At 67.2% G+C, this 54843-nt stretch carries 55 protein-coding genes (1 of these 55 only partly in view); 14 read left to right on the forward strand and 41 right to left on the reverse strand.

Annotated elements, in window-relative coordinates; translation table 11 throughout:
• The 14 genes from EGY25_RS01050 to EGY25_RS01110 form a co-directional block, all read right to left on the reverse strand.
• Positions 1-1043, reverse strand: partial view of a transcriptional regulator gene (locus EGY25_RS01050; RefSeq protein ID WP_135193208.1) — the 5' portion only. Its footprint begins 1645 nt before the window's first position; 1043 of the gene's 2688 nt are visible here — the first part of the coding sequence; it begins with the start codon at positions 1041-1043; its stop codon lies off the left edge, out of view.
• 60 nt (positions 1044-1103) lie between these two features.
• Complete coding sequence (locus EGY25_RS01055; RefSeq protein ID WP_135193209.1) at positions 1104-1952, reverse strand: flagellin; 849 nt, start codon at positions 1950-1952, stop codon at positions 1104-1106.
• A 136-nt stretch (positions 1953-2088) separates the two neighbouring features.
• The gene (locus tag EGY25_RS01060; protein ID WP_135193210.1) at positions 2089-2361 is read right to left on the reverse strand and encodes a flagellar protein FlaG; all 273 of its coding nucleotides are present in this window, start codon (positions 2359-2361) and stop codon (positions 2089-2091) included.
• Positions 2362-2445: 84 nt separating this feature from the next.
• Positions 2446-3276 (reverse strand): flagellin, encoded by an 831-nt coding sequence (locus EGY25_RS01065; protein ID WP_135193211.1) that lies wholly within the window; start codon positions 3274-3276, stop codon positions 2446-2448.
• Between the two features lie 114 nt (positions 3277-3390).
• On the reverse strand, positions 3391-4197 hold the full coding sequence (locus EGY25_RS01070; RefSeq protein ID WP_135193212.1) for a flagellin: 807 nt from the start codon (positions 4195-4197) through the stop codon (positions 3391-3393).
• A gap of 144 nt (positions 4198-4341) precedes the next feature.
• Positions 4342-5148 carry a flagellin gene (locus EGY25_RS01075; protein ID WP_135193213.1) on the reverse strand — a complete coding sequence of 269 codons (807 nt, stop codon included), beginning with the start codon at positions 5146-5148 and terminating at the stop codon, positions 4342-4344.
• 275 nt (positions 5149-5423) lie between these two features.
• The gene (locus EGY25_RS01080; protein ID WP_135193214.1) at positions 5424-6242 is read right to left on the reverse strand and encodes a flagellin; all 819 of its coding nucleotides are present in this window, start codon (positions 6240-6242) and stop codon (positions 5424-5426) included.
• Between the two features lie 219 nt (positions 6243-6461).
• Positions 6462-6662 (reverse strand): hypothetical protein, encoded by a 201-nt coding sequence (locus EGY25_RS01085; protein WP_135193215.1) that lies wholly within the window; start codon positions 6660-6662, stop codon positions 6462-6464.
• The gene (locus EGY25_RS01090; RefSeq protein WP_135193216.1) at positions 6613-7092 is read right to left on the reverse strand and encodes a hypothetical protein; all 480 of its coding nucleotides are present in this window, start codon (positions 7090-7092) and stop codon (positions 6613-6615) included. Before EGY25_RS01090 ends, EGY25_RS01085 begins: the two co-directional genes overlap by 50 nt.
• Positions 7089-7472 (reverse strand): M15 family metallopeptidase, encoded by a 384-nt coding sequence (locus EGY25_RS01095; RefSeq protein WP_135193217.1) that lies wholly within the window; start codon positions 7470-7472, stop codon positions 7089-7091. The genes EGY25_RS01090 and EGY25_RS01095 overlap by 4 nt, the downstream gene beginning before the upstream one ends.
• Entirely contained in the window at positions 7469-7732 is a 264-nt protein-coding gene (locus EGY25_RS01100; protein ID WP_135193218.1) for a hypothetical protein, read from the reverse strand. Before EGY25_RS01100 ends, EGY25_RS01095 begins: the two co-directional genes overlap by 4 nt.
• Positions 7729-7884, reverse strand: a complete 156-nt coding sequence (locus EGY25_RS16390) for a hypothetical protein (protein WP_167762445.1) — start codon at positions 7882-7884, stop codon at positions 7729-7731. Before EGY25_RS16390 ends, EGY25_RS01100 begins: the two co-directional genes overlap by 4 nt.
• A complete protein-coding gene (locus tag EGY25_RS16825) occupies positions 7881-9332 on the reverse strand; it encodes a DUF2793 domain-containing protein (RefSeq protein ID WP_135193219.1) in 1452 nt (483 codons plus the stop codon). The genes EGY25_RS16390 and EGY25_RS16825 overlap by 4 nt, the downstream gene beginning before the upstream one ends.
• A 144-nt stretch (positions 9333-9476) precedes the next feature.
• The gene (locus EGY25_RS01110) at positions 9477-9938 is read right to left on the reverse strand and encodes a DUF4112 domain-containing protein (RefSeq protein WP_135193220.1); all 462 of its coding nucleotides are present in this window, start codon (positions 9936-9938) and stop codon (positions 9477-9479) included.
• Between the two features lie 68 nt (positions 9939-10006).
• Here EGY25_RS01110 and EGY25_RS01115 point away from each other — a divergent pair, with 68 nt between their 5' ends.
• Positions 10007-10963 carry an endonuclease/exonuclease/phosphatase family protein gene (locus EGY25_RS01115; protein WP_135193221.1) on the forward strand — a complete coding sequence of 319 codons (957 nt, stop codon included), beginning with the start codon at positions 10007-10009 and terminating at the stop codon, positions 10961-10963.
• Here the strand turns inward: EGY25_RS01115 and EGY25_RS01120 are convergent.
• The 6 genes from EGY25_RS01120 to EGY25_RS01145 all read right to left on the reverse strand — a co-directional run bounded on the left by EGY25_RS01120 (position 10938) and on the right by EGY25_RS01145 (position 15743).
• Positions 10938-12146, reverse strand: a complete 1209-nt coding sequence (locus tag EGY25_RS01120; RefSeq protein WP_135193222.1) for a CCA tRNA nucleotidyltransferase — start codon at positions 12144-12146, stop codon at positions 10938-10940. The genes EGY25_RS01115 and EGY25_RS01120 overlap by 26 nt on opposite strands.
• Positions 12143-12805, reverse strand: coding sequence for a CoA pyrophosphatase (locus EGY25_RS01125; RefSeq protein ID WP_135193223.1), 663 nt, complete (start codon positions 12803-12805; stop codon positions 12143-12145). The genes EGY25_RS01120 and EGY25_RS01125 overlap by 4 nt, the downstream gene beginning before the upstream one ends.
• Entirely contained in the window at positions 12802-13347 is a 546-nt protein-coding gene (locus EGY25_RS01130; RefSeq protein WP_135193224.1) for a DUF1285 domain-containing protein, read from the reverse strand. Before EGY25_RS01130 ends, EGY25_RS01125 begins: the two co-directional genes overlap by 4 nt.
• Before the next feature lie 37 nt (positions 13348-13384).
• Positions 13385-13879: a GNAT family N-acetyltransferase gene (locus EGY25_RS01135; RefSeq protein WP_135193225.1), complete on the reverse strand. Its 495-nt coding sequence runs from the start codon at positions 13877-13879 to the stop codon at positions 13385-13387.
• A gap of 68 nt (positions 13880-13947) precedes the next feature.
• Complete coding sequence (locus EGY25_RS01140; RefSeq protein WP_135193226.1) at positions 13948-14721, reverse strand: enoyl-CoA hydratase; 774 nt, start codon at positions 14719-14721, stop codon at positions 13948-13950.
• On the reverse strand, positions 14718-15743 hold the full coding sequence (locus tag EGY25_RS01145; protein ID WP_135193227.1) for an MBL fold metallo-hydrolase: 1026 nt from the start codon (positions 15741-15743) through the stop codon (positions 14718-14720). Before EGY25_RS01145 ends, EGY25_RS01140 begins: the two co-directional genes overlap by 4 nt.
• 185 nt (positions 15744-15928) lie before the next feature.
• Between EGY25_RS01145 and EGY25_RS01150 the strand changes: the two genes are divergently transcribed.
• From EGY25_RS01150 to EGY25_RS01165, 4 genes are all read left to right on the forward strand, one after another.
• Positions 15929-16867, forward strand: coding sequence for a hypothetical protein (locus EGY25_RS01150; protein ID WP_135193228.1), 939 nt, complete (start codon positions 15929-15931; stop codon positions 16865-16867).
• Between the two features lie 103 nt (positions 16868-16970).
• Positions 16971-17768 (forward strand): exodeoxyribonuclease III, encoded by a 798-nt coding sequence (xth, locus tag EGY25_RS01155; RefSeq protein WP_135193347.1) that lies wholly within the window; start codon positions 16971-16973, stop codon positions 17766-17768.
• 5 nt (positions 17769-17773) lie between these two features.
• Positions 17774-18289, forward strand: coding sequence for a hypothetical protein (locus tag EGY25_RS01160; RefSeq protein ID WP_135193229.1), 516 nt, complete (start codon positions 17774-17776; stop codon positions 18287-18289).
• A gap of 86 nt (positions 18290-18375) precedes the next feature.
• On the forward strand, positions 18376-19281 hold the full coding sequence (locus EGY25_RS01165) for a cobalamin biosynthesis protein CbiG (RefSeq protein WP_135193230.1): 906 nt from the start codon (positions 18376-18378) through the stop codon (positions 19279-19281).
• Between the two features lie 21 nt (positions 19282-19302).
• On the opposite strand, the gene EGY25_RS01170 is transcribed toward EGY25_RS01165, so the two are convergent.
• From EGY25_RS01170 to EGY25_RS01180, 3 genes are all read right to left on the reverse strand, one after another.
• Positions 19303-21702, reverse strand: coding sequence for a PAS domain-containing protein (locus tag EGY25_RS01170; RefSeq protein WP_135193231.1), 2400 nt, complete (start codon positions 21700-21702; stop codon positions 19303-19305).
• A 90-nt stretch (positions 21703-21792) separates the two neighbouring features.
• Positions 21793-23490 carry a DNA repair protein RecN gene (recN, locus tag EGY25_RS01175; protein WP_135193232.1) on the reverse strand — a complete coding sequence of 566 codons (1698 nt, stop codon included), beginning with the start codon at positions 23488-23490 and terminating at the stop codon, positions 21793-21795.
• A 73-nt stretch (positions 23491-23563) separates the two neighbouring features.
• Positions 23564-24418: an outer membrane protein assembly factor BamD gene (locus EGY25_RS01180; RefSeq protein ID WP_135193233.1), complete on the reverse strand. Its 855-nt coding sequence runs from the start codon at positions 24416-24418 to the stop codon at positions 23564-23566.
• A gap of 192 nt (positions 24419-24610) precedes the next feature.
• On the opposite strand from EGY25_RS01180, the gene EGY25_RS01185 reads away from it, so the two are divergent.
• On the forward strand, positions 24611-25546 hold the full coding sequence (locus tag EGY25_RS01185) for a ribose-phosphate pyrophosphokinase (RefSeq protein ID WP_135193234.1): 936 nt from the start codon (positions 24611-24613) through the stop codon (positions 25544-25546).
• 83 nt (positions 25547-25629) lie between these two features.
• The gene (locus EGY25_RS01190) at positions 25630-26766 is read left to right on the forward strand and encodes a hypothetical protein (protein ID WP_135193235.1); all 1137 of its coding nucleotides are present in this window, start codon (positions 25630-25632) and stop codon (positions 26764-26766) included.
• Positions 26767-26835: 69 nt separating this feature from the next.
• Here EGY25_RS01190 and EGY25_RS01195 read toward each other — a convergent pair whose 3' ends face one another.
• Both EGY25_RS01195 and aceA read right to left on the reverse strand, forming a co-directional pair.
• Positions 26836-27045 (reverse strand): hypothetical protein, encoded by a 210-nt coding sequence (locus EGY25_RS01195; protein WP_066550777.1) that lies wholly within the window; start codon positions 27043-27045, stop codon positions 26836-26838.
• Positions 27046-27065: 20 nt separating this feature from the next.
• Positions 27066-28346, reverse strand: coding sequence for an isocitrate lyase (gene aceA, locus EGY25_RS01200; RefSeq protein ID WP_135193236.1), 1281 nt, complete (start codon positions 28344-28346; stop codon positions 27066-27068).
• A 156-nt stretch (positions 28347-28502) separates the two neighbouring features.
• Between aceA and EGY25_RS01205 the strand changes: the two genes are divergently transcribed.
• On the forward strand, positions 28503-29933 hold the full coding sequence (locus EGY25_RS01205; protein ID WP_135193237.1) for a helix-turn-helix domain-containing protein: 1431 nt from the start codon (positions 28503-28505) through the stop codon (positions 29931-29933).
• Between the two features lie 3 nt (positions 29934-29936).
• On the opposite strand, the gene EGY25_RS01210 is transcribed toward EGY25_RS01205, so the two are convergent.
• From EGY25_RS01210 to petA, 5 genes are all read right to left on the reverse strand, one after another.
• Positions 29937-31580 (reverse strand): M28 family peptidase, encoded by a 1644-nt coding sequence (locus EGY25_RS01210; RefSeq protein WP_135193238.1) that lies wholly within the window; start codon positions 31578-31580, stop codon positions 29937-29939.
• A 71-nt stretch (positions 31581-31651) separates the two neighbouring features.
• Positions 31652-33319 (reverse strand): M28 family metallopeptidase, encoded by a 1668-nt coding sequence (locus EGY25_RS01215; protein ID WP_135193239.1) that lies wholly within the window; start codon positions 33317-33319, stop codon positions 31652-31654.
• Positions 33320-33469: 150 nt separating this feature from the next.
• Complete coding sequence (locus EGY25_RS01220) at positions 33470-34345, reverse strand: cytochrome c1 (protein ID WP_245159286.1); 876 nt, start codon at positions 34343-34345, stop codon at positions 33470-33472.
• Positions 34346-34350: 5 nt separating this feature from the next.
• The gene (locus tag EGY25_RS01225) at positions 34351-35655 is read right to left on the reverse strand and encodes a cytochrome b (protein WP_135193240.1); all 1305 of its coding nucleotides are present in this window, start codon (positions 35653-35655) and stop codon (positions 34351-34353) included.
• A 10-nt stretch (positions 35656-35665) separates the two neighbouring features.
• Positions 35666-36223: a ubiquinol-cytochrome c reductase iron-sulfur subunit gene (gene petA / locus EGY25_RS01230; protein WP_135193241.1), complete on the reverse strand. Its 558-nt coding sequence runs from the start codon at positions 36221-36223 to the stop codon at positions 35666-35668.
• Between the two features lie 194 nt (positions 36224-36417).
• On the opposite strand from petA, the gene EGY25_RS01235 reads away from it, so the two are divergent.
• Together EGY25_RS01235 and EGY25_RS01240 are read left to right on the forward strand one after the other, a co-directional pair.
• On the forward strand, positions 36418-36867 hold the full coding sequence (locus EGY25_RS01235; protein WP_135193242.1) for a tRNA (cytidine(34)-2'-O)-methyltransferase: 450 nt from the start codon (positions 36418-36420) through the stop codon (positions 36865-36867).
• A 74-nt stretch (positions 36868-36941) separates the two neighbouring features.
• Positions 36942-37535, forward strand: coding sequence for a DUF2726 domain-containing protein (locus EGY25_RS01240; RefSeq protein WP_135193243.1), 594 nt, complete (start codon positions 36942-36944; stop codon positions 37533-37535).
• Here EGY25_RS01240 and EGY25_RS01245 read toward each other — a convergent pair.
• Entirely contained in the window at positions 37532-38776 is a 1245-nt protein-coding gene (locus EGY25_RS01245; RefSeq protein ID WP_135193244.1) for a dipeptidase, read from the reverse strand. The genes EGY25_RS01240 and EGY25_RS01245 overlap by 4 nt on opposite strands.
• A 103-nt stretch (positions 38777-38879) precedes the next feature.
• Here EGY25_RS01245 and hemF point away from each other — a divergent pair, with 103 nt between their 5' ends.
• The gene (hemF, locus tag EGY25_RS01250; protein WP_135193349.1) at positions 38880-39761 is read left to right on the forward strand and encodes an oxygen-dependent coproporphyrinogen oxidase; all 882 of its coding nucleotides are present in this window, start codon (positions 38880-38882) and stop codon (positions 39759-39761) included.
• A gap of 156 nt (positions 39762-39917) precedes the next feature.
• Here hemF and EGY25_RS01255 read toward each other — a convergent pair whose 3' ends face one another.
• A complete protein-coding gene (locus EGY25_RS01255; protein WP_135193245.1) occupies positions 39918-40793 on the reverse strand; it encodes a LysR family transcriptional regulator in 876 nt (291 codons plus the stop codon).
• A 77-nt stretch (positions 40794-40870) separates the two neighbouring features.
• On the opposite strand from EGY25_RS01255, the gene EGY25_RS01260 reads away from it, so the two are divergent.
• Positions 40871-41929, forward strand: a complete 1059-nt coding sequence (locus EGY25_RS01260; RefSeq protein WP_209307926.1) for a YeiH family protein — start codon at positions 40871-40873, stop codon at positions 41927-41929.
• Here the strand turns inward: EGY25_RS01260 and EGY25_RS01265 are convergent.
• Together EGY25_RS01265 and rlmJ are read right to left on the reverse strand one after the other, a co-directional pair.
• Complete coding sequence (locus EGY25_RS01265) at positions 41926-42657, reverse strand: glutamine amidotransferase-related protein (protein ID WP_135193246.1); 732 nt, start codon at positions 42655-42657, stop codon at positions 41926-41928. The two genes, EGY25_RS01260 and EGY25_RS01265, sit on opposite strands and share 4 nt — an antisense overlap.
• Before the next feature lie 232 nt (positions 42658-42889).
• On the reverse strand, positions 42890-43705 hold the full coding sequence (rlmJ, locus tag EGY25_RS01270) for a 23S rRNA (adenine(2030)-N(6))-methyltransferase RlmJ (RefSeq protein WP_135193247.1): 816 nt from the start codon (positions 43703-43705) through the stop codon (positions 42890-42892).
• Positions 43706-43822: 117 nt separating this feature from the next.
• On the opposite strand from rlmJ, the gene EGY25_RS01275 reads away from it, so the two are divergent.
• Complete coding sequence (locus EGY25_RS01275; protein ID WP_135193248.1) at positions 43823-44845, forward strand: DNA topoisomerase IB; 1023 nt, start codon at positions 43823-43825, stop codon at positions 44843-44845.
• A 15-nt stretch (positions 44846-44860) separates the two neighbouring features.
• On the opposite strand, the gene tdh is transcribed toward EGY25_RS01275, so the two are convergent.
• The 7 genes from tdh to EGY25_RS01310 form a co-directional block, all read right to left on the reverse strand.
• Positions 44861-45913 (reverse strand): L-threonine 3-dehydrogenase, encoded by a 1053-nt coding sequence (tdh, locus tag EGY25_RS01280; protein ID WP_135193249.1) that lies wholly within the window; start codon positions 45911-45913, stop codon positions 44861-44863.
• Between the two features lie 143 nt (positions 45914-46056).
• Positions 46057-47247, reverse strand: a complete 1191-nt coding sequence (locus EGY25_RS01285; RefSeq protein WP_135193250.1) for a glycine C-acetyltransferase — start codon at positions 47245-47247, stop codon at positions 46057-46059.
• A 42-nt stretch (positions 47248-47289) separates the two neighbouring features.
• On the reverse strand, positions 47290-48207 hold the full coding sequence (locus tag EGY25_RS01290; protein ID WP_135193251.1) for a DUF4232 domain-containing protein: 918 nt from the start codon (positions 48205-48207) through the stop codon (positions 47290-47292).
• 64 nt (positions 48208-48271) lie between these two features.
• Positions 48272-48694 (reverse strand): methylmalonyl-CoA epimerase, encoded by a 423-nt coding sequence (mce, locus tag EGY25_RS01295; protein ID WP_135193252.1) that lies wholly within the window; start codon positions 48692-48694, stop codon positions 48272-48274.
• Positions 48691-50850 (reverse strand): methylmalonyl-CoA mutase, encoded by a 2160-nt coding sequence (gene scpA, locus EGY25_RS01300; RefSeq protein ID WP_135193253.1) that lies wholly within the window; start codon positions 50848-50850, stop codon positions 48691-48693. Before scpA ends, mce begins: the two co-directional genes overlap by 4 nt.
• Positions 50847-52226 carry a methylmalonyl-CoA mutase family protein gene (locus tag EGY25_RS01305; RefSeq protein WP_135193254.1) on the reverse strand — a complete coding sequence of 460 codons (1380 nt, stop codon included), beginning with the start codon at positions 52224-52226 and terminating at the stop codon, positions 50847-50849. The genes scpA and EGY25_RS01305 overlap by 4 nt, the downstream gene beginning before the upstream one ends.
• Positions 52227-52419: 193 nt before the next feature.
• The gene (locus EGY25_RS01310) at positions 52420-54399 is read right to left on the reverse strand and encodes an acetyl-CoA carboxylase biotin carboxylase subunit (protein ID WP_135193255.1); all 1980 of its coding nucleotides are present in this window, start codon (positions 54397-54399) and stop codon (positions 52420-52422) included.
• A 35-nt stretch (positions 54400-54434) separates the two neighbouring features.
• Between EGY25_RS01310 and EGY25_RS01315 the strand changes: the two genes are divergently transcribed.
• Positions 54435-54794, forward strand: a complete 360-nt coding sequence (locus EGY25_RS01315) for a GIY-YIG nuclease family protein (protein WP_135193256.1) — start codon at positions 54435-54437, stop codon at positions 54792-54794.
• Positions 54795-54843 lie beyond the last annotated feature (49 nt).

The following is a 54843-nucleotide window of genomic DNA, read 5'->3' on the forward strand; positions in this document are numbered from 1 at the left end:
AGGTCGGCGACGACCCAGATCGAGCCGTCGGGCGCGACGGCGCTGGAGCGCACGGCGGCGACGCCTGCGGGCAGGTTGGTCTGGCCCGCCCTGCCCTCGACCCAGAAAGGATCGTTCACGCCCTGCTGGGCTGCAGGGGCCGCGCCGCCGTCAGCCTGGAACTTCAGCAATTGAGCCGCGCCTGTGGTCCCGCCGCCTTGGGTTACATAGACGGCGTCGGAGGTGTCCACCGCCTGGAAGCCGACCGTCTCGCCCACGGCGCCGCGCACCTTCAGCGCCCACTGATCCGGCCCGGCCGGCAGGGTGATGGTCTTGGAGCCACTCTTGACCACCTTGGGCTGGGCCGCGATCATTTCACGCTCGATGCGCGTGGCGACGCCGGCCGTTTCCAGCTTGCCGTTGATGTGGGCCAGGACGTTGTCCATCGTCCGGGGCGTCGCCCCCATCTCGGACAGATCGACATCGACGGCCTGGCTTCCGCCCGCCGTCTTGATGGTGACGGCGAACTTCACATCGCCCTCGAACGCCTTGACCGGCGCGCTCAGGGCGCCGTCGTGGATCGGGGCGGTGACGAAGGTGGATTGCGCCTTTTCCAGCGCATAGCCGGTCTTCACCGTGGATTGGGACACGCCCTGCACCATCCGCACGTCTTCGAATCCGGCGGATTTCAGATAGTCCGACATTTCCGCCAGACCGGCCTCGAACCGCTTGCCGACCTGTGCGGCTTCGGCGCTGCTCAGCCCCTTGGTGTTGGCGCGGTCGGCCAGCGCGCTGAGGGTGTTGAGCCCCTGATACAGGGCGAAGAGCTTGCGGTAGTCGGCCGAGGCGCCGGCGAGATCCAGATCGACGGCGGATTCGTTGATCAGTCGCCGCCCGCCCAGCGCGGCGCGCACCATGTCGCTGGCCTTGGGCGGCGTGGCGGTCGAGGCCCAAGGGGCCGTCGGCTGGGTCTTCCTGGCCTTGGCGGACGTGGTTGCGCCGAATAGCGACGACGTATCCGTCGTCACCCCGTACAGACCCAGCAGATAGCTGTTGTTGATCATTCAGACGGCTCCGACCCTATCGTGCGCCTGCGCCCGATAACGAACCGTTAAGCTGTCGGATCAGCCCTTGAAGAGCGACAGGATGATCTGCGGCGCCTGGTTGGCGATCGACAGGGCCTGAACGCCAAGCTGCTGCTGGACTTGCAGGGCCTGAAGGCGGGCGCTTTCCTTGGCCAGATCCGCGTCCACCAGATTGCCGATGCCGGCCTCCAGCGCGTCCGACAGCTTGCCGACATAGGTGGTGTGGCGTTCGATCTGTTTGGACTGGGCGCCCAGTTCGGCCAGGCGGGCCGTGCTGGTGGAGATGGCGGTGTTGATCCGTGTCAGGGCGTCATCGGCGTTCGCCTTGGTCAACAGGTCCGGAGCCGCCGCCACCGGCGTCGTGGAGGCCGCAAGACCCAGGCCCGTCAGCGTCATGTCCTGGCGGTCCAGGGTGATGGTCTCGGTGCCGTCGGCGCTGGCCAGGAAGTTGATGCCGGCGGTCGCCGTGCCGTCCAGGATGTTCGAACCGTCGAAGATCGCATTGTCCGCGAACGACTGGATCGACTTCAGCAGCGACTGGAACTCGTCATTGTAGGAGGTCCGCATCGCCAGGGTGGCGCTTTCGTCCGACGCGGCGGTGGCCTTGCCCTTCAGCTCGATCAGCAGGTCCGAGATCTGCTCGCCCGCCGCCAGCGACACGTCGGCGATCGAGGTCGCCCGGTTCAGGCTGGTAGCCACGGCTTCGAGCGATCCACGATCCGCCCGTTGTCCCTGGGCGACGGCCCAGACGGCGGCGTTGTCTCGCGCGCCCTGGACCTTCAGGCCCGTATTCACCCGGCTCTGCGTCAAAGCCAACTGGTCGTTGGTTCTGTTCAGATTCTGCAGGGCGATCATCGCCGAGGTGTTGGTGTGGATGCTGGTGGTCATGGCTTCAAGCCCCGGACGTTCTGTTCCCATCAGTATTAACCATGAGTCGTGAGCGGAGGGTTAACGCGCCAGAAACCATGAATTCGCCGTCCGGCGAGCCGGCGGCGTTAACGATATCAGGATCGACAGACGGTCGTCAGACCGAGGTGTCGACCACCTTTCCTCCGCGATAGGTCGGATCGCCGGCCAGTTTCTCCACGTCTTCACGCGGCAGCTGACGGATCACCTCCCCCGTCACCCGGTCCAGGACCTTGTAGACGTAGCGGTTGTCGCCGAGCGCCTCGATCGTCAGGCGATACCGGCTGGCGTCGCTGTTGTCGTTGCGGGGTTCGGGCTGGACGACCGATGCGGACGAAGGCACGGCGGCAGGCTGGGGTACGCTTGTTACTCTCGCGACATGGTTTGTCATGGCTCCCCGCGCGGATAAATCCGCGCTCCTCTAAAGGATGAGAGACGCTCGGCCGGGGCGACGACGTCGCCCCGGCCGGTCGCCTTAGCGGAACAGGCCCAGCAGGATCGAGCTGGACGAGTTGGCGATCGACAGCGCTTGCACGCCAAGTTGTTGCTTGGTTTGCAGGGCGGTCAACTTGGCGCTTTCCTTGGCCAGGTCAGCGTCCACCAGGTTGCCGATGCCGGATTCCAGGGCGTCCTGGAGCTTGCCGACGAAGGCGCTGGTGCGGCCCACTGACTTGGATTGAGTGCCCAGCGTCGCCAAGTCGGTGGTCATGGCCTTGATGGCCGCGTCCACCTTGGTGGCGAATGCAGCTGCCGCAGTCGCGTCAGCCGGAGCCGTCTGGGTCGCCGTCACGTCGGTGATCGCCGTAGCGGCCGCCTTGTCCGTCGTACCGAAGCCGATCTGGTAAGTATTGCCAGTGGCCGCCGTGGACGTGGTGACATTGGTCGCCGTGGTGGTGTTCCACAGGTTCACGCCGTCGAACGTTGCGCCTTTCAGCGAAGAGTCCACTTCCTTGCCCAGAGCGTTGAAGTCAGCCAGGTAGGCTGCCTGAGCGTCACCGGTGGACGATGCGATGTTGACCGCAAGGGCCTTCATCTCTTGGAGAGCGCTGGTGGCGGTGTCGCCCGCAGCCAAGGCGACGTCGATGATCGACTGACCGCGTTGCAGCGAGTTCTTGACCGCATCCTGAGCACCCATCGTGGCGCGTTGGGTCGTGGCGATGGCGAAGATCGCGCCATTATCCTTGGCCGACGAGACCTTCTGACCGGTGTTGATGCGGTTTTGGGTCGTTTCCAGCTGGGCGTTGGTCTTGTTCAGGTTCTGCAGCGCGATCGATGCGCCGTAGTTCGTGTTGATGCTGTTAGCCATTTTGGCTGTCCTTCTTCACTTCGTGATGGCCGCCGCCATTTTGGCGACGGGAGCGTTTTGCTCGATAGTTCAGGCCGTTGGCCGGGACGCCGAAGCCTCCCGGCCCTCCGGGCCTTAGCGGAACAGGCCCAGCAGGATCGAGCTGGACGAGTTGGCGATCGACAGCGCCTGCACGCCAAGCTGTTGCTTGGTTTGCAGGGCGGTCAGGCGGGCGCTTTCCTTGGCCAGGTCGGCGTCCACCAGGTTGCCGATGCCGGCTTCGGTCGCGTCTTGCAGCTTGCTGACGAAGCTGACCTGACGGCTGACCGACTTGGACTGGGTGCCCAAGGTGGCCAGAGCCGTCGTGACGGTCTTCAGCGCTGCATCCACAGCCGTCGTGGTGGCTGCGCCAGCGGCGATGGCGCCCGTGTTGACGGCGGTCAGGGTCGCATCGCCCGATTGCGAGGCGGCGAAACCGACGCCGTAGGTGCCGCCCGACGTATTGGTCGTCAGGTTGGTCACGCCGGCGGTGGACCACAGGTTGACGCCGTCGAAGCTGGCGCCCGAGAGCGCCGAGGCGACTTCCTTGCCCATGGCGTTGTAGTCGGCCAGGTAGGCCGTCTGCGCGTCGCCGGTCGAGGAGGCGATGTTGACCGCGAGGGCCTTCATCTCTTCCAGAGCCGACGTCGCCGTTTCACCCGCAGCCAAGGCGACGTCGATGATCGACTGACCGCGTTGCAACGAGCCCTTGACGGCGTCCATGGCGCCCATGTTGGCGCGCTGGGTCGTGGCGATGGCGAAGATCGCGCCATTGTCCTTGGCCGACGAGACCTTCTGACCGGTGTTGATGCGGTTTTGGGTCGTTTCCAGCTGGGCGTTGGTCTTGTTCAGGTTCTGCAGCGCGATCGAAGCGCCGTAGTTCGTGTTGATGCTGTTAGCCATTTTGGCTGTCCTTCTTCACTTCGTGATGGCCGCCGCCATTTTGGCGACGGGAGCGTTTTGCTCAGGGTGTGGCGGCCGGACGATGCCGGCCCCCGATGACGAAGCCTTGGCGCGATCCGCCGAAACGGATCACGCCTCCGGGCCTCAGCGGAATAGGCTCATCAGGATCGAGCTGGACGAGTTGGCGATCGACAGCGCCTGCACGCCAAGCTGTTGCTTGGTCTGCAGCGCGGTCAGCTTGGCGCTTTCCTTGGCCAGATCCGCGTCCACCAGATTGCCGATGCCGGCTTCGGTCGCGTCCTGCAGCTTGTTGACGAAGGTCATCTGGCGACCGACCGACTTGGACTGGGTGCCCAGGGTGGCCAGGCTGGTCGTCACGGTCTTGATGGCGGCGTCCACGTTGGCGACGGTCGCATTGGCGGCCGTGATCGCGCCGGTGTTGACGGCGGTCAGGGTGGCGTCGGCCGAAGGCGCGGCGGCGAAGCCGATGGCGTAGGTGCCCCCCGAGGTGTTGGTGGTCAGGTTGGTGACGGCGGCGGTCGTCCACAGGTTCGCGCCGTCGAAGCTGGCGCCGGACAGAGCCGAGGCGACTTCCTTGCCCAGGGCGTTGTAGTCGGCGAGATAGGCCGTCTGCGCGTCACCGGTCGAGGATGCGATGTTGACCGCCAGGGCCTTCATTTCTTCCAGGGCCGAAGTCGCGGTGTCGCCGGCGGCCAGGGCCACGTCGACGATCGACTGACCGCGTTGCAGCGAGTTCTTGACCGCATCCATGGCACCCATGTTGGCGCGCTGGGTCGTGGCGATGGCGAAGATCGCGCCATTGTCCTTGGCGGAGGAAACCTTCTGACCGGTGTTGATGCGGTTCTGGGTGGTTTCCAGCTGGGCGTTGGTCTTGTTCAGGTTCTGCAGCGCGATCGATGCGCCGTAGTTCGTGTTGATGCTGTTAGCCATTTTGGCTGGTCCTTTTCACTTCGGTGACATCCGGCGTCTTTTGTCGCCAGGAGCTTTTTGCTCGGTGGGTAAGAAGCAATTGCCGGGCCACAAACGCAGACCGACAAATCTTCTAAGCTACTGTTTTCGTATATTAATCTTTGATTTACCGTCCTTCCTGCTCGGCAGAACTTGCCGAGCGAGGATGATCGCTCGGCAAGATTTGCCGAGAGACGGGCGAAAGCTGGGGCGCGGACCTGGGTCCGTCCGCGCCGAATGCGTGGGGACGCGCCGCCTTAGTTGCGGAACAGGCTCATCAGGATCTGGCTGGACGAGTTGGCGATCGACAGCGCCTGGACGCCCAGTTGCTGCTTCGTCTGCAGGGCGGTCAGCCTGGCGCTTTCCTTGGCCAGGTCGGCGTCCACCAGGTTGCCGATGCCGGCTTCGGTGGCGTCCTGGAGCTTGCCGACGAAGGTAAGCTGGCGGCCGACCGACTTGGACTGGGTGCCCAGGGTGGCCAGGTTGGCGGTGACTTCCTTGATGGCGGCGTCGACGATGGTCGTCGTGGCCCCGGCGCGGGCAGCCGTGCCGGCCGAGACGGCGACGATGGGAGCCGCTGCGGCCTTGTCGACCGTGCCGAAGCCGATCTGGTAGCTGCCGCCGCTGACATTGGTGGTCAGCGAGGTGGCGGTGGTGGTGTTCCACAGGTTGACGCCGTCGAACGACGCGCCCTTCAGCGAGGAGTCGATTTCCTTACCCAAGGCGTTGAAATCGGCCAGATAAGCGATTTCGGCATCGGAGCCGGCGACCGACGACTGGATGTTGACCGCCAGCTGCTTCATTTCTTCGAGCGCTGCGGTGACGGTGTCGCCGGCGGCGAGCGCCACGTCGACGACAGCCTGTCCGCGCTGCAGCGAATTCTTGACCGCATCCATGGCGCCCATGTTGGCGCGCTGGGTCGTCGCGATGGCGTAGATCGCGCCGTTATCCTTGGCGGTGGCGACTTTCAGGCCCGTGTTGACACGGTTCTGCGCGCGCTCCAACTGAGCGTTGGTCGCATTGAGGTTCTGCAGCGCAATGGCGGCGCCGTAATTCGTATTGATGCTGTTAGCCATTTTGGCTGTCCTTTTTCACTTCGTGTGATGTCAGGCGCCATTTTAGCGCCAGGAGCATTTTGCTCGGGCTTCCTAAGAGCAAGCGCGAGGCCAGCTCAAAACGGAGCGGCGGCCAGACGCCTCCCTTGTTTTTGTTGGATTTATTTCCGTGTTCAGCAGGGCGACCCGGCAAGCCTGCCCCTGGGGCGGCAGAAGTTGCCGAGCCGTTTGTGCAGGGTGTCAGTCCGGCGGCCGCTTGAGGCCATGTTGCGCATCCTGCATCGCCCGTTCGGCCAGCAGGGTCTCGACCGCCAGACGCCTGGCGCCGTCGCAGGCGACGATCTGGGCGCCACGCTGGGCATAGGCCGCGTCCAGATCTCCTGCCGTGGGATCAGGCGGCAGGGTCGCCAGGGCGCACGGCCGCTTCGCCGCCTCCGGCAACGTCAGCCGCGCCGGCGCAACCGTCGAGATCGGGGGCGAGCCGGCACAGCTCGCGGTCATGGCGGCACAGACGATCAGCGCGGCGGTGTTCCAAGGGATGGTCGGCGTCATCGGCGCTCCTGGCCTGTGTGACGGCGGTCGCGGTCGCCCGTTCCACCGCCGTCGTCCTGTGTTGATAGTGATCGACGCGAACGGCCTGGGCCGCCGCACCAGCGGTCTCGATGCGCCTGGCGTCGGCTTGCGCGGTCGCGACGGCGACGGCGTCTCGCGCTTGGGACCGGGCGGTCTCCAGGCGCTTCTGCTGAAGGTCCAGCGGGTCCCAGCGAAAGCCCAACCCGCCCAGCAGGGCGAAAGACAGGGCCAGCGTCGCTACGCCCGCCGCCCACCAACCCAGCGGGGTCAGCGCGCGCAGCATCGATCCCGCGCTCATGGGAAGGCCTTTCGATCCAGTTCGAAATGCGGGCCGTCGCGCAGCGTCTTCCAGTCCCCGCCCCAGATCAGCGGCGTCTTCAGATCGGCGGCCGCCGCCTTGAACGCCTGGGCGATCCGGCCATACAGCGGCCAGTCCCAGCGCACCTGACCCTCGACCAGGGCGGCGACATCGACCGCGTGACCCGTCAAATGGCGCGAGCGCAGCGTGCGGCTGGCCCCGGCCTTGACCAGCGCCGCCTGACGCGTCGCCGTGCGCAGGCCCTCCGTGATCATGAAGTCGACAGAAGATCGCAGGATCGCCGCCTCAACCACCGCCGTCAGCGCCGGATGGACGCCGACAAGCCGCGCCCGCGACCGGGTGGAAAGCCGAAAACTCATGGCCGGCCTCCCATCATCTTCAGCCGGGCGTTTGCCAGAAGGGCGACCAGTTGCTGGGCTGTGGGCGCCACCAGATAGAGGACCAGGATCAGGGCCAGCAGTCCCATCAGCCCATCCGTCATCCTGGGCAACATCTCGGGCGGCATCCGCCCCACAGTCCGCATCAGCAGCACCCACAGCCCCGCGCTGACGGCGAAGGCGTAGAGCCGGCGAAACAGCCAGCGCCCTTCCGCCAGCGGCTCTATCGTCGGTCGGGTCATTGTTCGTCCTCCTTGTCATAGGTTTCCACGACGCAGCGTCCGTCCCAGCCGGACTGGGCGCGCCATTCCCCGTCGCTGAGGCTGTCGGGCGCTTCCCACGCCTCGGGCTCCAGCACTTCGACCGGCTCGGCCGGATGCCGCCGCCGGCTCATCCGACGGCCGTGATGCGAACGGCGCCCGCCGCGCCGGGACCGCCAAGGCCTGCGGCGGTCAGACCCGCGCCGCCGCCCCCTCCGCCTGCGCCGAAGGTCGCGCCTGCGCCGCCGGGACTTCCGGCGCCGCTCGCCGATGCGGTCCCGCCGCCGCCGCCTCCACCGGACAACGACAGATGGGGCATGACGACGATCGAACCCGCCGCACCCGCCGCCCCACCTGCGGCCAGACATCCGCACCAGCCGCCGCACCCGCCAGGTCCTCCAGCACGCGCACCATCGGACGCGCTCAGCCCGCCGCCAGCGCCGCCGCCGCGGGGTCCATCGGGACAGACCGTCTCGCCGCCGGTCGCTGCTGTGGTCGTGATCGATGAGCCGCCGCCGGGGTTGGCGACGCGCAAACCCAGGCCGCCGGCGCCGCCCAGGCCCGCGCTGGCGCTACCTGTCGCACCGCCGAGGCCGCCCGAGGCGCGCAGCAAAACGTCGCCGCCCGCCGCGATGCGGCTCTCGCCTCCCGCAGCACCCCCAACGCCGCCCGCGCCGACGGTGATGGTCAATGCATCTTCGAGATCGTCAGTGGACCAGCAGCCTTGCGTCAGGCCGCCCGCGCCGCCGCCCCCGCCCCCGAAACGCGCGGTTCCAGCCGGCCCAGCCAGCCCAGCGCCGCCCCCTCCTCCGCCGCCGACGCAAGCCACTTCGAGCCAGCGCGCCCAGGACGGCGCGACATAGTCGCCGTCTGCGGTGAACAGGGTCGTCTCACGCCTGACGGCTCCCAGGTCGAAGGCGACGCGGCCGGTGGCGCGGTCCACGCGAAACACGCTCCGCCATGTCCCCGAGTCGTCGCAGGCCTTGAGCCCCAGATCGTCCTCGCCGATCAGGCCAAGTTCGGCGCGGGCGGCATATCCGCTCTGGAACAGCAGCGACAGTACATCGGCCGCCGCTTCCTTGTTCAGCGTCAGACGCAGGTCGCCGTCGCCGCCCTCCTCCACGCCGCGCGCGGTGAACAGGGCGGCGTTGATCTTGGCGGACAGGGGATTGGCGTCATCGGCGGTCGTGCCCGGGCCCAGCCGCGCCAAACCTTGAGCCTCGCCCAACCGTTCGCCGAGCGCGACCCAGCCCGCGTCGGTCCGCACCAGAACGGCTGGCTCGTCCAGCACCACGGCGATCAGGCCATTGGGCGTCGGCACGACGGTCCAGCCGCCCGCCTCGAACCGCATCAAGCTTCCGCTTGCTCGCCCGCCCCAGGCGGCCCCCTCCACATCGTCCGGCAGGATATAAAGGTCGCCGTCGGCCGGAGCGGGCGCCTGAACCGCCGTGGTCCGGCTGACCACCGCCGTTTGCAGCAGGGCGTCCAGCCGGGTCAGGGCCGTGTTCAGGGTCACGTGCTTCTGCATCTGTCCCGCCGCCAGATAAGGCAGGGCCAGACGCGCACTGAAGTCGTCGCTCATCATTCTCTCCGTTGTCGTCGGAGATCAGTCTGGGCGCGGCCCTACCTCAGGCCGGAAGATGGTCGATACGATGGACTAGGCCGTTGTTTTCAGACGGCTTCGGTTTGCAAAATATGCAGGCTAGACCGGTTCAACCCGCGCATCTCAGTCGTGAAGATAGACGATCCGCTTCAGCGTCTGGTCGTTTTGCACCCGCGCCTCATGCATCTCGTGGTCGCCGCTGGCGCGCGCATTGGCCTCGGTGTCCTCGACCCAGTGGGTGCTTTCGATGTGTTTCTGCAGCGCCCGCGCCGCCATCAGCTGGCCGGGGAAAAAGGTGTCCACGATGTCGCCCGCGAGGGGCACAGTGCCGGTCGCCGTGTCGATGGCCATATAGGCCCCCATCCGCGCAAGTGTCGCCGGCGTCGCCTTGGCCCGCACGGCCTGAAGCATCAGCCAGCCCCCGGTTCCGACTGTATAGACCGTGCCGACGACCGGCACCCAGGTCAGCATGGCGTCCAGCCCCAGGCCGAACGGCCCGATGCCGATCACGCGGTCGGACAGCTTCTTTACGCCCTCGACATTGGACCAGATGTTCTCGATATCCCGGATCGACCGTCTGGCCATGTCGCCCTCCAAAGCGTCGCCTTAACGCGGCGCGACGCTTCGCGTTCAATCCGAGAGATACGTCTTCGATGACCCTGATCAAGCTGGCGGCGAATGTGACGGCGAGCGCCCTGCTGCTGGGGCTGGCGGCGTTCGGCGTGGCGGCCCTCAGCGGGATCGGACATCGCTGGGTGGACATCCTGGCCCAGTTCACGTCGCCGGTGCTGCTGGCGGCCGTCGGCGTGACCCTGGTCTGTCTGGTGCTGCGACTGTGGCCGGCCTCGATCGTCGGCGGACTGGCCTGTCTGGTGCTGACCATTTCGGTCTGGCCCCAGTGGACGCCGACGAAGGGCGTCCCTGTTCCGGACCAGCCCATCGTGCGCGTCTATTCCGCCAATCTGTGGGTGTTCAACACGGACGTGGCGGCGATGCGCCGTTCGATTTCCGCCGCCGACGCCGACATTCTGGTGCTGGTCGAAATGGGCCAGGCGCCGGCATCGCGACTAGATGCGCTGCTGCCGGATTATCCTCACCGCGTCCTGATCGGCCAGGCACGCCCCGGCGACCATGCGCGCTCGATCATCGCCTCGCGCTATCCGATCCTGCAACGCCTGCCCGAACGGGCCGACGGCCTCAGCGCCGTGGGCGCGACGGTCCAGACGCCCATCGGCCCGATCAACGTCTTCGGCGTCCACCTGACCCGGCCCTGGCCTTATCAGTATCAGTGGGGCCAGATCAGCCAGGTCATGGCCCTGACCGAGCGTCGCAAGGCCGCGCCGGACCACCCCGTCATCGCCGCCGGCGATTTCAACAGCGTCTCGACCGCCCGCATCGGTCGTCAGATCCAGGCGGACATGGGTCTGATCCCTGCGCCCGGTTGGCCCGCGACCTGGCCCAGCCAGGCCCCGGCCTTCGCCGGCATCACCATCGATCAGGTCTATCGCTCCCCCGACCTGGCCCTGATCACGCGACGGTTGGGCCAGCCGACGGGGTCCGACCATCGCCCGGTCGTCACAGAGTTCACCCGCGCGCAGTCGCCGCGATAAGCGCCTTCAGCCGCGCCTCGTGCCCGTCGGTCGGAAAGTCGTCGGCGATCCAGTCGTCCTCGAACGCCTTGATCAGCCGGCCGGTCTCAGGCCCTGCGGGAAGGCCCAGCCGCGCCAGATCGCGCCCGCCGACCGGTATCTTGGGCGGTGTCCAGTCGGCGGCTAGCGAACGCAGCCGCGCGCCGTCGCCCTCGCCTGCCGCCTCGGCGCGCATTAGCCGATCCTCGAAGGCCCTGCGCCCCAGCCGATAGATCGCCGCCCGCGCCTCCGCGTCGCTCATGCGCGGCGACACGGCCGGGCCGTCCCCGACCGCCGCCGCCAGTCGGTCCCGCACCGCGTTCGACAGGCGTAGAGCGCTCGCGACCACTGCCGCCGCATCGGCGGGCAGCAAGGCCGACAGCCGCATCACCGGGTCGTCGGTCAGACCACACATCGCCTCGAACAGCGGCAAGGGCTGCACCTGCGGCAGCACCTGGGCCAGCACGCCCGTCTCGGCCATCGCTTGCACCGCCGCACGCGGATCGCGCGCCGCCAGCAGCTTCAGCAGCTCCTTGGACACCCGTTCGGCCGACAGCTTGGCCATGCCGCCCTTCAGCGCCGCACAGGCCGCCAGCCCGACCGCGTCCGGCGCGCCCCGCCCATACCAGGCGAAAAACCGGAAGAAGCGCAGGATGCGCAGATAGTCCTCGCGGATGCGCGTCTCGGCCTCGCCGACGAAGACGATCCGACCCGCCGCCGCATCGTCCAGCCCGCCGCCGGTCGGGTCGAACACCGTCCCGGCCGCATCGGCATAGAGGGCGTTCAGGCGGAAATCGCGCCGCGCCGCATCCTCGGCCCAATCCTCGGTGAAAGCGACGACGGCGCGGCGTCCGTCCGTCTCGACGTCTCGGCGCAGGGTCGTGATCTCATAGGGACGCCGCTCCGACACCCCGGTCACCGTGCCGTGCTCGACGCCCGTCGGCACGGCCTTAAGCCCCGCCGCTTTCAGCGCTGCTATGGTCTCTTCCGGCCTCAGCCGCGTGGCGATGTCGATGTCGTCCACCGGCTGGCCCAGCAGGCTGTTGCGCACGCAGCCGCCGACGAACCGCGCGCAGCCTGGGCCACCCGCCGCCTCCAGCGCCGCCATAACCGCCCGCGTCGCCTGGCTTTCCAGCCACGGCTGTCCCGCCATGGAGAGGCTCATGCGGCGTCCTCGTCCGCCGCTGCGTCGGGAGCCGGCTCGTCGCCATACAGCCGCACGTGCAGGGCCTTCAGTATCCCCGCCGTCACGCCCCAGATATAGCGTTCGCCCCAGGGCATGGCCCAGAACCAGCGCCGCAGCCCCTCGTCCATGTCGTAGAAGTCGCGCCTGTGGTTGGCCGCGTCCATCAGGAAGTCCCACGGCGTCTCGAACACCTCAGCCACCTCGTCCGGCGAAGGCGTCGTCACCGGCGCCTCACGCAGCCAGCCGATCACCGGCGTCACCAGGAACCCCGTGCCTGTCTCATAAGCGTCGGACAGGCCCAGCACCTCGACCGCAGAAGGGTTCAGCGCCACCTCTTCGTCCGCCTCGCGCAGGGCCGCCTGGACCGCGTTCTCGCCCGGATCCAGCCGTCCGCCCGGAAAGGCGATCTGGCCCGTATGCCGCGCCAAGGTGTCGGCCCGCCGGGTCAGCAGAACCGTCGCTCCCTCCGGCCGCGCCACGACGGGGATCAGCACCGCCGCCGGTCGAAGTTCCTTGGCCGTCCGCATCGCCTGGGGGTTCAGATCGAAGTCCGACCGCGCCGCGATCAGTTCCGGCCGCCAGGTCTCGACCGGCGCCAGCCGTTCGACCAGCCGGTTTCTCAGTGTCTCCAGGCTCACGTCACGGTTCCCAGCGAGAAGGTCTGGCCGTTTGATTTAACGACCAGTCGTCCATCGACCTCCTCGGCCATCTCGACCAGTTCATAGAAGACCGGGCGTGCGATCCGCGCCCACAGGTCTCGCCGCACATGGATGCGCGGCGCCGGCTCACCCGTCGTCGGGTCGGTCTCGACCACGATGGGATCGGCCTCGCTCGCCGTCACCTCGTCCCCGACATCGGTCGTGAACACCAGGTCGTCGCTCTCGCGCGCCATCGCCACGGCCCGGAACGGCAGATCCTCGACCTGGATCTTCAGCTTCTCGACCGGCGTGACCAGGTGATAGCCGTCCGGGTCCTTGCGCAACACGGTCGAGAACAGCCGCACCAGTTCCTTTCGGCCGATGGGCGAGCCTTCGTGCATCCAGACGCTGTCGGCGCGGATGACGATGTCGATCTCGCCGCAATGCTCGGGATGCCACAGGTGAACCGGCGGCAGCCCTTTTCCGGGCGCCTGTTTCGCCGCCTCGGCGACGGCGTTCAGTCCTGACTTGGGATCATTCATCCCTCTGATTTAAGCCCCGCAAGTCGTGCGGGAAAGGTCAGCCGATGCGAACCGGTCCCGAAACCTGATCCACGCCGGTCGCCAGCCACAGGACGCGACGACGATCCACCGGACCTGGCAGGATCGCCTCGGGCGCGCCGACGAAACCGAACCGCTCGAAATAGGCGCTGTCGCCGACCAGCAGCACCCCGCCGACATCCAGCGTGCGCGCTTGGTCCAGACAGGCCTGCACCAGCTCAGCGCCCAGGCCGTCACTGCGTCGGCCGGCATCCACCGCTATCGGCCCCAGGAACAGGGCCGGCGTCTCGCCCACCACGACCGGCCATAACCGCACCGAACCGACCACCCGCCCATCCAGCCGCACGACGAGGCCCACGGCGGCGTGCGAGCCTTCACGCAGACGCTCGGCGGTCTTGGCGAACCGTCCAGGCCCGAAGGCGGCCATGACCAAGGCCTCGACGCCTTCGGCGTCGGCCGGTGTCTCGGCTTCGATCCGGCTCAGGGCCGCAGGTATGGCGAGGGCGTGCGACATCGGCGCTCCAACAAGCGCGGGCACCTAGAAGCAAAGCTGCGCCAAATCAAGGCGCGCTGCAATGACCGTCATCCAGCCTTGGAAAAGTCCGGCGCGCGCTTTTGCGTGAAGGCCATGAAGGCCTCCATGGCTTCGGGGCTCTTCATCTGCGAGCCGAAGGCCTCGCCCTCGCGCTGCATCAGCGCCCACAGCCCCTCCGCGTCGCGCATCAGCCGCTTGGTTTTGCGGATGGAGTTGGGCGCGCGGGCCGCCACCCTGGCGGCAAGGTCCGCCGCCGTCGCCTCGACCTGATCGGCCGGGACCGCGCGGTTGGCGATGCCCCAAGCCAGGGCCGTGCGACCGTCCAGCGGCTCGCCCAGCGCAAACAGTTCGAAGGCTCGCTGATGACCGATCACGGCCGGCAGCAGCAGGCTGGACGCCGCCTCGGGCGCCAGGGCCAGGTTGACGAAGGGCACGGACAACAGGGCGTCCTCTGCCACCACCACCAAGTCGCAGTGCAGCAGCATGGTCAGGCCGATCCCGACCGCCCGCCCCTTCACCGCCGCCACGGCCGGCTTGTCCAGGTCCGCCAGCGCCTTCAGGAAGCGGAACACCGGCATCTCGCCCGGCCCCGCGCCCTGCGATCCCAAGGCGATGAAGTCCTGAATGTCATTGCCGGCCGAAAAGCTGTCGCCCTCGGCGCGCAGCAGCAGCACTCGCACCGCATCGTCGGTCCGCGCCCGCTCGGTCGCCTCGGCCAGGGCCGAATACATGGCCTGGGTGATGGCGTTCTTCTTGTCGGCCCGGTCTAGGGTGACGCTCAGGACGCCGTCGGCCAGTTCGCTGCGGATATGTTCGCTCACGTCGTTTCCTCGTCCTGTTCGACGGCGCTCCACCAGTCGACGCCGTTCTCGTCGCGCGTCCGCATCGCGCGGCCGCGTCTTTCCAGATAGTTCAGATGCGCCTGGGCCTCGCCCGTGGCCATGCCCAGCACGCCGTCGCCCACCGTCCGCCCGAAGACAGCCGGGAAGGCGTCGATGACCCTAGACCGTTGACGCAAGGTCCGATCAAGCCGTTTCAGCGCGACCTCATGCCCGCGTTTCAGAGCGTCGAGCCGGGCATGGGCGCCATAGAAGGGCTCGCCATGCGACGGCAGGACGAAAGCGCCTTCCGGAAGCAGCGCCCTCAGCTTCGTCAGGGAATCCATCCAGTCGCCCAGCGGATCGGCCTGCGGCTCAGTGGGCCAGACCGACACATTTGACGAAATGCGCGGCAGGATCTGATCGCCCGCGATGAAGATATCGTCCGACCGTCGCCACAGGCAGATATGCTCGGGGCTGTGACCGGAGCCGACGACCACGGTCCAGTCATCGCCGTCGATCTGGATCACATCCTCGTCCGACAGCCGCAGATAGCTGCGCGGCAGCGGCGCGACGCCCTTGCCGAAACCGCCATACTCCGCGCGCCATTTGTCGATCTGAGCGTCGCTCCAGCCCGCAGCGCGATAATAATGCTCGCCGTCCTCGGGCGCGTCGCCGGCCTCCTCGGCCATTAGCATCCGGGCCGTGACATATTCCAGCCGTGACATCAGCAGCGGCGCACCCGTTCGCTCGCACAACCAGCCCGCCAAGCCGATGTGATCGGGGTGCATGTGGGTGCAGATCAACCGGGTGACAGCGCGGCCTTCCAGCGCCCCTGCGAGCGCTGCTTCCCAGGCGGCGACAGCATCGGGCGTCCGCAGCCCGGTATCCACCACCACCCAACCGTCGCCGTCCCGCACCGCATAGGCGTTCACATGGTTCAGCTGAAACGGCAGCGCGAAACGCAGCCACAGCACCCCCCGCGCGACCTCGATGGCCTCTCCGGGTGGCGGCGCGTCAGCCATGGGATAGGTCAAACCCCGAGCCTCCGCCCCCTTCGTCAGTGTCGCCACATCGTCCGCCAAGTGCGTCTCCAATCGAAACTGTCGAACACTATTCCGTTCTTCCTGCTTACGTCCACCCGCTGCCTTGACCCCGCCCGAATAGACCGCCACGAAGCCTGCAGCGTCCCAATTTCCGAGGTATCCTCATGAAAGCCCGCTTCGCCGCCGCCCTCGCGGCGCTGATGTTCAGCGCAATCTCCATCGTCCCCGCCGCCGCACAGACCACGCGGGAAACGGACGAAAACGGCCGCCCCGTGGCGACGGAAGGCTCTTCCCGCAGCGGCGCCGGTCGCAGCCGTCGCGACCGCCAACCCGCCGCACCGTCGCCGGAACAGATCCTGGCCGCCGCGCAGGAACAAGCGACCCTCGGCAACACCAATTGTCAGGTCACCGAGGCCAAGCTGCTGGGCACGACCGCCGAGAAGACCTCGGTCTACGAAATGGCCTGCGCCGCCGGCCCCGGCTACATCATCGAGTCCAAGACCCCGCCGGTCGTGACCGACTGCGTCATCCTGGCGGACTCGGCTACGAAACTGCGCGCGGCCAACCCGGAAGCCGAAGTCGGCCCGCAATGCACGATTGCGGCGAACACGGACACAGAGAAGTTCCTTCGCGAATATGCTCAACAGGCTGGCGTTCCCTGCACGGTGGACGAGGTGAAGGTGCTGGGCCGCGCCACCGACGGCGGCATCGCCTATGAGGTCGGCTGTTCCGACGCGGCAGGCTTCTGGATCAAGAACCTGAACAACGCCTGGAGCAAGACGCCCTGCATCCAGGTGCTGGCCGAAAACGGAACTTGCGCCTTCACCACCACGGCTGAGAATGCCGGCTACGTGAAGACCCTTTTCGCCGGCTCGGAAGCCGCTTCCTGCGACGTGACCGAAGCTCGCCTGATGGGCCGCAACGCCAACGGCGTCTTCTATGAAGCCAAGTGCGCCGGCGCCGACGGCGTCATCGCCCGCCTGAACGCCGAAAACGCCGTCCAGCAGGTCTATCCCTGCGCCACCGCCCAAGCCATCGGCGGCGGTTGCAAGCTGACGACGGCTCCGGCCGCTGCGGCTGCGCCGGCCGGCGGTCGCCCGTAAGCGAAGCTAAAGACCAAATGAAGGGCCGTCGGAGCGATCCGGCGGCCCTTTTGTTTTGCGCGGCCTCTTTTCCGAAACCGTGACGCGCCCTACCGTCGCCGTCATGCGCATCGCCACTTGGAACGTGAACTCCGTCAACGCCCGCCTGCCCACCGTGCTGGCCTGGCTGGAGCAGGCCACCCCCGACGTCGCCTGTTTCCAGGAGATCAAATGCGTGGACGAGAAATTCCCGCGCGAGGCCTTCGAGAGCCTGGGCTACAATGTCGAGACCCACGGCCAGAAGAGCTATAACGGCGTCGCCCTGCTGTCGAAGTTCCCGATGTCGGACGTCCGGCGCGGCCTGCCCGGCGACGATGCGGACGAACAGGCGCGCTATATCGAGGCCGTGATCGAGGCGCCGCGCCCGATCCGCGTCGGCGCGATCTATCTGCCGAACGGCAATCCGCTGGGGACCGAGAAGTTCGACTACAAACTGGCCTGGTTCGAGCGTCTGAACCGCCACGCCCGCGACCTGCTGGCGTTCGAGGAACCGCTGGCCCTGTGTGGCGACTACAACGTCATCCCCGAGGCCGAAGACGCCAAGAACCCCGCTGCCTGGACCGACGACGCCCTGTTCCAGCCCCAGAGCCGCCAGGCCTTCCGCGCGCTCAAGAACCTGGGCCTGGCCGACGCACACGAGATCGGCGGCGAGCCGGCCGGGACCTACACCTTCTGGGACTATCAGGCCGGCGCCTGGCAGCGCGACCACGGCATCCGCATCGACTTCGCCCTGCTGTCGCCCCAGGCCGCGGACCGGTTCCGGGGCATCGAGACCCACCGCGACGCCCGCGACATGGAAAAGCCCAGCGATCATGTCCCCGTGGTCGTCGATCTGGATCTCGCCAGAGACGGGGAGGCCTGACGCCCATGGCCGACGCCTTGCGGGTGGTTCTGCTGATCGCCCTGGCGGCGGCCCTGCTGACGACGCTGGCCTTGGCCCTGTCGTGGTGGATGGAGCCGCCGCGTCGCCTGCACCGCGCCATGCTCAAGACCCTGGGCGCCGCGCCCGAGGTCGAGGCCCTGTCGCCGGGCGAGGGCCGCGCCTGCGCGCTGAACTTCGACATCGAGCAGGTGGTCGTGCTTTGGGCCAACGGCGCCCACGGCCTGGTCTATGCTTTCGACGAGGTCGATGGCGGCGAGATCATCGTCGATGGTCATGTCGTCGCCCGCGTCCGTCGGGGCGAGGCGCGCAAGTCGCTGGATGTCCTGGCCCCCGACGCCGAACAGGTGGTGCTGCGCCTGATGTTCGCCGACGCCCGCCATCCCGAGTTCGAACTGGCCCTGTGGGACGCCGCCCTGCCCGCCCAGACCGGCTCGCCCGGCGAGGCGCTGCGGCTGGGCCGGCGCTGGCTGTCACATCTGGAAGCCCTGCTGAAGGGCTGAGGCGCGACAGGGCCTTTCAGTCGCCGCGATGGGGCGCTAGAAGCCCCGCTCATTCCTGAAGACACGCCTTTATCAAGGAGGCCGCCTTGGCCCGCCTTTTCGACGCCTATATCGTCGCCGACTGGACCGCAGCCGAAACCAAGAAGCTCGGCGACACCTCGCTGTGGATCGGTGTGGCCAAGCGCGACGTGCGGTTCCGCCTCTATACCGAGACGCACAATGTCGCGACCCGCGCCGAGGGCGAAGCTCTGTTGGCGTCCATCCTGGCGGATCACAGGAAGCGCGGCGACCGGGTGCTGGTCGGGCTGGACTTCAACTTCGGCTATCCCGTCGGTACGGCCGCGCGGCTGAAGCTGGATGGAACCCCGTGGCAAGCCATGTGGAAATTCATCGCGTCGAACGTCGTGGACAAGGCCGACAACACCAACAACCGCTATCAGGTCGCGGCCAAGATGAACCGGCTGATGACCGACGAGGCCTGGCCCCTGTGGGGCGCCCCGGCCAAACAGGCCCAGCGCTGGCTGACCACGACCAAGCCACCCGCAGGCTCCGGCGCCGACATCCCCGAGTTCCGCGCCACCGAGAACGCCGTCCGCAAGGGACGGCTTCAGCCCAAGAGCGTGTGGCAGATGCACGGCGCAGGCGCCGTCGGCGGCCAGACCCTGGTCGGCATCCCGGCCGTGCGGAGGCTGCTGGAAAGCCTTGGCCCGTCCGGCGCCGTGTGGCCCTTCGGCACCGGCTGGCGCGAGCTGACGCCCGACGACGTCGAGCCTCTGTCGGCCCTGGTCGTCGAGGTCTGGCCCTCAATGCATGAGACCAAGCCGAACGAGGGCGAGTTTAAGGACCAGGCCCAGGTCCGCTCGACCGCCGAGGCCTTGGCACGGATGGACGAAGCCGGCGACCTGGCCAAGGCCTTCGGCCCGCCCAAGGACGCCTCGCCCGAACTGATCGCACAGGTCGAGCAGGAAGAAGGCTGGATCCTGGGCGTCTGAGCCCAGGCTTCGTCGGCTCAATCAGGCGGCGGCCGGCACGCCCTGCATCGCGTCGGAGACGGCGCGAATCAGGGCCTCCGCCGCCACCGGCTTGGACACCGCGCCGCAGAAGCCCTGGGCCAGCAGCTCCGCCTCCATCCCCTCGCCAGCGTCCGCCGTATAGGCCAGGATCGGGGTCAGGCGGTTGGGGCCAGAACTCCCGCGAATCCGGTTCAGGGCCTCGACCCCGCCCATCTTCGGCATCCGCAGGTCCATCAGGATCACGTCAAAGACGGCGCATTCGGCGCACTCGACCGCGTCGGCGCCGTCCACAGCGTCCTCCACCGTCGCGCCCATGCCGTTCAGGAAGGCGCGGGCCAGTTCACGATTGGCGGGATGGTCGTCGGCGACCAGCACGCGCAGACCCCCGACATCTGCGCCGCTCATCGGCCGGGCGCCGACCGCGACCTCTTCTTCTGCAGCGAGCGCCGGGATTTCGAACCAGAAGACGCTGCCCTTCCCCTCGACGCTATCGGCGCCGATGGCGCCATTCATGGCCTCCACCAAGCCTTTGCAGATGGCTAGGCCCAGGCCGGTGCCGCCATGCGAGCGTGTGTGCGACCCGTCCACCTGCGAGAAGCGGCGGAACAGTTGGTCCAGCTTGTCGGCGGCGATGCCGTCGCCGGTGTCATGCACCGCAACGCGAAGCCGTTCCTCGGCGGCGCTCCAGCGCACGGCCAACCGCACCCCGCCCCGTTTGGTGAATTTCACCGCATTGCCGATCAGGTTCAGCAGGATCTGGCGTAACCGGTCCGGGTCGGCGACGATCGAGGACCGATCCGTGGTCAGTTCAAGCTCCAGATCCAGATCCTTGGCGCCGGCCTGGGGCGTGAACAGTTCCAGGGTCGAACGCGCCAGTGTCTCGATATCGGTCGGCTCGGGCCGGATGGCGACCTGGCCGGCCTCCAGCTTTGAAAAGTCCAGGATGTCGTTGACCGTGCACAACAGGGCGCGGCCCGCATTGTCGACCCGGCCGACATAGTTGCGCGCCAGGTCCGGCAACGGCTGTTCCAGCGTCAGGCCCGTAAAGCCGATGATGCTGGTCAGGGGCGTGCGCAGCTCGTGGCTCATATTGGCCAGGAACTCGGCCTTCACGGCGGCGGAGGCTTCGGCCTCGGCGCGGGCCTGTTCCAGTTGCACCTCCAGCGCCTTGCGGCGCGAGATGTCGCGGATGACGACCACGGTCTCGACCGGTCGGCCGGTCTTGTCGCGCACCAACTGCATTCGGGTCTCGCACCAGACCGGGTGGCCGTCACGGTGCAGCAGCCGGTTCTCCAGGGTCGCTGAGCCTCGCCCGCGCGCCATCTGGGCGAAGGTCTCGGCCAGACGAACACGGTCGTCGGGATGAACGAAGGATTCGGCCGTCCGTCCCGCCATCTCGTGCGGCTTCCAACCCAGCAATCGCTCGACGGCCGGGGAGATATAGTTGGAATGCCCATCCAGTTGAATGCGAGCGATGACGTCGGCGGCGTTGTCGGCCAACAGCTTGAACTGATTGTGGCTGCGCGCCAGCGCGTCCATGGCCGCGCGCTGGTCGGTCACGTCCTGAAACACGCCGAACATGGCCAAAGGCTTGCCGTCCGGCGAGAACTCTGCGGCGCCTTTGCTGACGACTTGACGAACGACGCCGTCATTGCGGCGGATGCACATATCCAGCTCGAACGGGCCCTCCCCCTGCAGCGTTTGCTGCCATTTTTCTTCCAGCAATGCGCGTTCGGCTTCGGGATAGAAGGCTGTCGCCGTCTCGAAATCGGGCGAGAACGTCTCGGGCGAGACGTCGTGAATCTTGTAGACCTGGTCCGACCAGAAGATGGCCGGATCGACCACGTCCACGCGCCAGTGACCGACGCCGGACAGCGCCTCGATCATGCTCAGCATATGCTGCTGTTCGCCGCGCTGACGTTCGGCGCGCGCGCGTTCCAGTTCCGCCACCACCAACCGCGCCAGGTCGCGTAACCGATCAAGCGTCGCATCGTCCGGTCGCGGTCGGACCCGAGTATCGATAACGCACAGCGTGCCGTAGTTTGCCCCGTCCGATCCCGTCAGAAGGGCGCCGACGTAGAAGCGGACGTGTGGCTCGCCCGTCACGAACGGGTTGTGCGCGAAGCGAACATCCTGCGTCGCATCCTCGACCACCATCACTTCGTTGGCGGGCAGATCAAGCGCGTAGGTGCAGAAGGATACATCGCGAGGTGTCGAGCAGCCGTCCATGCCGATGTTGGCCTTGAACCACTGGATGTCCTCGTCCAGCAGCGTCACCAGGGCGATGGGACAGTCCAGAAGGTGCGCCGCCAGATTTGCGGCCGCTTCAGTCGCAGCATCGCCCTCTGCACCCACAGCGTGCAACGAGCGAACACTGGAGAGACGCTGGCTTTCGTTCATCGACGCGGCACCCGAATACTGACTGGGGTCCGACAATGCGCAAACTTGCCTACTTTAACGTTACCCGGCGGTAGGTAAGTTTCCTGATCATCAACCTATCAAGGCCCGCGCCGCCGCCCGCGCCTCGTCGGTAATTTCGGCGCCGGACAGCATCCGGGCGATCTCTTCCTGACGGCGCTGGTCGTCCAGGGTGACGACCGTGGTGGTTGTCAGGCCGTCGCGGTCGGCCTTCATCACCTTCCAATGGGCATGGCCGCGCGAGGCGACCTGGGGGCTGTGGGTGACGACCAGAACCTGGGCGCCGTTCGACAGGCGTTTCAGGCGCGAGCCCACGGCCTCGGCCACGGCCCCGCCGACGCCCTGGTCCACCTCGTCGAAGATCATCACCGGCTGACGCATGTCCTCGCGGCTGGCTAGGGCGGCCTTCATCGCCAGGGCGAAGCGGGCCAGCTCGCCGCCTGAGGCGATGGCGTCCAGCGGGCCGAAGTCGGTTCCGGCGTTGGTGGCGATCTGGAAGCGGACGGTCTCGACCCCGTCGGGGCCGCGCCGGCCCTCGATCGGATCCAGCGCCACGCGGAACCGCGCCCGCTCCAGCTTCAGCGGACCCAGTTCGCCCATGACGGCGGCGGTCAGGCGGTCGGCCGCCGCCTCGCGCGCCGAGGTCAGGAACTCGGCGGCCAGATCGTAGGATTCAGCCGCTTCGGCGGCCTCGCGCCCCGCATTGGTCAGGGCCTCCTCGCCATCCTCGATCATCCGCAGCTGCTCACGCAGACGGATGCGAAGGCTCGGCAGGGCATCGACCGTGGTGTTCAGTTTGCGGGCTGCAGCGCGCAGGGCGAACAGCCGCTCCTCGGCCTTATCCAGTCGGCCCGGCTCGTAATCGAAGGCCCCGGCGGCGGCGTCAACGGCGGCGACGGCTTCCGCCGCCTCGACCATGGTGCGGTCGATGGCGTCCACAGCGGCGGACAGTTTCAGGATGACGGGGTGATCGCCCTCGGCCCCCGCCTGCCCCGCCCGCTGGCGCGCGTGTTCGACGGCGCGCAAGGCCGCGCCCAGCTTCTGGCTCAGCTTGTCGCCGCCTAGTTGGGTGCGGGCGTCGGCCAGGTCGGCGATGGCTTTTTCGGAGGCGCCCAGCAGCGCCCGTTCGCCCGCCAAATCCGTCTCTTCGTCGGCGCGGGGGTCCAGGGCGTCCAGTTCGGACAGGTTGAGCGTGATCTCCTCGACCCGCGCGGCGGCGTCGGCCGCCTGCGCCTTGAGCTCCGCCAGTTTCGCCTCGGCGGCCTTCAGCTTGGTCGACGCCGCCGCGACCGCCAGCAGCTGCGGCTGGAGACCGCCATAGGCGTCCAGCGACCCGCGATGCGTACGCCAGTCCAGCAGGCCGACCGTCTCGTGCTGTCCATGCACCTCGACCAGGGCCGCGCCGATCTCGCGCAGCGCCGTGACCCCAGCGGGCTGATCGTTGACATAGGCCCGGCTGCGGCCGTCGGCGCTCAGCACACGACGCAGGATCAAATCCTCGCCCGGCCGCACCTCGAACCCCTTGTCCGCGACCAGCGCCAGCAGATCAGGATCGTCGGGAGCGGAGAATATCGCCGTCGCGACAGCCTGTTTGGCGCCGTTTCTGACCAGGCCGGCATCACCCCGCCCGCCCAGCGCCAGGCCCAGAGCGTCCAGAATTATCGACTTGCCGGCCCCGGTCTCGCCGGTCAGCACGGTCAAACCGCTCTCGACGTCGAGATCGAGCGCATCCACCAGGACGACATCGCGAATTGAAAGGGCGGTCAGCATCGGTTCAGGCGCCGGAACGAATCATGACCGACAGAATCCCGATACCGGCCGCATTGCACAAGCCGTTGCGTGATCAGCCCGGAATGATCCGTTGCAGCCAGCTCTCGCGTTTGCCCTCGGGCGCCTTGTCCGGCGTCTGGCCGTTCTCGGTCAGCAGGGCGTAGGCCTCGGCGTACCAGGGGCTGCCGGGGAAGTTGTAGCCCAGAACGGCGCCGTTGCGCGTCGCCTCTTCCTTCAGGCCCAACTGCAGGTTCACCTCGACCAGCCGATACAGGGCCTCAGGCGTATGCGAGGTGCGCTGGAAGTCGGGGTTGGCGATGACTGACTTGTAGCGGTTCACCGCCGCCAGCGGCTGGTTGGCGCGCTGATAGTAGCGGCCGATGTTCATTTCCTTGCCGGCCAGTTGGTCGTTGACCATGTCGATCTTGACGGCGGCGTCCGAGGCGTAGGGCGTGCCCGGATAGCGGCGCGAGACGTCCTTCAGACCCGCCAGGGCGGCGGTGGCGTAACCCTGGTCGCGTCCCACGTCCGTGATCTGCTCGAAGTTGCAGACCGCCTTCATGTAGAAGGCATAGGAGGCCGAGGGGTTACCGGGGAACAGGGCGATGAAACGGTCGGCCGCCGCGATGGCGTCGGTATAGGCGTTGTTCTGATAGTAGGCATAGACCTGCATCAGGATCGCGCGGCGCGCCCAGTCCGAATAGGGGTGCTGGCGTTCGACTTCCTGGAAATAATCGACGGCGTCGGACCAGCGGCGCTGCTGCAGGCGCTCATAGCCGGTGTTGTACAGGGCCTCGACCGGACGTTCTTCATAGGCGAGGCGCGGGCGATCTTTGCCGGCGCAGCCTGAAATCGTCACTGCGGCGATCGCCGCGGCCATCAGCACCATGCCGGAACGGAACTTAGAAGCGGACAAGGACGACCCCATGACGTGTGAAGGAAAGGCCCTGAGCCGTTCCCCCCGAAAACCTACGCGGCGACCTCTAGCACCCGCAACCGAGCCGCGCCATGCCGAGGAAATCTCAGCGTATGACTTGCCCTGCCCGGCTCCACTGGTAAAGAGCGCGCCAACCGACCGCCGTTCATGGGGGGCGGATGACGGCGAAAGGATGACCGGCCGATGAAGCTGCTCTCAGGCAACTCCAACCGCGCACTGTCCCAGGCGATCGCCGACCACCTGGATGCGCCGCTCACCAAGGCCCAGGTCAAACGTTTCGCCGACAACGAGGTCTTCGCCATCATCGAGGAAAACGTGCGTGGCGAGGATGTCTTCATCCTGCAGTCGACCTCCTATCCGGCGAACGACAACCTGATGGAGCTGCTGATCATCACCGACGCCCTGGTGCGGGCCTCGGCGCGGCGGATCACGGCCGTCATCCCCTATTTCGGCTATGCGCGTCAGGATCGTAAGACCGGCGGCCGCACGCCCATCTCGGCCAAGCTGGTCGCCAATCTGATCACCCGCGCCGGCGCCGACCGCGTCCTGACGATGGATCTGCACGCGGGCCAGATCCAGGGCTTCTTCGACATTCCGACCGACAACCTGGTGGCCACGCCCGTGCTGGCGCAGGACATCAAGGAACGATATGCCCGTGGCGACGACCTGATGATCGTCTCGCCCGACGTCGGCGGCGTGGTGCGCGCCCGCTCGTTGGCCAGCCGCCTGGACGCCGACCTTGCCATCGTCGACAAGCGCCGCCCCAAGGCGGGCGAGAGCGAGGTCATGAACATCATCGGCGACGTTCAGGGCCGCCGCTGCATCCTGTTCGACGACATCGTCGATTCGGGCGGCACCCTAGTCAACGCCGCCAAGGCCCTGATCGATCAGGGCGCGACCGAGGTCTCGGCCTATATCAGCCACGGCGTCCTGTCCGGCCCTGCCGTCCAGCGGATCACCGACGGCCCGCTGAAGGAGCTGGTGATCACCAACTCCATCGAGCAACCCCACGAAGTTTTGAACTGCCCGAAAATCCGAACGGTTTCCGTGGCTCCGCTGGTCGGCGAGGCTATCCGACGGATCGCGAACGAGGAATCGGTTTCGAAGCTGTTCGATTAACCTTCGGATAACCATAAGGCCCGCCTTATAAGCGCCAACAGTGTGGGCGCTTTGTGCGCGCGTGATCGCCTGAGGAAGTCTTCATGAAATCGGCCCATCTGAGCCGCGGCCTCTCCGCCGCCGCCCTCGCCGTCGCCGTCCTGCTCGCCAGCTGCGAGAGCGGACCGTCGAAGGCTGAACTGGAAGCGCAGCGCCTTGCGGCGGAACTGGCCGCCCGCAAACCGCCGCCCGTGTCGCTGAACCAGGGCGTGGCGGACGCCGCATCCATCTACGTCGCCTTCCTGCGCGAAGCGCAAACGATTCAGCCTGGCGGGTTCCCCGATGCGGAATCGATCCAGGTCGCCCTGCGCAAGGGTTCGGCCTATGACGCCGATCAGCTGTCTCGCGGCCTGATCGCCTATGGCGCCATCATCGCCCTGCAGTCGCCCGAGTTCGTCGCCGGCGTGCAGCAGTTCTCTGTCGATCCGACCCAGCGCCAGCAGATGGTCGCCCAGATCGTCGCCGACCCGGCCTATGCCGCAAGCCTGCCCGGCGCCGACGCCGCCGCAGGCCTGATCTCCGCGACCATCGGCAAGGACGCGATCGCCATGCGCGCCATCGCCGAGGCCATCGAGCAGGACGCCTACACCATTCAGGGCCGCAGCGATCCGCGCCGCCGCTGGGCCGTTGTGCCGATTCCGAACCGCGAGATCCGGCTGGAAAGCGCCAAGACCCTGTCCGCCGTGACGATGCTGCCGTCCGCCCAGGAAGCCAGCCAGCTGTTCGCCGCCGCCAACAGCGGCACGGGTCTGGGCTTGGCGGCGTCGCGCAAGGGCCCGCCCTATACGCCCGCCGTCGTTCGCTCGCTGGCCATCGCAGCCCTGGGCGCCCTGGGCGCCGGCGGCGACGAAGCGCGCGTCAATACAGAGGCCCTGACGCGCGAACCGAACAGCGAGTTCTGCATGGATATGTCCAAGCTGATGCTGTTCCAGTGCCTGGCGGCCTCGCGCCCCAGCTATGAGGACATCTTCTGCCTGGGCCGTCACGTCACCCGCGACCTGGCGACCTGCACGACCGAAGCGACCCAGATCACCACCATCGTCGTCGGCGATCCGCAGGAAACCGGAGCCGCCCCGGCGCGCACCCCCATCTCGGTTAGCTTGCCCCAAGCGACGCCTGTCCCGACCCCGGCGGCAGCGACCACCCAGTCGCTGAACACGACGCCGACCGGCCCGCGCTAAACAGTGTCCACAACGAAACGAGGCCCGCCCCGAGCGATCGGAGCGGGCCTTTTTCTTTGGGCAAACGGCCTATTCGTAGCCGTGGGCCGCCTCGTTGATCACCTGGGACGGCATGGACGAGAAGTCCACGGCGACAGGCGTCGCGGTCTTGGCCTGATAGGTTCGCAGCACGTGCGTCATGCGACGGCGCACCTCTCGCTCGGCCTCCGTGCCGGTGTCGAGCGCCAGGGGCGCCAGGCAGAAGTCGATGATGGCTTCGGTTCGGGTCAGCGGTTCCATTTGGGCGGTTCCTTTTCGGGTTAAGCCGCGTGGGTGAACTGGGCGGTCTCGGTCGAGTCCTTCAGCGCCGTCGTCGAAGACGTGCCGTTGGAGATGACCGTGGCGATTTGGTCGAAATAGCCGGTGCCGACTTCGCGCTGGTGACGCGTCGCGGTGTAGCCGATGGCCTCATTGGCGAACTCGCGCTGTTGCAGCTCCGAATAGGCCGCCATGCCGCGATCGCGATAACCGTCCGCCAGCTCGAACATGGAGTTGTTCAGGCTGTGGAAGCCGGCCAGGGTCACGAACTGGAACTTGTAGCCCATGGCCCCCAGCTCGCGCTGGAACTTGGCGATGGTGGCGTCGTCCAGCTTGGCCTTCCAGTTGAAGGAAGGCGAGCAGTTATAGGCCATCAGCTTGCCCGGATGCTCCTTCTGCACCGCCTCGGCGAACTTCTTCGCATCGTCCAGATCCGGGTGGCTGGTCTCCCACCACAACAGGTCGGCGATATTGGCGTAGGACAAGCCGCGCGCGATACAGTGGTCCAGGCCCGTGCCTTCCTTCAGGCGGAAGAAGCCCTCCGGCGTGCGGTTGTCGCGGTCGATGAAGGGCTGGTCGCGCTCGTCGATGTCCGAGGTGATCAGCTGGGCGCTTTCGGCGTCCGTGCGGGCGACCGTAATGGTCGGCGTGCCCATGACGTCGGCCGCAAGGCGGGCCGCAACCAGATTGCGCTCATGCGCCTGGGTCGGGATCAGGACTTTGCCGCCCAGGTGTCCGCACTTCTTCTCCGAAGCCAGCTGATCCTCGAAGTGGACGCCCGCAGCGCCCGCCTCGATGAAGGCCTTCATGATCTCAAAGCTGTTCAGCGGCCCGCCGAAGCCGGCCTCGGCGTCGGCGACGATAGGCACGAACCAGTCGCGCTTGGCCCCGCCCTCCGCGTGCTCGATCTGATCGGCGCGTTGCAAGGTGCGGTTGATGCGGCGGCACAGCTCCGGCGCGGCGTTGGCCGGGTACAGCGACTGGTCCGGATACATGGCGCCGGCCGTATTGGCGTCGGCGGCGACCTGCCAGCCCGACAGATAGATGGCCTTCAGCCCCGCCCGGACCATCTGCATCGCCTGGTTTCCGGTGACGGCGCCCAGGGCGTTGATGAAGGGCTCGTCGTGCAGCAACTGCCACAGGCGGTTGGCGCCGCGCTCCGCCAGCGTATGGGTGACCGGCACCGAGCCGCGCAGGCGCAGGACATCCTCGGGGGTGTAGGGACGCTCGATGCCGTCGAAACGGCCGGCGGGCGAAGGAACCAGATCGGCGAAGGGGGTCATGGGCGAACTCGGTCTCTGAATGGCGCGGCCGCAGCCGCCGTCTCAGGGACAAGAACACGGGACAGTCACGAATGACACAGCTTCACCCGACTCATTAATGTCACTTTGTCACATCATGACTTTGCATCATCGGTCATGTTGTGACATTCTACAGCCATGGATGCCTCCGCTGATCGCAAGCTTTTCCTCGGCGCCCGGCTGAAGCGGCTGCGGCGCGACCTGGCTGTGACCCAGACGGCCATGGCGGCCGACCTGGGGGTTTCCCCCAGCTATCTCAACCACATAGAGCGCAACCAGCGCCCCGTTTCGGCCCAGCTTCTGCTGCGTCTGGCCGAAACCTACGACGTCGATCTGCGCAGCCTGAACCAGGGCGGGGCGGCGGACGAAGCCCGTCTGACCGAAATCCTGGCCGACCCCCTGTTCAAGGGCCTGTCCGCCCCACGCCACGAACTGGTGCAGTTGCTGGAGGAGGCGCCGGGCGTCGCCGACGCCATGCTGCGCCTGTATCAGGCCTTCGACGACGGCCGCACCCGGGCCCGCGCCGCCGCCGAGAACGGCGAGGGCCTGGTCGAAACCAGTCCCGCCGAATGGGTGCGCGAATACATCCAGTCGCGCGGCAACCACTTCCCCGAACTGGATCAGATGGGCGAGGCCCTGTCCGACGCTCTGTCCGCCGAGGCGCCCGCCCACGCCGACGGCTTCGAGCCCGCCGCCCGTCACCGGCTGGCGGCCAAACACGACTTGGGCGTTCGCACCCTGCCGGCCGAGGTCATGGTGGAATGGACCCGCCGCTTCGACCTGCACCGCCGCCGTCTGCTGCTGTCCGAGACGCTGGGACCGTCCTCGCGCGCCTTCGCCATCGCCTATCAGCTGGCCCTGGTCGAGCACGGACCGGCCATGCACGACATGGTTCAGGCCGCGAACGCCCCTGACGCGGCGACACGCGCCCTGCTGAAGGTCGCCCTGACCAACACCCTCGCCGCCGCGACCCTGATGCCCTACGCCGCCTTCCAGCGCACGGCGGAAGCTACCGGCTACGACCTGGCCCGGCTCCAGGCCCGGTTCGGGGTCAGCTACGAACAGGCCGCTCACCGCCTCACCACCCTTTCGCGCCCCACGGCGCGCGGCGTGCCCTTCTTCCTGATGCGGGTCGATCAGGCGGGCAACATCTCAAAGCGCTATGCGGCCGGCGCTTTTCCCTTCTCGCGCTTCGGCGGCGCCTGCCCGCGCTGGCGGCTGCACAGCGCCTTCCGCACGCCGGGCCGCATCGTCACCCAGATCATCGAGACGCCGGACGGAAGCCGTTGGTTCACCTTCGCCCGAACGGTCGAACGTCAGGGCCACGACGGATTCGGCGAAAGCCATGACCTGGCCATCGGCCTGGGCTGCGAACTGCGCCACGCCCACCGCCTGGCCTATGCCCACGGCCTTGATCTGGAACGGCCCGACGTCACCCCCATCGGCCCCGCCTGCCGCCTGTGCCACCGTCACCCCTGCGCCGAACGCGCCGCAGCCCCCATCGACCGCCCGCTGGCCGTCGACGACTGGTCGAAGTCGGTCAGCCCCTATCCGTTCGCGGCAGCCTGAGACCTACCGCCGCTGATCGGCCGTGCGGTCGCGGATGGCGTTGAACTCGGCGGTCGGCTTCCAAGCCGGCCAGCCTTCGCTGTCGGCCACCGTCAGCCCCAACCGATACAGCAGATCCAAGTTCTGCAGCGCCGCCGTGAAGTCATAGTCGGCGCGCCATTCGTCGGTCAGCTTGTGATAATATCGCGCCATCTGCCCCTCATAGTAGGGCTTGCCGGCCTCGATCCCGCCCTCGACGAAATCGCGGCCCGTCCACGGCATCAGGGCCGGCACACCGCCCGCTGCGAAGTTGAAGTGGTCCGAACGATAGTAGAACCCTTCCTCCGGATAGCCGTCGCCCGTCACCGTCCGACCCTGCACGGCGGCGAACCGCCCCAGGATGTCCTCCAGCTCTGACTTGCCGACGCCGAACACCGCTACGTCCCGTGTCGCAGGTGTGAAGGGCAGCATGTCGATATTGATGTCCGCCGCCGTCCTGGCCAGCGGATAAACCGGATCCGCGGCATAGGCTTCGGACCCTAGCAGCCCCTGCTCCTCGGCCGTGACGTGAAGGAAGACCACGGTGCGTTTCGGCGCCGGCCCCGCCTTGAACACGCGCGCCATCTCGATCAGACCCGCCGTCCCCGACGCATTGTCCCAGGCGCCGTTGAAGATGTCGTCGCCCTCGGCGTTCGGCGTCTTCGCCTTGCCGACGTGGTCCCAGTGGGCGGAGTAGAAGACATATTCGTCCGGCCGTTCCGTGCCGGGGATCTTGGCCAGCAGGTTGTTGGAGCGGATGACCTCTGTCGTTTCGGCGATGTCCACGCTGAGCCGCGCGCCCATATCGACTGCGCCGCCCAGCGCCGCCGTCTTGCCGCGCTCCGCAACGCCTGAGAAAGCCTCGCCGCCGATGGCCATTGCGGTGGCCATGTTGATCGCGCCGGTGAAGCGGGCGTCCTCCGCGCCCTTGACCGTCATCTGCGGACGGGTCGCCCCGCCCACGGCGCGCCGCCAGCGACCGTCCTGATCCTGAAGGGTGATGACGCCGACGGCTCCGCGCCTCAACGCCTCCTGCGTCTTGTGCGTGGTCGAGCCGTAGAAGTTCGGGTCGGCGCCCATGACGCTCGGCTGGCCGCGCAGGACGACCACGACCTTGCCGGTCAGGTCCGCATCGCCATAGTCGTCCCAAGTCGGGGCCGAGATGCCGTAACCGGCGAAAACCAGCGGCGCGGCCTCGATCTTCACCATCGGGTCAGCCGGTCCGGCGCGCAGGGTAATGTCGGTCCCCGAGACCAGCGGATGGGTAGCGCCATCCGCACCGGTCCAGAACGCGGTCGGCGCGCGCGCAGGGGTAAACCGCACCAGATCGACCGGCTGCAACCACGATCCGTCGCGACCGCCGGGCTCCAGCCCTATCGCCTCGTACTGGGCTTGCAGATAGGCCAGGGTCAGCCCCTCGCCGACCAGGCCGGGGAACCGCCCCTCCATCTCGTCCGACGCCAGATATTTGATGTGGTCCGACAGGCGTTGGGTGCTGAACTGGGGCGTCGCGGCCGAGGCGACGGCGAAGGCGTCCAGCCGAGGCGCCGGTGCAGAAACCGGGGCGGTCGCACAGGCGGCCAGGGCAAGCGCCGCAAGGGCGACGAAGGACGAACGGCGAAGGATCATGAAGCGTACTCTAGACGTGGAAACGCGAAGAGGCGGGGATGCCTCCCCGCCTCTAGTTGGTCAATAAGGGTTCAGCGGCGTTCCGACGCGGTGGTCGCACGCGCAGGCGCGAACTCCGAACCCGGCTTCCATTCCGGCCAGTCGCGGCCGTTCGCCAGGGCGCGCCCGACATCATAGAAGACCGTCAGATCCTCGATCATGCCGCGATAGTCCCAGTCAGGCGACCACTCGTCCGCCGCCTGGTGATAGCGTTTGGCGCCATACTCCGCACGCGCCGCCTCGCGCTCGGCGATCGGCGCATCGCGGAACTCGCCCCGGCTGCCGGCATAGGCCATCGGCACGCCGCGCTTGGCCAGGGGGAAGTGGTCCGAGCGATAATAGGTGCCGGCCGCATTCTCGTAATCCGGGACCAGGCTGCGGCCCTGCGGCTCGATCGCTGCCGCCAGACGCTCGTCGAAGTCCGACTGGCCATAGCCGGTGACGCCCAGGCCGGTGACGCGGCCATAGACGTTCATCGAATCCATATTGAACCCGCCCACCGTCTTGGCCAGCGGATAGACCGGGTTGACGGCATAGTATTCCGAACCCAGCAGGCCGCTTTCCTCGGCTGTGAAGCTGATGATCACGATGGACCGTTCGGTGCGCGGCGCGCCGCCGAACATCCGCGCCAGCTCCAGCAGGCCCGCCGTGCCCGAGGCGTTGTCGACGGCGCCGTTGAAGATGCGATCACCCGTCGCGTCCGGCTCGCCCATGCCGATGTGATCCCAATGGGCGGTGTAGAGGACGGTCTCGTCCGGGTGGGTCGTGCCCGGCAGGCGGGCGATGACATTGTGGCTGGTGACCTGATTGGTCGCCACGTCGAACTCGGTCGAGAAGCCAGCGCCGGGCAAGGCGACGGGCTGGAAGTCGCGGCTGCGCGCCTGGACCTTCAGCGCTTCGAAATCGAGGCCGGCGCGGCGGAACAGGTCGACCGCCACCTCGCGCTGAATCCAGCCTTCCATCGGCACCCGCTCGGCCGCCGCATTCTGGCGCAGGATGTCGAACTGCGGCACGCCCCAAGAGTTGGCGACGGTCGCCCAGCCGTAGGAGGCCGGGGCCGTCTCGTGGACGATCAGCACGCCCGCCGCGCCATGCTTGGCCGCCTCTTCGTATTTGTAGGTCCAGCGGCCGTAATAGGTCATGGCCTTGCCGCCGAAGGTGTCCAGCGCCGGCTCCTCGAAATCGGCGTCATTGACCAGCACGACGAGGATCTTGCCGCGCAGGTCCTGGCCCTTGAAGTCGTTCCACTGGCGCTCGGGCGCATTGATGCCGTAGCCGACGAAGACCAGCGGCGCGTCCTTCAGGCTGACATGCTCGGCCGGGCGGCGGGTCGAGATGGCGACCTCGCGGCCTTGCGTCATCGGCAGGGTCCAGTCGCCCAGCTTCAGCGAGGCCTGGACGTTGGACTGAACGAAGCGGTTCAGCACGACGTCCTGCGTCCACTGGCCGTTGGGCCCGCCCGGCTCAAACCCGGCGGCGGCATAGCCTTCGCTCAGATAGTGCACGACCTTCTCTTCAGCCGGAGTGGCGATGCCGCGTCCCTCATAGCTGTCGTCCGACAAAGTCTTGATGTCCTGCGAAATCCGCGCGGCGTCGAAGACGGGAACGGTATGGACGGCGCCGGGATTGGGCGCGGTGGCGCAGGCGGACAGGGCGGCGCCGGCCAGAAGCACAGCCGCGAACGGAGAGACAAGACGCATGAACAGTGGCCCCACAGCCGTAGATGATGACCGACCCTAGGCGGCGAAATCCATCGTGTCGATTCCGCGTCTGGGGCCATTCGTCGCAAACGAAAAAGCCCGCCGAAGCGAACTTCGACGGGCTGAAGATTTCGGGCTGGCGACGTTCCCTTAGTGAGCGACGCCCTTCCAGATCCGGCGATAGCTGGCGTAGGTCAGGCCCGCGAAGATCAACAGGAAAATCATCACGCCGAACCCGGCCTGCTTGCGCTCGACCATCTTGGGCTCCGACGTCCAGGCGATGAAGGCCGCGACGTCCTTGGCGTATTGATCCACCGTCTGGGGCGAACCGTCGTCATAGGTGACCTGGCCGTTTTGCAGCGGCGGCGGCATGGCGATGAAGCCGCCGGGCGGGACATCGTGATGATCGCCCGTCCAGAACGGCGTCAGGTCGCCGGCCATATAGGGGTTGTAGTGCTGGCCATCGCGGATCTGCAGCCCCGCCGGTGCGGCGCGGTAGCCCGACAGCAACGAGTAGATGTAGTTAGCGCCGTCATGACGCGCCTTGGCCATCACCGACAGGTCGGGCGGCGCGGCGCCGCCGTTGCCCGCCGCCGCCGCGGTCGCGTTGGGATAGGGAGCGCGGAACTTGTCAGCGGGGGTGGCGTCGCGCTGGATCGGCTCGCCGGTCTCGCTGTCGATGTCCGGAACCTGGTTCTCGGCGGCCAGAGCCTTCACGACAGGGTTGTCGTTCGGGTTCGGGTATTTCGGATTCCAGAACGGCCCATGACGGTCGCCCAGGTTCCGATAGTGCATCAGGTTCATGCCGTGACAGGCGGCGCAGACCTCGTGATAGACCTTGTAGCCGCGTTGCAGCTGGCCCTGGTCATAGGTGCCGAACGGCCCCTCGAAGCTGAAACCGCCCGAGCGCGGGTGGGCGGCGGCGCCGGCCGCCATGGCGGGGGCGGCGGCGCTGATCAGCCCCAGCGCAACGGCCGCCGAGGCGAGGATCGTCTTGATCGACACGGTCTTCATTCCAATCGTCATGCCCCTCAGCCCTTCTGCTCGACGGCGTCCGCGCCGGTCAGGACCGGTTCGGAGATCGTCGCCGGGATCGGCAGCGGCTGCTCCTTCAATCCGATCAACGGCATGATGATCAGGAAGAAGGCGAAGTAGTAGAGGGTGAACACCCGCGTCAGCCACAGGTAGGAGTTCAGGTCGCCGTCGATCAGGGTGAAGGTCTTGAACGACCCGATCACCGGCGCGTCGGGCAGCTGACCGCCGCACCAGCCCAGACCCACGCCCACCACCAGGAAGATGATGAAGAAGGTCCGCATCGTCGGGCGGTAGCGCATGGAGCGCACCTTGGACGTGTCCAGCCAGGGCAGGACAAACAGCACGCCGATGGCGCCGAACATCGCCACCACGCCGCCGAACTTGTCCGGGACGGCGCGCAGGATCGCGTAGAAGGGCAGCATGTACCACTCCGGCACGATGTGCGCCGGCGTCTGCAGCGGGTTGGCCGGGATGTAGTTATCGGCGTGGCCCAAGGCGTTCGGCTGATAGAAGACGAAGATGGCGAACAGGATCAGGAACAGGATGATCGCGAAGCCGTCCTTGACCGTGAAATACGGGTGGAAGGGCAGCATGTCCTTCTTCGCGCGATCCTTGGGGATCAGGATGCCGACCGGGTTGTTCTGACCGGCCGCGTGCAGCGCCCAAAGGTGCAGTACGACGCAGCCCAGGATGGCGAACGGCAGCAGATAGTGCAGCGAGAAGAAGCGGTTCAGCGTCGCATTGTCGATCGCCGGTCCGCCACGCAGCCAGATCAGGATCGGCTCGCCCAGCACGGGGATGGCGCCGATCAGATTGGTGATGACCTCCGCGCCCCAGAACGACATCTGGCCCCACGGCAGCACATAGCCCAGGAAGGCGGTGGCGATCATCAGGAAGAAGATCACGCAGCCGATGATCCAGATCATCTCGCGCGGCGCCTTGTAGGAGCCGTAGTACAGCCCCCGCAGCATGTGCAGATAGACGGCGATGAAGAACATCGACGCGCCGTTGGCGTGGACATAGCGGATTAGCCAGCCGCCGTTGACGTCGCGCATGATGCGCTCGACCGAGGCGAAGGCCAGGTCCACGTTCGGCGTATAGTGCATGGCCAGAACGATGCCGGTGACGATCTGCGTCATCAGGCACAGGGCCAGGATGCCACCGAAGGTCCACCAGTAGTTCAGGTTCCGCGGCGTCGGCAGGGACATGTAGTCCGCGCCGAAACGGATGATCGGCAGCCGGGTGTCCAGCCACTTCTCGACGCCCGTCTTGGGGACGTAGGTGGATTCGTGTTCGCTCATGCCCTCGCCCTCAACCGATCTTCACGCGGGTGTCGGACGCAAACTCGTAGTCCGGCACGACCAGGTTCAGAGGCGCAGGCCCCTTACGGATACGGCCCGACGCATCGTAGTGCGAACCGTGGCAGGGGCAGAACCAGCCGCCGTAATCGCCCGCGCCGAACGTCGGAACGCAGCCCAGGTGGGTGCAGGACCCGACGACGACCAGATATTTCTCGTGACCCGGCTTGGTGCGCTCGGCGTCCGTCTGAGGCTCTTTCAGGTCGGAGGCATTGTCGTCGGCGATCACGCGCTGCAGCTCGGCCGGGGTGCGGTAACGCACGAACACCGGCTTGCCCTGCCATTTGATGACGACCTGCTGGCCTTCCTGAACCTTGGTCAGGTCGAACTCGATCGACGCCAAGGCCAATGTATCGGCGGCCGGGTTCATCTGGTTGATCAGCGGCCAGGCGATCATCACCCCTGCGCCGACCGCAGCGGCGCCCGCCGCGATGTGAATGAAGTCCCGACGATTGGGATCACCGCCCTCGGGGCTGTGCGTGTCTTGCGTATGCACGACCGATTCGGCCACGTTTCCACCTCTCGAACGCCGCGGAAGAAGCCCAGGAGCTTCTCCCAGCCACGGCACGAACCAACAAAAGACGCCGGAAATCCCCGACGGCCCGAGACTTGCGCCCGTTCGACGCAAGCTGCTGACGTTTCTTGCGAAACGCTCGCAAACAGACCGCGACAAACCCCCTCGTCGCGCGTATGTCAGGCCTTAGAATGCGTCTCGCCCTTTTTCAACCTGACATTCCTCAGAACGTCGGAGCCTGCATCCGATTGTCGGCCTGTTTCGGCGTCGATCTGCACGTGATCGAGCCGACCGGCTTTCGTTTCGACGACCGCGCCATGAAGCGCGCTGCCCTTGATTACGGCCCCTTGTCGCACATGACCCGTCACGCCGACTGGGAGGCTTTCCAGACGGATCGCCCCGCCGGGCGGCTGGTGCTGTTCACGACGCGCGGCGCCACGCCGCTGACCGATTTCGTCTTCCAGCCTGACGACGTGCTTCTGTTCGGCAAGGAGAGCGCGGGCGCCCCCGACTATGTCCACGCCGCCGCCGACGCCCGCGTCGTCGTGCCGCTGCGCCCCCAGGCCCGCTCGCTGAACCTGTCCGTCACCGCCGGCATCGCCCTCTGGGAAGGCCTGCGCCAGACGGGCGGGATCGGGTGAGCGGCGTTTACCTCGTCTGCTAAGGCCTCTACAATCCTGCATTGATAGGCAGACACCTCGAAGACTAGACGAGGATGCAGATCATGATGGACACGGCTCCAACCCTGGTGGCGATCATCGTCTTTCTCGTGATTGTCGGCGGCTGGGAACTCAGTCGCAAGCGAGGCAAGCGACGTGCAACACGTCGTTCAGCCGTCGCCCAATTCAGGCCGGGCGCCAAGATCGCCGTGCGGCCGCAAGTCGCGACGAGTCAACTCGACACGGTGATGGGGGCCGCCTTCCAGGCTCGACCTCTGATGTCCCGCGCAGAAGCCTCGGTCTTCTATGCCGCCGAACGAGCCATGAAGCGGCTCGACATCAAGGGGCGAGTGATGGCGCAGGTTTGCCTTGGCGAAATTCTGCGATCACCTGACGACGACGCCTTTCACGCCATCAACAGCAAGCGCGTCGATATTTTAGTCATATCCAACAGCGGCTGGCCCTTGGCGGCCATCGAATATCAGGGCGAGGGTCACTATCAGGGCACGGCCTACGCGCGGGACGCCGTAAAGAAGGCTGCGCTCCAACGCGCTGGCGTCGCCTATCTTGAAGTGACGCCCCAACATAGCGCCGACGATATCGAACGCGACCTCGCCCGCGTCATGCAGGCGCACATGGCTCCCGCTTAAGGCTCCAGCCGCGCCATCGACGGGCGTTCGCCGGCCTTTGACGCCGCCACGGCCTCGACCGAACGCATGACCCGCAGCAGGTTCTCACCGGCGATCTTGCGGATGTCCGCCTCGGTCCAGCCGGCCTGAATCAGGGCTGCGAGAATGCGCGGATAGGCGTCCACCCCGCCCATGGCTTCGGGCAGGCTGCCAATGCCGTCGAAGTCGGCGCCCAGCCCCACATGGTCAATGCCCGCCACCTCGCGCACATGCTGAATGTGCGCCACGACGTCGGCCAGGGTCGCCTGCGGCGTCGGATTGGCGGTGGTCCAGGCCGTCAGCCCGGCCTCCACCGCGCCGGGATCGCCGGGGTTCAGGGTCTTGAGCCGGGCCTCCTCGCCGGCCTTGGCGCCGTTCCAGGCGCGCACCGCCTCGGACACGAAGCCCGGCGCCAGGTTGATCATCACGATCCCGCCGTCCTGGGGCATCATCCGCAGCACCCGATCCGGCACATTGCGGGGATGGTCCGTCACCGCCCGTGCCGACGAATGGGAAAAGATCACCGGCGCATCCGAGACTCGCATGGCGTCCAGCATCGTCTCCTCGGACACGTGGCTCAGGTCCACCATCATGCCCAGCCGGTTCATCTCCTTGACCACCTCTTCGCCGAAGGGGCTCAGGCCGCCCCATTTCGGCGCGTCCGTCGCGCTGTCGGCCCAGGTCGTGGTCTTGGAGTGGGTCAGGGTCATGTAGCGGGCGCCGGCCCGATAAAATTCGCGCAACAGGGCCAGGGAATCGTTGATCGAATAACCGCCCTCCATCCCGATCAGGCTGGCGATCCGGCCAGACGCGAACACGGCGTCCACCTCGTCGGCGGTCTCGGCCAGGCCAAACGTCTCGGGATGGGCGGCGATGATCCGCTTGGCCGTGTCGATCTGTTCGAAGGTTTCTTCGACCGCCTCGCGCGGCGTGAGGCTGGCGGGCACATAGACCGACCAGAACTGACCGCCAACGCCCCCGGCCCGCAGCCGCGCGATGTCTGTATGCAGCTTGGTGGACGCCGCCAGATTCTTGGTCAGATCAACGGCGTAGACATCGTTGCCATAGGTCTGGCGCAGCGCCCATGGCAGGTCGTTGTGCCCGTCGATCAGCGGCGTCGTCTTCAGGATGCCCAGCACCCGCGCCTCGTCCGCATCCTGAGCGTGGGCCGCGCCCGCCAAGGCAAGGGCGGCGACAGTGACGAAGAGAAGACGACGGATCATGGGCGGGCTTCCTGAAAACGGCAGGCGATCATTAGCGCCTGCGATTCCCTCTATGACAACCTGTCCGGATGACGCCGCCGCCGCGACGTGGTTCAAGCGCGCCATGAGCGACGCCGTCTTCTCCGATCCGCTCGACCTGAAGAAGGTCGAGACCCGCGCCTGGTTCGAACATCTGCGCGACCGCATCCACGCCGCCTTCGAGGCGCTGGAGGACGCGGCGCCTGCCGACCTGTTTCCCGGCGAACCCGGCCGGTTCGTCCGCACCGCCTGGGACCGCCCGGAAGGCGGCGGCGGCGTCATGGGCATGATGCACGGTCGTCTGTTCGAAAAGGTCGGCGTCCACGTCTCGACCGTGCACGGCAGCTTTCCCGCCGACTACGCCAAAAACGTGCCCGGCGCCGACGTCGATCCCCGCTTCTTCGCCACGGGGATCAGCCTGATCTGCCACCCGGTCAGTCCGCGCGTGCCGGCGGTGCATATGAACACCCGCTTCATCGCCACGACCAAGAGCTGGTTCGGCGGCGGCGGCGACCTGACGCCGGTGCTGATGGCGGATCGTCGCCAGGACCACCCCGACACCGTCGCCTTCCACGCCGCCATGCAGGCCGCCTGCGACGCCCACGACCCGACCTGGCACGCCAAATACAAGGCCTGGTGCGACGAGTATTTCTACCTGCCCCACCGCAAGGAGCCGCGCGGCACCGGCGGCGTCTTCTACGACCATCATGACAGCGGCGACTACGACCGCGACTTCGCCTTCACCCGCGACATCGGCCTGGCCTTCCTGGACGTCTATCCCCGCATCGTCGCCGCCCGCATGGCCGAGCCGTGGACGGCGGAAGAACGCGAGGAACAGCTGATCCGCCGCGGCCGCTACGTCGAGTTCAACCTGCTCTACGACCGCGGCACCATGTTCGGCCTGAAGACCGGCGGGAATGTGGAATCCATCCTGTCGTCCATGCCGCCCACGGTGAAGTGGCCTTGATCAGGCTTCATTGAATCCGCTCATCCCCGCGAAAGCGGGGACCCAGTGTTTTCGTTCGCACGAGTGTCTGGGATGACTGTCTCGAATGAACCCAGACATTGATCGCCCAAAGGACTGGGTCCCCGCTTTCGCGGGGATGAGCGGGACTGGAGGGCGTCACCCCATCGCCTCCACGAACACGTCCCCCGCTCGGCTGCGATACCGCTCCCTGTGCCTTAACAGCCGAAACGGTCGCTCGGGCAGGGTGAAGGGCGCCGTCACCAGCCGTCCGGCCGCCACAGACGCATAGGCCACGCTTTCCGACAGGGCCGTGGCCCCCGCCCCCGCCTCGGCGGCCGCCAGCACGGCCTCGTTCGAGGGCAGGGTCATCGACACCGACAGGATCGCAGGGTCCACACCCATGTCCCGCACCGCCGCCTCCAGCGTCGAACGCGTTCCCGACCCGACCTCGCGCAGCACCCACGGCTGGCCCGCCAGATCCTTCGCGTCCAGCCGCCGACGCGTCGCCCAGGGATGTTCCGGGGTCACCAGCACCGCCAGCCGGTCCGAACCCACCTGGAACTGTGACAAGGCCGGCTCGTCCACCGCCCCCTCGACCAGGCCGATCTCGGCGGCGCCGCTCAGCACGGCCTGGGCCGCTTCGCGCGTATTGCCGATCTCGACCGCCAGTTCGACGCCCGGATAGGCCCGGTGAAAATCCACCAGCCGGCGCGGCAGCCAGTAGCTGGCGATGGTCTGGCTGGCGAACACCGCCAGCCGCCCGCGCCGCAGGGCGCTCATGTCCGCCAGAGCGGCCTCCGCCGCCGCCGCACGCGCCAGCACGGCTTTCGCTTCGGGCAGGAAGGCCCGGCCTGTCTCGTTCAGCACCACACCGCGCCCGACCCGGTCGAACAGCCGCACGTCATGCTCCGCCTCCAGCGCCGCCACGGCGTTCGACACCGCCGACTGCGTCAGGTTCAGCGCCCCCGCCGCCGCCGTCACATGGTCGCGCTCGGCCACGGCGACGAAGATGCGCAGGCGTTCCAGGGTCACGATCAATCTCCAAATCGGATTGAAATGACCATAACTATCCGTTGGACCGCCGTCGAGAGCAGGCGCATTGCCCGCGCATGAAGTCCGCAGCCCTGCCCGCCCCCGCACAAACGCCGAGCCTGGCCTCGGCGGCGGCGTTCGGGCGCACGATCCGGCCGGGCGTCATGCTGTGTCTGCTGGTGACCTTGGCGGCGATCGGCCTGACCAGCATAGAGCGCGATGTCATCGGCCATGTCTGGCTGGAGCCGCTGGTGCTGGCCATCCTGCTGGGCGCCGTCGTCCGCACCGCTTGGACCCCGGATGTGCGGTTCAAGGCCGGCATCGACTTCTCGGCCAAGACCCTGCTGGAAGTGGCGGTTGTCCTGCTGGGCGCCTCGGTCAGCGCCGCGACCCTGTCGTCGTTGGGCGTATCTTTCGTCGTCGGAATCCTACTTTTGGTCGTCGTCGGAATCGTCGTCGGTTTCGGCGTCGGTCGCGCCCTGGGACTGAACCCGCGCATGGCCCTGTTGGTGGCCTGCGGCAACGCCATCTGCGGCAACTCCGCCATCGCCGCCGTGGCCCCCGTCATCGACGCAGACGGTGAAGAGGTCGCGGCCTCCATCGCCTTCACCGCCGTGCTCGGCGTGATCGTGGTTCTGGCCCTGCCCTTGCTGGGCGGCCTGGTCCATCTGAACGGTCTGCAATACGGCGCCCTGGCCGGCCTGACCGTCTATGCCGTGCCGCAAGTCCTGGCCGCCGCCGCACCGTTCGGCGCCGTCGCCACCCAGACCGGCACGGTGGTCAAGCTGGTGCGGGTGCTGATGCTGGGACCGGTCATCCTGGCCCTGTCGCTGATCTTCCGCGACCGCACGCCGACAGCGGCCAAGTTGGGTCTGCACCGCCTGCTGCCGTGGTTCATCATCGGCTTTCTGGTCATGATCGCCCTCCGCTCTTTTGATCTGATCCCGCAGGCCGCCCTCGCCCCCATGGCCGCCGCCTCAGGCCTGCTGACCATCGTCGCCATGGCCGCCCTGGGGCTGCAGACCGACATCCGCGCGGTCGCCCGCGCCGGCGGCCGGGTCGTCGCCGCCGTCATCCTGTCGCTGGGCGCCCTGGTGTTGCTGGCGCTGGCGCTGATCCGGCTTTTGGGCCTCTAGATTCCGCTGCCGTAATCCTCGACCGGCGGCGGGGTCAGCAGCAGAAAGGCGCGGATCCAGGCCGTCAGCACGGCCCGATCATTGGGTCGCTTCAGACTGTCGATCGCCTCATCCGCCACGGGGTGCGGAATGCGCGTTCCACGCCGCCCCTCGATCAGGGCCGCCGCATAGTCCGGCTGGAACTCCGGGTGGCACTGGAACGAGATCGCATCCTGCCCCCAGGCCAGACCGGCATAGGGCGTGAAGCCGCTTGAGGCGATCACCCGCGCGTCGTCCGAGATCGCCGTCACCTGGTCCTGATGCGAGACCGGAATGGCGATCGTGCGCGCACGCGGATGCATCCACGGCTCATCGACCCGCACGTCGTAGCGATGCAGCCCCACGCCCCAGCCCTTGTCGGACTTCTCGACCGCCCCGCCGAAGGCATGGGCCAGGGCCTGATGCCCGAAACAGATGCCGACCAGACGCGTGCGTCCGCGCGCCGCCCTCAGCCAACTCACCAACTGCGGAATCCACGGCAGGTCGTCATAGACCCCCGCCGCCGACCCGGTGACGATGGCCCCCTGAAACGCCGACGGATCGTCTGGCAGATGCCCCGACTGCACGTCGAACCGCGTCGTCGCCACGCCTTCGCCCAGCAGCGCCCGGAACCGCGCCGGATAATCGTCGAAGTCGTTTTTCAGATGCTCCGGCGGGTGGCCGGTTTCCAGAATGGCGATGCGCGTCATGTGGCGAACCCTAGCCGATTGCGTCCTGCGCACCAGCCGAAACACGGCCCAGCCATCCTAATCGCCGCTCACAATCCCTTGGCGCACAAGGCTTTGCGGACGTCGTCGCACAATCGACCTATCGCACCGCCGACATGGGCTATGATGGTCGATCGGTCTTTGACATCGTCGCCCGCGCCCAAAAGTTGGACTCACTTGGACTCGTTGGACTGTTTTTTCGGAGTCCAACTTTTCAGAAGGTCCAGACCTCTGCCCGCCCGCCAGCCTCGCCCAACGCCCCGGCGACCCAGCCGCAGACTTCGTTTGCGGCGACCTCGGCGCCCTCTGGCGGATTGACCACCACCAGGGCGCAGCCGTTCATCTTCATCGGATTGGTCAGAGGTCTCAGCCGCGCCTCGGCGACCAGGGTCGGTCCCGCCTTGCCTTGCAGCCGCCGGATGAAGCCGTCGAAGGTCTCCAGATCCTTCAGCGGGGTCCAGATCGCCACCGTCGCCGTCGGATCGCGCTTCAGCACCGCAATCGCGGTCTCAGCCGAGCGGACATAGTCGTCGGGCTTCTCGAACGGCGGGTCGATCAGCACCAGCGACCCGCGCACCTTCGCCGCCTCCGCGACCACCTCTGCATAGCCGTCGCCCTCGCGCGCCTGAGCATTCGTGCGTCCCGCCAGCGCCTCGGCCAGCATGGCCCGAACCGGCGGGTTCAGTTCGAACCCGACGTAGCGGCCGCCGTCCTTGAGCGCGTCGGCGATCAGCAGGGGCGACCCCGGATAATATCGCACGCCGCCGTCGGGATTGATCGCCGCCACCTCGGCCGCCAGGGCATCCATCAGCGGGGTCCGACCATTAGCTGTCATCAGCCGTGCGACCCCCGCCTCGGCCTCCTTCGACCGCGTCCCGTCCCCCGAGAGGTCGTACAGACCCGCCCCCGCGTGGGTGTCGAACACCGTCAGCGGACCCGTTTCCTGACGCCCCTTCACCAGCCACAGCACCAGGGCGTGTTTGAGCAGGTCGGCGAAGTTTCCGGCATGAAAGCTGTGGCGATAGTTCATGCCGCCTCGTCTCCCGCCCCGTTCCTGTGGTCAAGCGGAACTCGCCGCCCCGGCCCCGCGTTCGTCGCTCGTCTTCGGCAAGCGGCTGAAAGACCAATGAAAAGGAAAACGGGGCGGATGGCCGACGGATCGCACGCCTTCGACATCACAGCCGAGGTTCCGCAAGGACTCAGCTATTGCAGCGACGAGTTCGCGGGCCTGAGCCGTCGCCGCGCCGGCAAGGGCTGGTCCTACAAGGACGCCAAGGGCAAGACGATCAGCGACGCCAAGGTTCTGGCCCGCATCCGCGCCCTGGCCATTCCGCCCGCCTGGACCGACGTCTGGATCTGCCCCAGGGCTAACGGTCATATCCAGGCCACCGGCCGCGACGTGAAGGGCCGCAAACAATATCGCTATCACAACGACTGGAGCACGGCCCGGTCCGAGAACAAGTTCGACAAACTGCCCGCCTTTTCGCGCGCCCTGCCTAAGCTGCGCGACAAGGTCGAGCACGATCTGAGCCTACGTGGCGTCTGTCGCGACAAGGTGCTGGCCACCGCCGTACGCCTGTTGGAGATCACCCTTATCCGCGTCGGCAACTCCATCTACGCCAAGCAGAACCGCAGCTATGGCCTGACCACCCTGCACAAGCGCCATCTGGAGGTAGACGGCTCGGCTCTGACGTTCGAGTTTCGCGGCAAGAGCGGAAAGGACCATAGCGTCAGCGTCAAGGACCGTCGTCTGGCCCGCGTCGTGCGCGAGCTGGAAGGATTGCCCGGTCAGCAGCTGTTCAAATACCGCTCGGCGGATGGCACGTTGTGCCCGGTCGATTCCGACGACGTAAACGCCTACATCCGCGAGGCGATGGGCGAGCAGTTCTCCGCCAAGGACTTCCGCACCTGGGCCGGCACCGTCTCGGCGGCGCGGGCGTTGCGCGACATGGAGGCGGCGACCTCGCCCACCGACGCCAAGCGAAAGATCACGGTCTGCGTCAAGGCCGTCGCGGGCCTGCTGGGCAACACCCCCACCGTCTGCCGCGCGTCCTATGTGCACCCCAAGGTCTTCGCCCTGTTCGAAAGCGGCGAGATCACCAAAGCTCTGCCCGGCTCGGACACCAAGGGTTTCGAAAAGGCGTTGATCAAACAGTTGCTTGCAGCCTGATCAGCGCCGACGTCCTCAGGCCGCCTTGTCCCAGTCCAGCACGACCTTGCCCGACTGACCCGACTTCATGGCCTCGAAGCCTTCGCGGTAGTCGGCATAGCCCAGGCGGTGGGTGATCAGCGGGCTGAGGTCCAGCCCCGCCTTCAGCAGACCCAGCATCTTGCGCCAGGTGGTGAACATCTCCCGCCCATAGACGCCCTTGATGGTCAGGGCCTTCAGGATGATCGCGCCCCAGTCGGTCTCCATCGGCTTGGACGGAATGCCCAGCATCGCCATGCCGCCGCCCATGATCAGGGTGTCGACGCATTGTTTGAAGGCGATGGGCGAGCCCGACATCTCAAGCGCCACGTCGAAGCCGACCTTCAGGCCCAGTTCCTTCATGACGTCGTGTATGTCTTCCTTGGTCGTGTTTACGGTGCGGACACCGGGCGCCACCTTCTGCGCCAGCTCCAGCCGGAAGTCGTTGATGTCGGTCAGGACGACGGTGCGCGCGCCCGCGTGACGGGCCACGGCGGCGGCCATCATGCCGATGGGGCCTGCGCCGGTGACCAGGACGTCCTCGCCCAGCAGATCGAACTGCTGCGCCGTGTGAACGGCATTGCCGAACGGATCCAGGATCGAGCCGATCTCATAGGGCACGTCGTCGGGCAGTTCGATCACGTTGAAGGCGGGCGCCACCACGAACTCGGCGAAGGCGCCCTGGCGGTTCACGCCGATGCCGCGCGTCTTGGGATCCAGGTGGAAATGCCCGGCGCGGGCGGCTTCGGAGTTCAGGTCGATGACGTGACCCTCGGCCGAGACGCGCTGACCGATCTTCAGCGGGCGATCCACGTCCTTGCCGATGGCGACGATCTCGCCGGCGAACTCGTGGCCGGTGATCATCGGGGTCGGGACGTTCTTCTGGGACCACTCGTCCCAGTTCCAGATGTGGATGTCGGTGCCGCACACGGCGGTGCGGTGGACCCGGATCAGTACGTCCTCCGGTCCCGCCTCAGGGATCGGCGCGTCGATCAGTTCGAGGCCGATGCCGGGCGCGGTCTTGGCCAGGGCTTTCATCGTGTCGGTCATAGTCTCAACTCCCAATGCAGAAGCCCGTCATCCTAGGCCTTGTGCCTAGGATCCAGACTCCCGGTGCCCATCGCGACCCCACGTCCACGACGGCGTTTCTGGATCCTCGCCACAAGGGCGAGGATGACGACGTTTTGAGGGCGTCAGATGACGCCCAACTCCCGGCCCGCCTGCGTAAACGCCGCCACCGTCCGGTCGATCTGCTCGAAGCTGTGCGCCGCCGACATCTGGGTGCGGATGCGGGCCTGGCCGCGCGGCACCACGGGGAAGCTGAACCCGATCACATAGACGCCCAGCTCCAGCGCGCGCGCGGCGAAATCCTGCGCCAGTTTGGCGTCGCCCAGCATGACCGGGATGATCGGGTGTTCGCCGTCCAGCAGGGTGAAGCCCGCATCGGCCATGGCGTTGCGATAGCGGTGGGCGTTGGCCGACAGGCGGGTGCGCAGCGCGTCGCCCTCGGACCCTTGGGCGATGCGGATGGCCTCCAGGCTCGAACCGCACACCGCCGGCGCCAGGGCGTTGGAGAACAGATAGGGCCGCGCGCGCTGCTTCAGCAGTTCGACCACCGACTTCTTCGCACAGATGAAGCCGCCCATGGCGCCGCCCAGGGCCTTGCCGAAGGTGCCGGTGACGAAGTCGACCTCGACCCCGTGATGGGAGAAGGAGCCCTTGCCTTGCGGACCCAGGAAGCCCGTCGCGTGGCAGTCGTCGACCATGATCAGGGCGTCGTACTTGTCGGCCAGCACCCGGATCTCGTCCAGTTTGGCGATATAGCCGTCCATCGAGAAGGCGCCGTCGGTGGCGATGATGATGTCGCGGGCGCCGGCCGCGCGGGCCTCCTTCAGGCGGCTCTCCAGCTCATCCATGTCGGAGTTGGCGAACCGGTAGCGTTTGGCCTTGCACAGCCGCACCCCGTCGATGATCGAGGCGTGGTTCAAACTGTCCGAGACGATGGCGTCGTTTTCGCCCAGCAGGGGTTCGAACAGGCCGCCGTTGGCGTCGAAGGCGGCGGCGAATAGGATGGCGTCCTCGAAGCCGAGATAACCGGCGATGGCCGCCTCAAGCTCCTTGTGGATCTCCAGCGTGCCGCAGATGAAACGGACCGAGGCCGTGCCCGCGCCCCATTTTTCCTGCGCGGCGATGCCCGCCTGGGTGACGCGCTCGTCGCCCGCCAGGCCGAGGTAGTTGTTGGCGCAGAAGTTCAGCACGTCGCGTCCGGCGACCTGGATCACCGGCCCCTGACGCGAGGCGATGATGCGTTCGGGTTTGGTCAGGCCCTGGGCGTCGATCTCGGTCAGTTCGCCGGCGACGCGGTCGTAGAATGTCTGAGTCATGAGCCGCGACCTACGCCGATTTCCGATCCGTTTCCACCCGCATCAGGTTGCAGGTTCGGGGTCCGCTTCGGCCCGGATCGGGCTGACGCGGATCTTGCCGCCGCAGGGCTGGAACTCGAACGGCAGGCTGATCGCGGCGGTATCGCCCGGCGCGGTCACACGAAGGGTCGCTACGCTGGGGCAGGACTTCTGCATCGTCTCGTCCGGGACCACGTTCCAGGCCGTTTCGAAATAGGCCTTGGCTTGCGGTGCGATCTCGACAGGCGTCGGCGCCTGGCCCTGACGGAAATAGCTGCCGGGGCTCTGGTCGGCGCGGATCGAGGTCACGGGACGGCCCCGCGCATCCTGCAAGGTCACGCCCGGATAACCGGTCAGGCTGCAGGCCTGTGTGCCGACGTTCTGGAGGCTGAAGTTGCGAACCCGATTTCCCGCGCCCGCGTCGCCACCCTCGGCCGCCAGCTTCAGCTGCGCCCCCTTGCAGGGCATGGAGGCGGGCAGAACCCCGCCCGGCGCGGGCGTCGGGGTCTGACCGGGGATGGGGAGCGGTCCCGGCGTCACGTCAGCGCCGGGGATCGGACGCGAGCAGCGCTCCAGCACCGCCACTCCGGTCGTGCCGTCCGGGCCGAGGCGGCTGAGCGTGCCGCTTTCCTGACCGTCGCGGGTCGCCGTCCACCATTCCACACCCGCCCCGACATAGCGCGCGCCGCTGGCGGCCTGGACCGAACGCAGGGCGTAGGTCTGGGTCTTGTAGGTCAGTTGCGCGGTGTCGCTGTCGGCATACTGGACCTGGAGCGTCGCGCCGCTTTCGCAGGCGTAGCCGATCGACGGTGCATTGGACGCCGGCGCCGCCTGCGGCTCGACCGGAGCGGTCGGTTGCTCCGGCTGCGGCTGCGGCTGCTGACAGGCGGAGACGCCGGTCAGGGCGGCGATGGCGACGAAAGCGGTCAGGCGGCGCATCATGGTCAAGTCTTTCCCGTTCGATCAACCCAACGGTCAAGCTGGCGAAAGGCTCCGCCGCCGAACCTCAGTGGTCGCCTTTCGGCGTCTCCATCAGCTCGATCAGCACCCCGCCCATGTCGCGCGGATGCAGGAAGACGACCGGCGTGCCGTGCGCCCCGATGCGCGGTTCGCCCGTGCCCAGGAGGGTCACGCCCTTGGCCCGCATTTCCGCGACAGCGGCGTGGATGTCGGCGACCTCGAAACAGACGTGATGCTGGCCGCCCTTGGGGTTCTTGGCTAGGAAGCCGACGATGGGGCTGGTCTCGTCATAGGGTTCGATCAGCTCGATCTGGGCCGTGGGCGTGTCGATGAAACAGACCTTCACCCCCTGCGCGGGGAGGTCGAACGGTTCGCCGATCTTCGTCGCGCCCAGCACGTCCCGATACAGTTTGATCGAGTCCGCGATGGAGGGCGTGGCGACCCCGACGTGATTCAGGGCGCCGATCATGGCTTGTCCTTTGCGGGGGCGGGCTGGGCGTAGCCCAGCCTCTGGTTGAGTTTCTCGATCAGGTCCACCGCCGTGTCGGCGATGGGCGAACCCGGCAGGTAGACGGCGGCGGCCCCCATATCGAGCAGGGGCTGGACGTCGGACGGCGGAATGACGCCGCCCACCACGATCATGATGTCGGGCCGGCCCAGCTTCTCCAGCTCGGCCTTCAGTTCAGGAACCAACGTCAGATGCCCCGCCGCCAGAGACGAAGCGCCCACCGCATGAACCCCCTTGTCCACCGCGTCCTTCGCCGCCTCTGACGGGGTCTGGAACAGGGCGCCGGCGGTGACGTCGAAGCCCAGGTCGCCATAGCCTGTGGCGACCACCTTCTGGCCCCGGTCGTGCCCGTCCTGGCCCAGTTTTGCGATCAGGATGCGGGGCGGCCCGCCGTCGTTCTCGACGAAGGTCGCCACCATCTCGCGCGCGCGGGCGAAGCGGGGATCGGCGCCGGCCTCCTTGGCGTAGACGCCCGACACGGTCTGCACCGTGGCCACATGCCGGCCGAAGGCGGCCTCCAGCGCGTCCGAAATCTCGCCCACCGTCGCCTTGGCCCGCGCCGCCTGCACCGCCAGCTCCAGCAGGTTGGCGTTTCCACGCGCCCCGTCCGTCAGCGCCGCCAGCGCCGCATTGGTCGCCGCCTGATCCCGCTCGGCCCTCAGCCGTTTCAGCTTGTCGATCTGCGCCGCCAGCACCGCCGCATTGTCGACCTTCAGCATCGGAATGTCGTCGACGACGGGGTTCAGATATTTGTTTACTCCGACCACCGTCTGCTGGCCGGTGTCGATCCGGGCCTGGGTCTTGGCGGCGGATTCCTCGATCCTCAGCTTGGGAATCCCGGCCTCGATGGCCTTGGCCATGCCGCCCAGGGCCTCGACCTCGGCCATGTGGGCGCGGGCGCGTTCGGCCAGTTCGTGGGTCAGCCGCTCGACGTAGAAGCTGCCGCCCCAGGGATCGATGACCTTGGTCAGCCCCGTCTCCGACTGCAACAGTATCTGGGTATTGCGCGCGATCCGGGCCGAAAAGTCGGTCGGCAGGGCCAGGGCCTCGTCCAGGGCATTGGTGTGCAGGCTCTGCGTCTGGCCGCCCGCCGCCGCCATGGCCTCGACCATGGTGCGTGGCACATTGTTGAACACGTCCTGCGCCGCCAGGCTCCAGCCCGAAGTCTGGCAGTGAGCGCGCAGGGACAGCGACTTCGGATCGACCCCGCCCTTTTTCCGCACCGCCTCGGCCCACAGCAGGCGGCCGGCCCGCATCTTGGCCACCTCCATGAAATAGTTCATGCCGATGGCCCAGAAGAAGCTCAGGCGCGGCGCGAACCGGTCGATCGGCATGCCTGCCGCGACGCCCGCCCGCAGATATTCGATCCCGTCCGCCAGCGTATAGGCCAGCTCGATGTCGGCCGAGGCCCCGGCCTCCTGCATGTGATAGCCGCTGATGGAGATCGAGTTGAACTTCGGCGTCTCCTGCGCCGTCCAGGCGAAGATGTCGGCGATGATCCGCATCGATGGCTCGGGCGGATAGATGTAGGTGTTCCTGACCATGAACTCCTTCAGAATGTCGTTCTGAATGGTCCCGGTCAGCTTGGCGTGGGGCACCCCCTGTTCTTCCGCCGCGACGACATACAGGGCCAGGATCGGCAGCACCGCCCCGTTCATCGTCATCGACACCGACATCTGGTCCAGCGGGATCCCGTCGAACAGGGTCCGCATGTCATAGATGCTGTCGATGGCCACGCCGGCCATGCCGACGTCGCCCTTCACCCGCGGGTGGTCGCTGTCATAGCCCCGGTGCGTCGCCAGATCGAAGGCGATGCTCAGCCCCTTCTGCCCCGCCGCCAGATTGCGACGATAGAAGGCGTTCGACTCCTCGGCGGTCGAGAAACCGGCGTACTGGCGGATGGTCCAGGGATTGCCCGCATACATGGTCGGATAGGGCCCGCGCATGAAGGGCGCGAACCCCGGCAGGCCGTCCTGGTGATCCAGCCCCTCCAGCGCCTCAGCGCCGTATGCGGTCGGCACGGTCAGACTTTCGGGCGTCAGCCACGGGTCGCGCGTTGGCCCCTGCCCGGTCGCGTCGAGCGTCAGGGCGATCTTGCTGAAGTCGGGGAAGCTCATCCGATCACCTCCTCGAAGGCCGCAGCGAAGCGGATCGGCGTCAGGGGTTCGCACACCCGCTCCACCGCCGCAGCCGCCTCATCGCCCGCCTCGACCGGCGCCGGCCGCACGTCCGCGTCCACATATTTCGTCACGCCGACGATTTGGGCCGCGCCGTTTTTCAGACCCGCCTCGCGCAGGGCCCGGGCGCGGGCGATGCGGGGCTGGATCACCGACCCCTTCAGGGCCTCGACCAGACCGCCTTCGGCCTCGATCATCTGGAACTCGGCCCATCCTGCCTCGGCCAGATCGCGGGTGCGGGCGTCCAGATACCAAGAACCGGCGGCCGGATCGTCGACCCGGCCCAGATTGGCCTCCTCCATCAGCACCAGCTGGGTGTTCCTCGCCTGCCGCCTGGCAAAGGCGTCGGACCGCCCGGTCGCGCGGGTGAAGCCGTCCAGCACCACCACGTCCGCGCCCCCCACGGCGCCCGCAAACCCCGCCGCCGTCAGCCGCAGCAGATTGGGCCAGGGGTCGCGGCTGCTGAGCATCCGTCGCGACGACCGCGCCTCGATCACGGCCGGCGTCTCAAGCCCGAAGGCTCGCGTCAACGCGGCCCAGATCAGCCGCATGGCCCGGACCTTGGCCAGGCTGTCGAAATATTCCGCATCGACCGACAGGCCGACCACCGTGCCGCGCAAGGCCGCCTCGACCGACATCCCCGCATCCACGGCCGCCTTCACATGGGCCACCACGCTGGCGGCCGCAAAGGCCAGCTCCTGCGCCGCCGATCCGCCCGCCTCGTGCGCCACGCGCCCGCTGGCCATGAAGAAGGTCGCATCGGGATAGGCCCCCGCATGGCGCGCCGCCGTATTGGCCGCCAGGCTCAGATGCTCTTCCACCGAACGCGGCGCCCCGCCCGCCTCGGCGAAGGCCGAGACCGGGTCCATATGGAATCTCAGCTGCGCGCGCGGCGAGCCCTTTGCTACGACCGCCAAGGCGTTGGCCGCATCCGGCCCGTCGATCCCGGCGTCCAGCGCCACCGGCGCCAGCTCCAGCGCCACGCCTTCCAGCGCCCGCCCCAACGGCGCGGAATCCGCCAGCACTCGCCCCCTCAGCACCACCGAGGCGGCGCCGTTCTCCAGATCGGTCAGGACGGCGGCGTTGACCGCCTCGGCGTCGTCCCCCTCGACCAGGGTCCGCAGATCCCAGGCCCGGCCTTCAGAGTCGGACGGACGCGGCGCAAAGATCGCCTGCACCCCGTTCGCCCCGGCATACAGCGGCCGCGTCACCAACTGGTCGGCATCGAGGTGCATCAGCGCCTCGATCGGCCGATCCTTCAACGCCTTCTGGGCCGCCTCGCGCCATTCGAGGGGGCTGGGTGTGGGGAAGGTCATGCGCCCGTCCCCCCTTCTTCTTTCGTCATTCCGGGCGAAGCGCAGCGAAGACCCGGAACCCAGCGGCGCCGAAGGCGAAATCTATCCGCCGCTCGATGTTTGAAGACCAAATCCGCGACAGGTTCGCGCTCACGCGCGCCGCTGGGTTCCGGGTTGCGCTGCGCGCCCCCGGAATGACGAAAGGGGGGAAACATCACCCGAACTCCACCAGCACGTCATCCGCCGCCACCGGATCCCCGTCCTTGGCCCCCACCGCCTTCACCACCCCGTCGCGCTCGGCCTTCAGGATGTTCTGCATCTTCATGGCTTCGATGATCGCCACCGTCTCGCCGGTCTTGACCTCCTGCCCCACCACCACCGGGATCGACACCACCAGCCCCGGCATCGGCGACAGCACCATCTTCGACGTGTCCGCCGCGACCTTCTCCGGCAGGCGCGCGTACAGTTCGGCGACGTGCGGCCGCAGCACCCGCACCCGCGCCCTGGCCGCGCGGTGACGGATGTCGAAACCGTCGGCGACGCGTTTGACCTCGGCGGTGAAGGCCTCGCCGTCCAGCTCGGCCTTGAACTGGGCCAGGCCCGGCCGCCAGTCGATGTCGGACAGGCGGATGTCGCCCCCGCCCGTCAGGGTCAGGATCATCTCCTCGTCCTCATCGTAGGACAGGCCGACGCCGTGCGGCGTCTTGTCGATCATCACGATCCAGTCGGTGCGGTCCGACGGGTCGCCGTCCTGTTCGGCGATGACCTCGTGCATAGCGAGCGCCGAGGCGATCAGGATCCGCTCCTGCTCCACCGTCGGCCGCAGGCCGTTAAAGCCGTCCGGGAATTCGTCCTTGATATAGCTGGTCGACAGTTCGCCCGACTTGAACCGGTCCTGGTCCATCACCGCCGCCAGGAAGGGCACATTGTGGCCCAGGCCCGACAGGTGGGTGTCCTCCAGCGCCCGAGCCATGCCCGTCACCGCCGCCTCGCGCGTCTCGCCCCAGGCGCACAGCTTGGCGATCATCGGGTCGTAGAACATGCTGATCTCGTCGCCCTCGCGGACGCCGGAATCGTTCCTGACCGTATAGTCCCCCTGATCGCCCTCCTCCGGCTGCTCATAACGCACCAGCCGCCCGATGGACGGCAGGAAGCCGCGATAGGGATCCTCGGCATAGATCCGGCTCTCGATGGCCCAGCCGTTGATCGACAGGTCCTTCTGCTCAAAGGCCAGGGCCTCGCCCCAGGCCGACCGGATCATCTGTTCGACCAGATCGACCCCGGTGATCAGCTCCGTCACCGGATGCTCGACCTGCAGCCGGGTGTTCATTTCCAGGAAGAAGAAGCTCTTGTCTTGTCCGGCCACGAACTCGACCGTGCCGGCTGAGTCATAGTTGACCGCCTGGGCCAGGGCGACGGCCTGCGCCCCCATGGCGGCGCGGGTGGCCTCGTCCAGCAGGGGCGAGGGCGCCTCCTCGATGACCTTCTGGTTGCGGCGCTGGATCGAACATTCGCGCTCGAACAGGTGGATGACGTGGCCGTGCTTGTCGCCCAGCACCTGGATCTCGATGTGGCGCGGGTCGATGATGAACTTTTCCAGGAAGACCCGGTCGTCGCCGAAGGCGTTCAGCGCCTCGGCCTTCACCGCCGCGAACCCTTCGGCCATGTCGGCGTCCGAATGGGCCACGCGAATGCCCTTGCCCCCGCCGCCGGCCGAGGCCTTGATCATGATCGGATAGCCGATCTGGTTGGCGATCTTGACCGCCTCCTCCGGCGTCTCGATCAGCCCCATATGCCCCGGCACGGTCGAGACCCCCGCCTCGGCCGCCAGCTTCTTGGAGCTGATCTTGTCGCCCATGGCCTCGATGGCCTCGGGGTTGGGGCCGATGAAGGCGATGCCCTCGTCCCTCAGCCGCCGCGCGAACCCGGCGTTCTCGCTCAGGAACCCAAAGCCCGGATGCACGGCCTGCGCCCCCGTCTGGCGCACCGCCTCGACGATCTTGTCCGCCAGCAGATAGGACTGCGCCGCCGGCGCCGGCCCGATCAGCACCGCCTCGTCGGCCATTTCGACCGCCAGCGACCCGGCGTCGGCCTCCGAATAGACCTGCACGGTCTTGATGCCCATGCGGCGGCAGGTCTTGATGATCCGAACCGCGATCTCGCCCCGGTTGGCGATGAGGATTTTGGAGAACATGGCTATACTTCCTCTGCCAAGCGATGGGGGATGCGATGGTAACGGCGGACAGCCTGATCGGCTGCTACATGATGGCCAATCGGATGCACGGCGTCGTCTATGTCGGCGTCAGCAGCCAGTTGGTGACGCGCGTGGGCCAGCACCGGGCGGGCGTCATCGACGGCTTCACCAAGCGATACGGCCTGAAACGCCTCGTCTGGTACGAGTTCCACGAGACAATCGTCGGCGCGATCCAGCGGGAGAAGTCTCTGAAACGCTGGCCCCGCGACTGGAAGGCCAATCTGATCGAACGCGCCAATCCGCATTGGGACGACCTGTTCGCTGACCTGGTTCGGGCGTCGGGGGCGGAGCCCGACCCCGATGCCTATCGAAACTGGACGCCGCCGGAGGAGTAATCCCCCCCTCCCAAGACCGTCATCCTCGCCCTTGTGGCGAGGATCCAGA

It is taken from the genome of Brevundimonas intermedia (assembly GCF_004614235.1).
GTDB lineage: Bacteria > Pseudomonadota > Alphaproteobacteria > Caulobacterales > Caulobacteraceae > Brevundimonas > Brevundimonas intermedia_A.

What these genes read in the sequence shown, in the direction of transcription:
- EGY25_RS01055 (WP_135193209.1), bottom strand. Translation starts at nt 1,952, where the DNA reads ATGACCACCAGCATCCACACCAACACCTCGGCGATGATCGCCCTGCAG.
- EGY25_RS01060 (WP_135193210.1), bottom strand. Translation starts at nt 2,361, where the DNA reads ATGACAAACCATGTCGCGAGAGTAACAAGCGTACCCCAGCCTGCCGCC.
- EGY25_RS01065 (WP_135193211.1), bottom strand. Translation starts at nt 3,276, where the DNA reads ATGGCTAACAGCATCAACACGAACTACGGCGCATCGATCGCGCTGCAG.
- EGY25_RS01070 (WP_135193212.1), bottom strand. Translation starts at nt 4,197, where the DNA reads ATGGCTAACAGCATCAACACGAACTACGGCGCTTCGATCGCGCTGCAG.
- EGY25_RS01075 (WP_135193213.1), bottom strand. Translation starts at nt 5,148, where the DNA reads ATGGCTAACAGCATCAACACGAACTACGGCGCATCGATCGCGCTGCAG.
- EGY25_RS01080 (WP_135193214.1), bottom strand. Translation starts at nt 6,242, where the DNA reads ATGGCTAACAGCATCAATACGAATTACGGCGCCGCCATTGCGCTGCAG.
- EGY25_RS01090 (WP_135193216.1), bottom strand. Translation starts at nt 7,092, where the DNA reads ATGAGCGCGGGATCGATGCTGCGCGCGCTGACCCCGCTGGGTTGGTGG.
- EGY25_RS01095 (WP_135193217.1), bottom strand. Translation starts at nt 7,472, where the DNA reads ATGAGTTTTCGGCTTTCCACCCGGTCGCGGGCGCGGCTTGTCGGCGTC.
- EGY25_RS01100 (WP_135193218.1), bottom strand. Translation starts at nt 7,732, where the DNA reads ATGACCCGACCGACGATAGAGCCGCTGGCGGAAGGGCGCTGGCTGTTT.
- EGY25_RS16390 (WP_167762445.1), bottom strand. Translation starts at nt 7,884, where the DNA reads ATGAGCCGGCGGCGGCATCCGGCCGAGCCGGTCGAAGTGCTGGAGCCC.
- EGY25_RS16825 (WP_135193219.1), bottom strand. Translation starts at nt 9,332, where the DNA reads ATGAGCGACGACTTCAGTGCGCGTCTGGCCCTGCCTTATCTGGCGGCG.
- EGY25_RS01110 (WP_135193220.1), bottom strand. Translation starts at nt 9,938, where the DNA reads ATGGCCAGACGGTCGATCCGGGATATCGAGAACATCTGGTCCAATGTC.
- EGY25_RS01115 (WP_135193221.1), top strand. Translation starts at nt 10,007, where the DNA reads ATGACCCTGATCAAGCTGGCGGCGAATGTGACGGCGAGCGCCCTGCTG.
- EGY25_RS01120 (WP_135193222.1), bottom strand. Translation starts at nt 12,146, where the DNA reads ATGAGCCTCTCCATGGCGGGACAGCCGTGGCTGGAAAGCCAGGCGACG.
- EGY25_RS01130 (WP_135193224.1), bottom strand. Translation starts at nt 13,347, where the DNA reads ATGAATGATCCCAAGTCAGGACTGAACGCCGTCGCCGAGGCGGCGAAA.
- EGY25_RS01135 (WP_135193225.1), bottom strand. Translation starts at nt 13,879, where the DNA reads ATGTCGCACGCCCTCGCCATACCTGCGGCCCTGAGCCGGATCGAAGCC.
- EGY25_RS01145 (WP_135193227.1), bottom strand. Translation starts at nt 15,743, where the DNA reads ATGGCTGACGCGCCGCCACCCGGAGAGGCCATCGAGGTCGCGCGGGGG.
- EGY25_RS01150 (WP_135193228.1), top strand. Translation starts at nt 15,929, where the DNA reads ATGAAAGCCCGCTTCGCCGCCGCCCTCGCGGCGCTGATGTTCAGCGCA.
- xth (WP_135193347.1), top strand. Translation starts at nt 16,971, where the DNA reads ATGCGCATCGCCACTTGGAACGTGAACTCCGTCAACGCCCGCCTGCCC.
- EGY25_RS01160 (WP_135193229.1), top strand. Translation starts at nt 17,774, where the DNA reads ATGGCCGACGCCTTGCGGGTGGTTCTGCTGATCGCCCTGGCGGCGGCC.
- EGY25_RS01170 (WP_135193231.1), bottom strand. Translation starts at nt 21,702, where the DNA reads ATGAACGAAAGCCAGCGTCTCTCCAGTGTTCGCTCGTTGCACGCTGTG.
- recN (WP_135193232.1), bottom strand. Translation starts at nt 23,490, where the DNA reads ATGCTGACCGCCCTTTCAATTCGCGATGTCGTCCTGGTGGATGCGCTC.
- EGY25_RS01180 (WP_135193233.1), bottom strand. Translation starts at nt 24,418, where the DNA reads ATGGGGTCGTCCTTGTCCGCTTCTAAGTTCCGTTCCGGCATGGTGCTG.
- EGY25_RS01185 (WP_135193234.1), top strand. Translation starts at nt 24,611, where the DNA reads ATGAAGCTGCTCTCAGGCAACTCCAACCGCGCACTGTCCCAGGCGATC.
- EGY25_RS01190 (WP_135193235.1), top strand. Translation starts at nt 25,630, where the DNA reads ATGAAATCGGCCCATCTGAGCCGCGGCCTCTCCGCCGCCGCCCTCGCC.
- EGY25_RS01195 (WP_066550777.1), bottom strand. Translation starts at nt 27,045, where the DNA reads ATGGAACCGCTGACCCGAACCGAAGCCATCATCGACTTCTGCCTGGCG.
- aceA (WP_135193236.1), bottom strand. Translation starts at nt 28,346, where the DNA reads ATGACCCCCTTCGCCGATCTGGTTCCTTCGCCCGCCGGCCGTTTCGAC.
- EGY25_RS01205 (WP_135193237.1), top strand. Translation starts at nt 28,503, where the DNA reads ATGGATGCCTCCGCTGATCGCAAGCTTTTCCTCGGCGCCCGGCTGAAG.
- EGY25_RS01210 (WP_135193238.1), bottom strand. Translation starts at nt 31,580, where the DNA reads ATGATCCTTCGCCGTTCGTCCTTCGTCGCCCTTGCGGCGCTTGCCCTG.
- EGY25_RS01215 (WP_135193239.1), bottom strand. Translation starts at nt 33,319, where the DNA reads ATGCGTCTTGTCTCTCCGTTCGCGGCTGTGCTTCTGGCCGGCGCCGCC.
- EGY25_RS01220 (WP_245159286.1), bottom strand. Translation starts at nt 34,345, where the DNA reads ATGACGATTGGAATGAAGACCGTGTCGATCAAGACGATCCTCGCCTCG.
- EGY25_RS01225 (WP_135193240.1), bottom strand. Translation starts at nt 35,655, where the DNA reads ATGAGCGAACACGAATCCACCTACGTCCCCAAGACGGGCGTCGAGAAG.
- EGY25_RS01235 (WP_135193242.1), top strand. Translation starts at nt 36,418, where the DNA reads ATGCGTCTCGCCCTTTTTCAACCTGACATTCCTCAGAACGTCGGAGCC.
- EGY25_RS01240 (WP_135193243.1), top strand. Translation starts at nt 36,942, where the DNA reads ATGCAGATCATGATGGACACGGCTCCAACCCTGGTGGCGATCATCGTC.
- EGY25_RS01245 (WP_135193244.1), bottom strand. Translation starts at nt 38,776, where the DNA reads ATGATCCGTCGTCTTCTCTTCGTCACTGTCGCCGCCCTTGCCTTGGCG.
- hemF (WP_135193349.1), top strand. Translation starts at nt 38,880, where the DNA reads ATGAGCGACGCCGTCTTCTCCGATCCGCTCGACCTGAAGAAGGTCGAG.
- EGY25_RS01260 (WP_209307926.1), top strand. Translation starts at nt 40,871, where the DNA reads ATGAAGTCCGCAGCCCTGCCCGCCCCCGCACAAACGCCGAGCCTGGCC.
- EGY25_RS01265 (WP_135193246.1), bottom strand. Translation starts at nt 42,657, where the DNA reads ATGACGCGCATCGCCATTCTGGAAACCGGCCACCCGCCGGAGCATCTG.
- rlmJ (WP_135193247.1), bottom strand. Translation starts at nt 43,705, where the DNA reads ATGAACTATCGCCACAGCTTTCATGCCGGAAACTTCGCCGACCTGCTC.
- EGY25_RS01275 (WP_135193248.1), top strand. Translation starts at nt 43,823, where the DNA reads ATGGCCGACGGATCGCACGCCTTCGACATCACAGCCGAGGTTCCGCAA.
- tdh (WP_135193249.1), bottom strand. Translation starts at nt 45,913, where the DNA reads ATGACCGACACGATGAAAGCCCTGGCCAAGACCGCGCCCGGCATCGGC.
- EGY25_RS01285 (WP_135193250.1), bottom strand. Translation starts at nt 47,247, where the DNA reads ATGACTCAGACATTCTACGACCGCGTCGCCGGCGAACTGACCGAGATC.
- EGY25_RS01290 (WP_135193251.1), bottom strand. Translation starts at nt 48,207, where the DNA reads ATGATGCGCCGCCTGACCGCTTTCGTCGCCATCGCCGCCCTGACCGGC.
- mce (WP_135193252.1), bottom strand. Translation starts at nt 48,694, where the DNA reads ATGATCGGCGCCCTGAATCACGTCGGGGTCGCCACGCCCTCCATCGCG.
- scpA (WP_135193253.1), bottom strand. Translation starts at nt 50,850, where the DNA reads ATGAGCTTCCCCGACTTCAGCAAGATCGCCCTGACGCTCGACGCGACC.
- EGY25_RS01305 (WP_135193254.1), bottom strand. Translation starts at nt 52,226, where the DNA reads ATGACCTTCCCCACACCCAGCCCCCTCGAATGGCGCGAGGCGGCCCAG.
- EGY25_RS01310 (WP_135193255.1), bottom strand. Translation starts at nt 54,399, where the DNA reads ATGTTCTCCAAAATCCTCATCGCCAACCGGGGCGAGATCGCGGTTCGG.
- EGY25_RS01315 (WP_135193256.1), top strand. Translation starts at nt 54,435, where the DNA reads ATGGTAACGGCGGACAGCCTGATCGGCTGCTACATGATGGCCAATCGG.